Source organism: Adlercreutzia aquisgranensis (assembly GCF_943193145.1).
Lineage (GTDB): Bacteria > Actinomycetota > Coriobacteriia > Coriobacteriales > Eggerthellaceae > Xiamenia > Xiamenia aquisgranensis.
In genome coordinates this window covers 1-57,671 of record NZ_CALPDA010000004.1, presented here as the reverse complement: position 1 = coordinate 57,671, position 57,671 = coordinate 1, and the positions used below count along the sequence as shown (strand labels likewise).

Below are 57,671 nucleotides of genomic sequence, written 5' to 3'. Positions count from 1 at the left end.
ATCTTCGCCCTGCGCCGAAGCGTGCGCGACCTGTGGCCCTTCTTCATGCTCGTCATATTCAGCGGGCTTTTGTGCTTCATCGCGTTTCGTCATGACGATCCGGTTTTCGCCGCAAGCTTCCTGCGAGCCACCAGGGAGTGCTTCATGCTATTCTGCTGGATCGTCATCGCGGAAAGCGCCTACGACGAGGGCATACCGGCGCTTCCCTACTTCGCCGGCTGCACCCTGGGACTGCTCTCGGTACCCGTGGCGATCACTGCCGGAGTCGGACTGCTGCTACCCCGGGACCCCACCCTGCAGCCGAGCTCGCTTGCGGTGTTCGCCGTCACTGCGGTCACGTTCACCTTGGTAATCGCAGCCATAGCCGTGGCGCTTCGTCAGTCCCGCCGAAGCGGCGCATCCGGCGAGCAGGATGCGCCCCGGCCACCTGATGCCCCCCGTGCCGAGCCGGCGAGCATCGAAGCGACCCTGTGCGTACTCGCAACCCGCTTCCACCTCACACAGCGCGAGGAGGAGGTGGCTGCGCTCATGGCCAAAGGCTACACGCTGCCGCACATCGCGGAAACGCTGTGCATCTCGCTGGACACGGTGCGCTCCCATTCGAAGAGCATCTACCGCAAGCTGGGCGTGCACAAGAAGCGCGAGCTGATCGACTTGTTGGAATCCCGCAGCACGGAGAACAGGAAGGCGGGAAGAAGCGCCAAGGACTAGGCGCGCAGGGCGACCGCCGCGTCCAGGATGGCATGGGCGAGGTCATCCTTGGCCATCTCGGGCAGCTCCTCCACCGAAGAGGAGGTCACCAGGTACGCCTTGTCGGTGTCGGCGCCGAAGACAAGCCCCTCCCCCACCTGGTTCGCCACGATCATATCCGCCCCTTTGCGAGCCAGCTTCTCGCGAGCATTGGGCACCACGTCCTCGGTCTCGGCTGCGAAGCCGATTACCGTTTGCCCCGAGGATTTGCGGGCGGCCATGGTGGCGAGGATGTCGGGGTTGGGAACCAGCCGGATGCATTCCAGGTCGTCGTCGGCACGGCCCTTCTTCAGCTTCCGGGGTGCAGCGTGCTCGGGACGGTAATCTGCCACCGCCGCCGCGAACACGGCTATATCGGCTGCGGGGAACAGCTCCTCGCAGGCGCCGAGCATGTCGCACGCGCTGCCCACGCCCCGAAACGAGACACCCTGGGGGCGCTCAAGCGCCACAGGGCCGCTCACCAGCGTCACCGCAGCGCCCCGCTGCTGCGCTGCCCGGGCCAGGGCGTAGCCCATCTTGCCGGAGGAACGGTTCGACACGAAGCGTACCGGGTCGATGGGCTCCACCGTAGGCCCCGCCGTCACCAGCACCCGGACGCCCTCCAAATCGCGCGGGCGCGCGTCGCGGGCGCGCAAGGCCCCGAGCACCGCTTCCGCGATGACGGCAGGTTCGGCCAAGCGGCCGCGGCCCACATCGCCGCAGGCCAGATACCCCTCGTCGGCCGACACGATGCAAGCTCCACGGGCCGCGAGCACATCGAGATTGCCCTGGGTGGCCGGATGCTCGTACATATGGACGTTCATAGCCGGGGCGATCACCAGAGGCGACGTCACCGCCAAGGCCGCGGTCGTCAGCAGGTCGTCGGCGATACCGCAGGCCAGCTTCGCCAGCACGTTGCCGGTACATGGGGCGATGCAGAACACGTCGGCTTCCTGGGCCAGCGAGATATGGTGGATGGGGTCCCACGGATCGTCGAACAGCCCCACGGCTACTTCCTCATGGGTCAGCGCACGGAAGGTCAGAGGGTCGACGAAGTGCGTCGCATGCTCGGTCATGACCACCTTCACGCGCACGTCGGCCTTCTGCAGCAGCCGCACGAGCTCGCATGCCTTGTAGGCAGCGATGCATCCCGTGACGCCCAGCACCACGGTAGGGCGACCGTCCTCGCGCTCCACAAGCTTCGTCATGATGAAACCCCTTTCGAAAGCCGAGGCCTAGGCGCCCGAACCCGCGCCCACGTAGGGAGCGAGCACATGCTGAAGGACGCTCACATGGGCCTTGGTTGCATTCAGGCACGGCACCGCCACCAGCGGCTGCGCGTCGTAGTCGCGTCCGTTCTTCCGCACCTGGTCTTCGTAGTACGGCTGCAGCTCGCAACCGATGTCGTAGAGCGTCTCCAGGCAGTCCACGGCGAAGTTCGGGCACACCATGAACACGCGCCCCCGCCCGTTGGCCGCCCAGCGCGCAAGCACGTCCTTGGTGAACGGGCCCAGCCACTCGCGGCCCTTGTCGAAGCGGCACTGGTAGCCGATGGTCCAGTTCGTGCGGTCCAGCCCCAGCTCGCAGGCCACGGCCAGGCTGGTCGCCCCCGTCTGCAGCTCGTAGGTGTCGCCGCGCTCGATGTCGGCCAAGGGGATGGAGTGGAACGCGAACAGCAAGCGGTCGCCCGGCTGCTCGCCGAACCCGGCGTTGCGGATGGACGCGGCGATGGCCTTCGCGTACACGGCGTCTTCGGAATACTGCTCCACGACGTCGCATTCCACATCCCACGGCAGCTTGCGCAGGGCACGGGCCAGGCCGTCCTTCACGGCTCCGGTAGTGGAATGGGCGCTTTGCGGGTACAGCGGCAGCACCACCAGACGGGTGCAGCCGCACGAGCGCAGCTCTTCCAACTGGTCGGGAATGGACGGAGCGGAGTAGCTCATGGCGGTGCGCACCTCAACCGCCGCCCCTTGCTCGTCGTAGGCCCGCTGAAGGCCCCGGTTGAGCTTGTCGTGGGCGATGGAGAGAGGCGAGCCTTCCCTGGTCCAGATGGCCCGGTACTTGCGGGCGGACTTCTTGCCGCGGACGGGAAGGATGCACAGATGCAGGATGAGCCGCCACGCAAGCGGGTTCATCGGGCAGATGCGGGGATCGGACAGGAAGCGGGAAAGGTACTTGCGCACGCTTCGGGGCGTCGGCTCCTCCGGAGAGCCGGTGTTTACCATGAGCACCCCAACGGTTTCATCGACTGACACCATTGCACCCCTTCTCTGCGGCAACGTTGCTCCGCAGTGTAGCCGACGATGCGCGAATCGAAGCCGCACCTGGTAAGACAGGATTAAATACGCATCGAGACGCGACAATATGAGCACAAGCCCCCGAAGGGCTACGAAACGCCGTCGGTCTCCCCCAGAACAGAGACGCCGGCTTCGGTCCTGCCCGCAGAGCGCCCGGCCAAGCCCCCCAGCACCGCCGCCAGATCCTCGGGCAGCGAGTCCACGAACACCAAGGGCTCCCCGGTGGAAGGATGGCCGAAGCACAGCTTGTAGGAATGGAGAAACTGGCGCTCCAACCCCAAATCGGCGGCAGGGGACTTCGGCGCATGGGTCCGGTAGACCGGCTCCCCCACCAGCGGATGCCCGGCGAACTCCATGTGCACGCGGATCTGGTGGGTCCGGCCCGTAAACAGCTTGCAGTCGATGAGCGTGTAGCCGTCGTCGCCCGATTCGGCGCGGAAGCGCTCCAGCACGTTGAAGGTGGTGAGCGCGTCGCGGGCCTGGGGCGTGTCGCGAACGGCCATGCGGGTGCGCATGTCCCACGACCGGGCGATGGGCGCGTCGATCATGCCGGTGTCCCGGGCGATGATGCCGTGGACCAGGGCCAGGTAGTGCCTGTCGACGGAGCGCAGGCGGATAGCTTCCATGAGCTTGGAGCCGGCCTCGTCGTTCTTCGCTGCCAGCATAAGGCCGCTCGTATCGCGGTCGAGCCGGTGCACGATGCCCAGCCGGTCGCGGTCGCCCTGCACGCTGCAGAGGTTGTTCGCGCCGAAGCGGTGGATGAGCGCATTCACGAGCGTACCGTCGGCGTGGTCCACGGCCGGATGGCACACGAGTCCCGCCTGCTTGGACAGCACGATGACGTCGTCGTCGTCGTAGCGGATGTCCAGCGGGATGGGCTGGCCGGAAAGCGGCGTGTCGGCCGGCTCCTCCTCCACCTCGTAGACCACCACGTCCCCCGACCGCGCCTGGTGCTTCTTCGAGACGGGCTGCCCCTTCACGAGCACCCGGCCCTCATCGCAGGCGCGGGCGGCAGCGCTGCGGCTGGCGTACAGACCGCGCTCGGCGCACAGGGCGTCCATCCGCATGCCCTCGTCGGCGGTGACCACGGTATAGGAGCGCAGCAGGGCCATCAGCGGCCCTCCCCCTTCGAACCTTCCGGCTGAGCCGACCCCTCAGACGATGCCTCGGACGCCTTGAAGCTCAAAAGCAGACCCAGCACGAACAGGATGAAACCGCAGGTCACACCTATATCGGCCACGTTGAATACGGGAAAGTCGATGAAGGTGGTCTCGATGAAGTCCACCACGTAGCCCAACGTGAACCGGTCAAGGGCGTTGCCGATGCCGCCGGCCACCACCAAGGCAAGCCCCACCAGCTCAAGCGCCGTGATCCGCCGAATGTTGGCCAGGAAGAAGCCTGTCAGCACCGCGCATACCACGACGGACATGACGCCCAGGGCGAAGGTGGAGTCGCCGAACAGCCCCCAGGCCATACCGGTGTTGTGCACCAGGCGGAACTGGAAGATCCCCAGGTACGGGCCGCCGACGACGCTTCCCAGCGCAAATCCGTTGAAGTAGGCCTTGGTGGCTACGTCGGCAGCAAGCCACAAGGCCGCAATAAGGGCGAAGGCTCCCGCGGCGCGCAGGATGCCGTCGCGGGAGCGCCCGCGAGGGGCGCCCTGCCCGTCCGTTTCGATTCCCATGGCGCCCTACGCCTTAAAGCCGATTTCGTCGAGCACCGCGGCACAGCGCCCGCACACGTCCGGATGGGCCGCGTCGGTTCCCAGCTCGCGGTAGTTCCAGCAGCGCGGACACTTCTCGCCCGGAGCCGGCAGCACCTCCACGGCCATGCCCTCGGCTCCCTCCGCGGCGTCGAACACTTCCACGCCGGACACGATGAACAGCTCGCCCAGCACCTCGGGACCGAAATCGCGCAGCGCCTGGGCGGTGGGCGCAGGCGCCGTGATGCGCACCGCGGCCTCCTGGCTCTTGTTCACTAGCTTGGCCACGCGGGCCTCCTCCAAAGTCTTAGTCACCGCATCGCGCGCCTCCAGGGCGCAGGCGAAGGACGCGAGCGCCTCCTTGCCGCCGTCGGCGGGCAGCGCAGGCACCATGTCGCGGCGAGAGGGCCACCCGGCCAACTGCACGTTTGAGGGGCGTCCCTCGGCGCGGCGCATGGGCTCGGGATAGTGCTCCCACACCTCGTCGGCCGTGAAGGAGATGATGGGCGAAAGCACCCGCACCAGCACTTCCAGGATGTTGGCCAGCACCGTCTGCACCGCGCGGCGGCGAGGGGAGCTCGGCGCCTCGGCGTACAGGCGGTCCTTGGCCACGTCCATATAGACGGCGGACAGGTCGTTCACGAAATCGAAGGTCAGGCGGTAGACGCCGTTGTAGCGGAACTCGTCGTATGCCTGCTCAACCTCGTCGAGCAGCTTGGCGGTCTTGGCCAGCATGTAGCGGTCGATGGGCTCGAGCGCATCCCACGCATCCACCGCGTCGGCCCTATCGTCGAAGTCGGACAGGCTGCCCAGCAGGAAGCGGAAGCAGTTGCGGTAGCGGCGGTAGTCGCCGGCCACCTGCTTGAGGATGCTGTCGGCGATGGACACGTCCACGCCGTAGTCCACCGTGGCGGCCCACAGGCGCAGCACGTCGGCGCCGTAGGTGTCGATCACCTCGGCCGGATCAAGGCCGTTGCCCAGCGACTTGGACATCTTGCGCCCGAACTCGTCCACGGTGAAACCGCAGGAGACGATATGTTTGAAGGGAGGCACGCCGTAAGCACCGACGCTTGTGAGCAGCGACGACTGGAACCACCCGCGGTGCTGGTCGGAACCCTCCAGGTACACGTCGGCGGGGAACGTCAGCCCCTCGGCGGCGCGGTGCTTGAGCACGCTGGTATGGGACACGCCCGACTCCCACCACACGTCCAGGATGTTCTTGTCGGGCACCAGTTCGGAGCAGCCGCACTTCTCGCACTTCACCGTGCGGGGCAGGTACTCGCCAGGCTGCTTGGTGAACCAGGCGTCGGCGCCGTACTCGTAGAACAGCTCGATGACCGCGTCGAAGCTCTCCTCGGTGGCTACGGTCTCGCCGCACTTCGCGCAGGAGAACACCGGGATGGGCACGCCCCAGCTGCGCTGGCGCGAGATGCACCAGTCGGGACGGTCCCCCACCATGGCCTCGATGCGCTTCTGAGACCACGCGGGATGGAACTGGACCTCGTCCTCCACGGCGTCGAGGGCCTTCTCGCGCAGGGAGTTCTTGTCCATGGAAACGAACCACTGGCTGGTAGCGCGGAAGATGACCGGCTCATGGCAGCGCCAGCAGGTGGGATAGCTGTGGTTGATGACCTTGCTCGCCACCAGCGTCCCCTGCTGAGAGAGCCACTCGATGATGGCCGGGTTGGCGTCGAACACGTCCAGGCCGGCGAAGGGGCCGGCGTCGGCGGTCAGCACGCCGTTGTCGTCCACGGGCATGAGCAGCGGCACGTCGAACTCCAAGGCCACCAGGTAGTCGTCCTGGCCGTGGCCGGGAGCGGTATGCACGGCGCCAGTGCCGGTCTCCAGGGTAACGTGGTCACCGTAGATGATGGTGCCCTTCAGGTCCTGGCGGATGGGGCAGGTGTAGGTTAGGCCGCAGAGCTGCTTGCCCTTCAGCACCACCGGTTCGCCGTCGTCCTGGGAAACCAGGGACCACTCCTGCCAGCCGGCCGCCTCGGCCACGGACTCAACCAGGGCCCGGGCCATGATCATGTTGGCCCCGTCGGCCTGCACCATGACGTAGTCGGCCTCCGGCGCCAGGGACACGGCGGTGTTGGCCGGCAGCGTCCAGGGCGTGGTGGTCCAGATGAGCACGTAGGCGTCGCCCTCGGCGCCGGCTGCTTCGAAGACGCCGGGCACGACGTCCATCTTGAAGCGCACGAAGATGGAGGGCGAGTCGAGGTCGGCGTACTCGATCTCGGCCTCCGCCAGCGCCGTATGGCAGCGCTTGCACCAGTGGATGGGCTTGCGGCCGCGGTAGATCTGGCCGGCCAGGTACAGCTCCTTGAAGATCTCGACGTTGCCCGCCTCGTAGTTGGGAAGGAACGTAAGGTAGGGGTTGCCCCAGTCGCCGTTGACGCCCAGGCGCTTGAAGCCCTCGCGCTGCACGTCCACGTAGGTCTGGGCCCACTCGCGGCACAGGCGGCGCAGCGTGGGCTGGTCGGTCTGGGCCATCTTCTCGGGCCCCAGGTTCTTCTCCACCATGTGCTCGATGGGCTGGCCGTGGCAGTCCCAGCCGGGCACGTAGGGGGTGAAGAAGCCGCGCTGGGCATGGGACTTCACCACGAAGTCCTTCAGGATCTTGTTGAAGGAATGCCCGATGTGGATGGGCCCGTTGGCGTAGGGCGGGCCGTCGTGCAGCACGAAGGGCTTGCCGTCCTTGTTCTTGGCCAGGATGCTCTCGTAGAGGTGCTCGCCCTCCCACTTGCGCAAGCGCTCCGGCTCGCTGGCGGGAAGGTTGCCCCTCATGGGGAAATCGGTCTGGGGCAGGTTCATCGTGTCTTTGTAGGTGTTGGCCATGGTCCTAGCTTCTTCCCGAGGTAATGATGCGTGAAACTTGCTTATTGTATACGAACGAGCCTGCGCGCATCGGCACAGGCTCGGCAATGAAGAGCGTTTACAGAAGTTCTCGGCTTACAGCTGCTCCCGCATCTGCTCCAGACGGCCCGCGATGGCGCGGATGAAGTCGTGGGTGGAAAGCTTCTGCGGGTCGGGCAGCGTGGTGATGAGCGCCAAATCGCCGGTCATCTGGCCGGAGGCGATGGTGGACAGCGTCGCCTCCTCCAGCTGGTCGGCGAAGGCGACCAAATCGCCCAGCCCGTCCAGCTGGCCGCGCTTGCGCAGGGCGCCGGACCAGGCGAAGATGGTGGCCACGGAGTTCGTGGAGGTCTCCTCGCCGCGCAGGTGCTTGTAGTAGTGGCGCTGCACGGTGCCGTGGGCCGCCTCGTACTCGTAGAAGCCCTGAGGCGACACCAGCACGCTGGTCATCATGGCCAGCGACCCGAAGGCGCTCGATACCATGTCGCTCATCACGTCGCCGTCGTAGTTCTTGCAGGCCCAGATGAAGCCGCCCTCGCTCTTCATCACGCGGGCCACGGCGTCGTCGATGAGGGTGTAGAAGTACTCGATGCCCGCATCGGCGAAGGCCTGGGCGTACTCGGCATCGAAGATGTCCTGGAAGATGTCCTTGAACCGGTGGTCGTAGACCTTCGAGATGGTGTCCTTCGTGGCGAACCACAGATCCTGGCGCACGTCCAGGGCGTACTCGAAGCAGCTGCGAGCGAAACTTGCGATGGAGGCGTCCAGGTTGTGCATGCCCTGCACCACGCCGGCGCCGTCGAAACGGTGCACGAGCGCGCGGCTCTCCCGGCCGTCGTCGGAGGTGTACACCAGCTCCACGACGCCCGGCCCGGGGACGGCCATTTCGGTGTTCTTGTACACATCGCCGTAGGCATGGCGGGCGATGGTGATGGGCTTTTCCCAGTTGCGCACGCACGGCTCTATGCCGGCCACCTGGATGGGAGTGCGAAACACCGTGCCGTCCAGCAGCGCGCGGATGGTGCCGTTGGGGCTCTTCCACATCTGCTTCAGGCCGTACTCGTCCACGCGGGCGGCGTTGGGGGTGATGGTGGCGCACTTGACCGCCACGCCCAGCCGCTTAGTGGCCTCGGCGGCCTCTGCGGTCACGGCGTCGTCGGTGCGGTCGCGATTCTCAAGCCCCAGGTCGTAGTACTCGGTCTTCAGATCGACGAAGGGGCAGAGCAGCTCCTCTTTGATGAGCTCCCAGATGATGCGGGTCATCTCGTCGCCGTCCATCTCCACAAGAGGGGTCGTCATCTGCACTTTTTCCATAGAACGTCCTTTCGTCCGCACGCAGGGGCCTTGAGCTTGACCATGATACTAAAGGTACGGGCGCAGCGGCCTCGGCCCTTTCGATGTTACAGAGTTTTTACGAGGGCAGCCCGCCGTCGGCCAGCTCCAAGGAGACCACGTCGGCCAGGAGCACCGTGGCACCGTCCTCAAGCACGAGCGAGCCGGGGTGCTCGCCGATGCGCGCAAGGCGCCCCTCGCAGGTGCAGTAGGCGCCACCGGCCTTGCGACTGTCGGCCTTGAAGTACGCGATCCTGACCGCCGGGCGCGACCCCAGCCGCTCGCGCAGCAGGGCAAGCGCCCGGTCGATGGCATCCCTCTGGTCGTCGCTCAGCACGGCGCGCTCGTCGGTGAAACGGCCCGCCTCGGCCACTGCGGCCTCGTGGCCGGAAAGAGCGGCGAAGGGGGCGAACTGGGCGGCACGGTCGGACAAGGGCATGGGGGGACGGCGGGAGCGGGGGCGGGACAAGTCCGCAATATCGGAGTAGTCGCTCATGCGCTGTGGCCCCCTATCTGGTTGTTGCGCTGGCGCGCGGTACCCGCCTTCTGCAGGTTCGCGGCCCGCAGGATGGCGTTCTTGCCGAACTTGCCGCGAATGTCGAGCATGGCCCCCTGCACCTTGCGCTCCCGGGCAAGCTCGCCGTCCGCCGCCTCCGACGGCTCCTCGTCCTCGAACAGGCGCAGCTGGCGATGGCTTCGCCTGAAGGCGGCCTCCTGCTCGGTGATCAGCTGGTCGGCGCCCACGGTGATGCGGTGCACCCGAAGCCGCCGGTCCACCAGCCTGTCGAACAGCTCCGTCACCGCCTCGGCTATGAGCGTCGAGGACGCCGTGGGCGCCTCCAAGTTCGCCGTCCCGTGGGCATGCTTGGGGATGGTGCGCCCGTAGCGGTCGGTATCCAGTCGCCCGTCGAAGGACTCCCCCTCCCCCACCTGGTCGTAGCCCACGGTCAGCGTCAGCTTGTCGGTGACCATGCCCTCCGCCAACAAATCAAGCGCCAGCTGGTCGGCCATCTCCCAGGCCACCAGCCGGGCGTCGGCGGCGGTGTAGGGGCACTGCAACACCTGGCCGGACACCTTGCAGCTGCTGCGAGGCCGGTAGGCCTTGATGTCGGCCATGCCCACCGGCTCCACCCCCCAGGCGTGGTCGATGAGCAGCTCGGCGTTCTTGCCGAACAGCTTGAACAGCAGATCTTCGTTCAGGCGCTGCCCCGGGCCGCCCAGCGAGCAGCGGGCCACGTCCCCCATGGTGCGCATGCCGTGGGCCTGCAGCTTGCGGGCGTAGCCGGGACCCACGCGCCAGAAGTCCGTCAGCGGCTCGTGGGACCACAAACGCCGCTTGTAGGCGTCCTCGTCCAGCTCGGCGATGCGCACGCCGTTGCCGTCGGGCTGCTCGTGCTTGGCCAAGATGTCCATGGCCACCTTCGCCAGGTAGAGGTTCGTGCCGATGCCGGCCGTGGCAGTGATGCCCGTTTCGGCGTAGACCTCCGACACCACCTGGGAAGCCAGCTCGCGCACGGTCTTGCCCGACGAGGCCAGGTAGCCCGCAGCGTCCACCAACACCTCGTCGATGGAGTACACGTGCACGTCCTCGGGTGCGAAATGACGCAGGTACACTTGGTATATGCGGGTGGAGCAGTCCAGGTAGGTGGCCATGCGCGGCCTGGCTACAAGGAAGTCGAGCTCAAGAGCGGCGTTCGCGCGCACAGCCGGATCGTGGAAGGACGAGCCTTGGAACAGCGCCCCCTCGAAGGGCCGGTAGGCCCCAAGGTCGCGCCCCGTGCAGTCGTTCGGAAAGAGGCCCGCCCGGGCCGGGACCCCCGCCGCAAAAGCAGCGGAACCGCCCCCGCAGGCCTGCACGCTGCGCGCCCCCGCGCGGCGAAGCGCCCCCAACCGCTCGGCGTTCACCTCCCGCACCCGCTGCACCACTTCGAACAGCCGTGCGCGCCCGCCGATGCCGTAGGCCTTGAGCGAGGGCGACACCGCCAGGCAGATGGTCTTCTCGGTACGGGACGCGTCGGCCACCACCAGGTTCGTGGTAAGCGGGTCGAGCCCCCGGGCCTGGCACTCCACGGAGGCGTAGAACGACTTGAGGTCGATGGCTATGTAGCGATAACGGGAACACATGTTCCCATTATCGCCGAGAACGGCGATAAGCGCAACGGCTTCGTCGGTCGGCGCGCCGGAACTCCCCCCCTTGAAAGGCGAACGGCGCCCCCGCAGGGACGCCGCAGCGGTCGGGGCGCGGGCCTAAAGGCTACTCCCGCCCGTCCCAGCAGTAGGTGCACAGGCACTCCGGGTCGATGCCGATGGCCTCGATCATGCCCGAGAGCGATTGGAACCCCAGGCTGTCGAAGCCCAGCTCCTCGCAGATGCTCTGCAGCATGCAGCGGCCACGCTCGGTGCCGGCGTCGGCGTACTCGTCCAGATGCTGCTGGCCCTCGTCCCCCTCGAGCTTCTGCACGGTGCGCCGAGCGATGAGGTCCATGTCGGAGGTGTTGCGCGAGAACGACAGGTACTTGCACCCGTACATGATGGGCGGGCAGGCGCTGCGCATGTGCACCTCGGCCGCGCCGGCGTCGTAGAGCTGGTCGACGGTCTTGCCCAGCTGGGTGCCGCGCACGATGGAGTCGTCCACGAACAGCAGCTTCTTGCCCTCGATGAGCTCGGGCACGGGGATCTGCTTCATCTTGGCCACGCGGTCGCGCACGTCCTGGTTCGACGGCATGAAGCTTCGGGGCCAGGTGGGCGTGTACTTGATGAAGGGCCGCGCGAAGGTCTTGCCGCTTTCCGTGGAGTAGCCGATGGCATGGGGCACGCCGGAGTCGGGCACGCCGGCGACGTAGTCCACGTCGGGCAGGCACCCCTCGCGCGCCAGCTCGTCGCGGGCCATGACCGCGCCGTTGCGGTAGCGCATGACCTCCACGTTGACCCCTTCGTAGTTGGAGTTGGGATAGCCGTAGTACACCCACAGAAACGAGCAGATCCTCATGCGCTCGCCCGGGGCCGCCAGCTGCTCCACCCCTTCGGCCGTGACGCGCACCACCTCGCCCGGACCCAGCTCGTAGTCGTCGGCGTAGCCGAGCTTATGGTAGGCGAAGGACTCGAAGGAGATGCAGCGGCCGTCCTCGTCGCGGCCCACCAGCACCGGCAGGCGCCCCATGGCGTCGCGGGCGGCGATGATCGAGCCGTCGCGCAGCATGATGAGCAGCGTGAGCGAGCCGTCGATGCGCTCCTGGGCGTAGCGGATGCCCTCCACCAGGTCCTGTTTCTGGTTGATGAGCGCCGCCACCAGCTCGGTGGAGTTCACTGCCCCCGAGCTCATGGCCATGAACTGCTTCTCGCCGCTTTCGAAGAACTCCTCCACCAGGGCCTCGGCGTTGTTGATGGCGCCCACGGTGGTGAGGGCGAAGGTGCCCAGATGGCTGCGGATGAGCAGCGGCTGGGGGTCGGTGTCGCTGATGCAGCCGATGCCGCTCGTGCCGTGGAATCCCGGCAGGTCGTCCTCGAAGCGCGTGCGGAAGGGGGTGTTCTCGATGGAGTGGATCTCGCGCTGGAACCCGTCGCGCTCGTCGACGAAGATAAGCCCCGCCCGGCGCGTGCCCAGATGAGAGTGATAGTCGACGCCGAAGAACACGTCCAGCACCACGTCGCGTTTCGATGCTGCCCCGAAGAAACCGCCCATAGAGAACCTCTCTGCCGTCGTTTGGCCTTGAGCTGGTTAGTATAGCCCACGCACCGCGCGGTGCGCGGCTTCTTCAAGCCTTCTGCCGATAACGGCGACGAAAGGGCTGCGGGCGCGCAGTGCGCAGGCGGGCGCTACAGGCTGTGCGCGCGGGTAAAGGCGCGGTACTGGGAGCGCAGGCGCCGCTGGGCCTCCGACCAGGCAAGCCCCTGGCCCAGCATGGTCAGGGCCGGCCCGCACACCTCGTAGGCCGCCACGCGGGGGTTGCACTGCCCCATGGCCCCCTCGGCCGCCAAATGCTCCACCATGCTGCCCGCAAAGCCCAGCGGATGGTCGTAGAACAGCCGCAGGAGCATAGCCCGGGCGTCGTCGTTGCAGGGAGCGGCAAGCACCAGGATGCGCCTCAGGCGCGCAACGCGGGGATCGGCGAAGAAGGGCTCCCAGTACGACAGCAGGAAGTCCTCGAAGGCCTCCAAGCTCTCCGGCGCCTCGGCGGCCACGCGCTGGGTGGCAGCGTCGAAGAAGACGCCGCGGGCGTCCATGGCCTCGGCGAAGTAGAGCCGCTCCCGCTCGATCGCTTCGGAGAACAGGGCCTCCTTGCTGGGGAAGTAGTTGTAGATGGACGCGTCCTTGATGCCCACGGCGCCTGCGATGGCCTTGACCGACGTGCCGGCGTAGCCCAGCTGCGAGAACAGCTCGGCCGACGCCTCGAGCAGACGTTCCTTCGTGTTGCGGTTCGCCCCCGCTGGCCTTCCCATGGCCACCACCCTTTCCGAAGCCGGCGTGCGAAGCCGCCCGCCGGCGCCATAGTTTCAAGCAACCGCTAGTTTAGCATGGCGCGCCCGGGTGCGTCGCCGCGGCGACGAAAAACTAGGAGTCCAGCTCGGTCAGGTACATCCGGCGCAGCTTCTCGCGCTTGCCGGGCCCGAAGTGCAGCGCCTGCGTAAGGTAGTCGTCGAAGGAGCCGTAGCGCTCCGATACCGCCGCCACGCCGGTCACCAGGTAGACGGAATTGGCGTAGAACAGCGCATCCACGTCGCCGTCCAGCATCTCCGCCAGATGGGCGCGCCCCAGCGCGTCGGCCATGCGCTCGGCCCAGTTGCGCACGAAGCAGTTGGTGGCCAGGTAGTCCGCCATGATGACCTGGGGGCTCATCCCCAAGGCGTACTCCACGATGACCGACGCCAGACCCGCGCGGTCCTTGCCCTCGGTGCAGTGCCACAGGGTCGCCCCCCTATCGGCGGCCAGCAGGATCTCGAGCAGCGACGAGTAGGCGTGGATGCCGTCCTCGCCCAGCAGCGCCTGGCGGTACACGTGCGCCACCGCCTCGAAGGGCGTGCCGCTGTACTCGCGGAACAGCCTGAGGTCGCCCATCAGCCCCGCCTCGCGGGTCACGCCCACGGCCTGCTCGCTGACCACGGGCACATGGTAGAAGCGCGCAAAGGGCATGAAGGGCTCGGGGTCGGGAGCCTTCGAGCGCTCGAAGGCAGTGCGGAAGTCCACTACGCGGCGAAGCCCCACCTGGTTTCCGAGCACCTCTAGATCCTTCGAGGCGGCCTTGTGCAGATCGCCCGAGCGGATAAGACGGTTCGCGACGACGACGCGCCCGTCGGCGGCAGGCATGCCCCCCAGATCGCGCGTGTTCGGAAGGCCCCGAAGGCTCAGATGGCCGAAATCGACGAACCCGTCGACCGGCTCGGGCAGCTCGGGGTTGCCCAGGTCGAACGTTCCCTCGCCTTTCCCGTCCCTTCGCGAGGCCGCCTCCGACAACGAACGGAGGGCCTGAAGAAAGCTCTCGTTGCTGGTCTCCATGATGGATGCTCCTTTCGTCGAGCATCCATGTTCCCAGAAAAGCGGCCGCCGTAGGTTGCGCGGCAGCATCGGCAAGCAAACGGTTCGCGTTCGCAGGGGCCTACGGCTCGAGCACGAGCACCCGGTCGAACCGGTCCAAGCCGCGCTCATCGTGGGTGACGACCACGACGGTGCGGTCGGCGAAGGCTTCCAGAAGCGTCCGGGTAACCGCCTCCTGGGTGCGCTCGTCCAAGGCGGCGAAGGGCTCGTCCAGCAGCACCAACGGGCTTTTCCGCAGGTATGCGCGGGCCAGCGCCACCCGGGTGCGCTCTCCTCCCGACAAGCGGATTCCGCCCTCGAGCAGGGGCGTGTCCAAGCCGCGGGGCATGGCGGCCAGAAGCTCCCCCAAACCCACGGCGCGAAGGGCCGCCTCCAGCGCCTCGTCGCCCGCTTCGGCGTCGCCCACAAGCAGGTTCTCCCGCAGCGTCAGGTTGAACAGGTAGGCGTCCTGCTGCACGAAGGCGACAAGCTCGCTTGCCGGCGCCTCGCCGGGGCGAGACGCCGGGCGGCCGAACAGGCGCACCTCGCCCGCCTGCGGGTGCAGCCGCCCCGCCGCCAAGGCGACCAGCGTCGACTTTCCCGCGCCGCTTCTCCCTAGGACGGCCACCTTCTGGCCGACGGGTATGGCCAGGCTGAAGCCGTCCATGACCGCCGTGCCCCGCGCCCGCTTCGACGCATCGCCGTACCCGAAGGTCACATCGCGAAACTCCACCGCCAAGGAGCATGACGGGTCGGGTGTCGACGGACCGGAGGCCCGCAAGCCGCCGCATCGCCCATCCGGCTCCGCCAGCCGGTTCAGCCGAAGGATGGCATCGCGGTGGGACCCGGCCTCCTCGGCAGCGGGCCCCAGAAGGGCTATGGCGTCGAAAAGCGGCATGAGGCCTATGGCGAAGGCGCACATCCAGCTGGCCTCGAAGGCGCCCGCTGGCGCGAAGACAGCGCTTCCCCAAAGCGCCGCAGCCGCAACGGCCAGGGCGAAGAGAGCCGCCTGGGCGATGTCCCTTCCGTAATCGAACCGGTTCCGGGCCCGCTCCAGGGCGCGCTCCTGCCCGGATAGCGCCTGCTGGCGCGCCAGGAAGTCGTCGCGACGGCCAGACAGCAGCCAGTCGGCAGCCGCGGAGGCATCGTCGGCCAGAAGCTCGAGGCGCTCCCGCCGCAGAGCGCGCTGCCGTTCGATGCGCGCCCCGTTCACCGCGGCCGACCACAACGGCGCCGCGACGGCCGTCACCAGGATCTCAACGAGCATGAGCAGGGAGAACGGCACCGACACGATGCCGATGGCGAAGAGTGCGACGAGCGAGGCGCCCCAGGCGACGACCATGGGGAACACGCAGCGCAGGTACAGGTTCTGGATATGGGCCACGTCCTCTCCCAGAAACCCCATGGCCTCACGCGCGGCGGCGTCGAAGCGACCCGTGCCCTGCCGGCACAGCATCCGGTAGGCGCCGAACAAGCGCGTGCGCAGGCTGCTGGTCATCCGAAGCACCCAGTCGTGGCTGGCAAGCCGTTCGCCGTAGCCGAGCAGCGGCTTGCCTACGCCGAACAGCTGCACGCAGGCCAGGGGCACGTGCAGCACGATGATGCTGGCCACAAGCGCGCTGGCGCTGACAAGGTAGCCCGACGTGAACATAAGGCCCATGGCGAACGCCGAACCGGCCACGCCCAGCGCAAGCGCCGCCAGCATCACCTTGCCGTAGCGGCCCAGATAAGGCACCACCCATCGGTCGGCGCGAAGGGTCGACGACCAGCGCGCCCGGCCTTCCCTACGCCTGCCGGCCATCGCCGCACCTCCCCTCCAAGGCGCCGCGAAGCGACAGATGCTCCGCAGCGGCGCCCGCAAGCCCCTCCGGCGCGCAGACGCCCCCCAGGATGCCGGCCAACGACCCGGGGGCTCCCTGGGCTACCACGCGCCCCGCCTCCAGCACGACGACCTGGTCGAAGTGCTCCAACCAGGAAAGGCGGTGAGTGGCCATGACCACGGTCCTCCCCTCCATGGCGCGAAGCAGGGCCGGCGCCATCTCCGCCTCGGTCCACAAATCCACCGACGCCGTAGGCTCGTCCAGAAACAGCACGTCGCGGTCGGGGTCGACGAGGGCTCTGGCGAGGGCTAGACGCTGGGCCTGCCCTCCCGACAGGGCGCGCCCGCCGCGCCCAACGACGGTGTCGAGCCCATCGGGCAAGCCGTCGAGCAGGTCGCCCAAGCCCACCTGCTCCAGGGCGCGCCGTACCTGCCCGTCGGAAGCGCACGGACGGTACAGCGCCACGTTGTCCCTGATCGAAGCGGCAAGCACCGCCGCGTTCTGGGGAACGAACGACACGCGGTCGCGCCAGCGCGCCTGCGCAAGCCGCCCGCAACCGCCCGCCGGGGAGCACAGCCGCCCCGCACAGGGCTCCTCCATGCCCGCCATCAGCGACAGCAAGGTGCTCTTCCCCGCCCCGCTCCTGCCCACCAAAGCCACCTTCGCCCCTTGCGGCACCAGCAGGCTCACATCGGAGAGAATCGGCGCCCCGTCCCGCGAGAACGCCGCCCCCTCGCAGCGCAGCATCGTCTCGGCCGACCCCGCGCTCGCAGCGGACGGCGCGCAGCCGCGCAGCGAGGCCTCCCGGGGCCCGGACTCTGCGTCTTCGGGCAGCCCGCCATCGCCGACGCCGCACGGCTCCTTCGGCAAACCCTGCACCAGCTCGAGCACGCGCGTCAGCGACTCGCGACCGTCAAGCGTGGCATGGAAGTCGGAGGCGAAAGCACGCAGGGGCGCCAGGGCCAAGGGAACCAGCAGCAGCACCGTGAAGGCGCCGAGGAACGAGACGGAACCGTCCACCAGGCGAAACCCCAGCATAACCGCCACGGCCGCGCCGGCCAGAGTGCAGCCCAGGTCAAGCACCGCCCCCGAGAGCGTGGCCACCTTGAGCGTGGCCATGGTGGCCTCGCGGAAGCGCTCGCTGGCCCGACGGACGGATGCGCCCCACTCCCCGTCCCGACCGAAGGCCACCAGGGTGGGCAACCCGTGGACCGAGTCGAGGAAATGTCCCGAAAGGTAGGAGCCCCGCGACAGCTGCTCGACGGCGGAGGCCTTCGCCTGCTTTCCCAACAGCGCCAGGTAGAACACCATGACGGGCACCACCGCGGCCACGATAACACCGGAAACCCAGTCGAGCGCAGTTACGCACAGCAGAAGCGGCACCATCTGGAAGGCCAGGTTCGCCGCGCGCGGCAAGGTCAGTCTCAGGTACGTGCGCACCTGGGAGCAACCCTCGACGGCCAGGGACGCGAAGGCGCCGGCTCCCTGGCGCGCCGAGACGCGGCCGGCACTGTCGAACAGCTTGCCGACCAGGCAGTCGCGAAGCTCGTCCGCCACGGCCCAGGCCCGCGCGTCGGCCACGCGGTCCTGAAGGCAGCCGAGCGCGCGGACGACCACGAGACAGCCGACGAACGTTGCGAGCGGAAGCGCGGCGGCATCCGCCGGCGACCCGGCGCGCAGAGCGTCCAGGGCCGACGCCAGGGCAGCGGACTGCCCGAAACAGGCGGCCGCCATGGCCAGCGCCAGCAGGCAGCACAGGGCCAAAGCCGCCCGCACTCCGGAAAAACCCAGTAGACGCCCGTCGAACATACCGCCCCTACTTCTGGCCCAGGGCCATCTGCATAAGGTAGACGTGCTCCCGAAGCTCGTTGGCCCGCCCGCGCGAGAGGCGCCCCTCGTCCTCGAAGCGAGCGATCTGGCCCAGCTCAAGGCGAAGCCCTTCGGCCTCCACCGACTCGATGCTCTCCCGGATGCCGGCGGCGTCCAACGGGGCCGCAAGATCGATCTCGCCCGTCTTCGCCGCGTCGGCCGCCGCACGGGCCGCCTCCAGCATGCGCAACGCGCCGCGATGCTCGCTCAGCTGCAGCTGCAGCGCATGCCTGCGATCATCGGGCACCGCCAAAGGCGCCGTCGATGAGGACGGCCCTTCCCCGTCGGCCGACAGCTGGTCGATGCAGCCCTGCAGGTACCCCACCGCCACGGTCTCCACGCCGATGCTCAGCCGACGGCGTTCGGCCGCCCGGGACTCGGAGGCGTCCTTGGACGCCACGGCGCTGCGCAGAAGCCCCATCCAGTAGGCGGCGGTGCGGGGAGGCCTGGTCGAGCCCAGGGCATGCTTGTCGCCGCGGCGGCCCGACAATCGCCTGTGGGACACCTCCAGCCGGCGCGCATAGCGTTCGCACGCCTCCTGCGAGGCGTAGCCGTCGGCCGCGGCGGTGTCCAGGAAGGCCAGCTCCCGCTCGATCACCTCCAAGCGAACCTGGCGCACGGCCTCGGCGGACGCCTGCTCGCGCATAAGCGAGGCGATCCGCTCGTTGTAGTCGGCCACCACCGCCGCGGTGGCGGGGCTGGGCCCTTCGTCCTGGCTGGAAAGCTGCGAGGCCACCCGCCGCAGGATCGCGATCTCGGCCTCGGTGGAGGAAGCCTCGTCCTCCTCCTGGCGCGGGGCCAGCAGCGGCACTACGAAGTTGGCCAGAAGCAACGTCAGCACGATGACGCCCGACGCCAAAAAGATGAGGTCGCCTCGGTGGGGAAACGCCACGATGGTGTTGGTCGCCGAGGTCGCGTAGTAGGGTATGGTGAGCGCGATGGACAGCGTCACGGCCCCCTTCGGTCCGGACAGCGTGGTAACGAGCGCGCTCTTCGCCCCCTGGGCAGTCATCGACCAGCGCTTGCCCGTCTCGCGGCTCTCATGGAAGCACTCCATGACGCACAGCCACAGAAAGCGCACCCCCAGCACGATGGCGGTGACCACCAGCACCAGCACCAGCATGGTGCTTCGCGACATGCCCGAAACCTCCCACGTGGGCGACACCAGCAGCGCCAGCTCCATGCCCAGCAGCACGAACACCACGCCGTTGATGACGAAGACGATCACGTCCCACACGCTGGAGGATACGATCTTGCGCTCGCTGGCGAAGGCGTCGGACTCGCTTCGGCTGAAGGTCATGAACAACCCCGCGGCCACCACGGCCAGAATCCCCGAGGTGCCCAGGTGCTCGGCGGCCAAAAACACGATGAAGGGCATGAACACCTCGAAGATCACGTAGACCGTGGTGTCCTCCAGGCCGCTGCGGCGCAGCATGCGCAAGGCGAGCATGGCGACGGCCGCCAGCGCCACTCCCACGGCGATGCCCCCGAAGAACGATACCGCGAAGGAAACGCCCGCATCGATGAGCGAGAAGGCTCCCGTCGTGGCCGCGGCGATGGCGAACTGGAAGGACACGACGCCCGAGGCATCGTTGATGAGCGCCTCGCCCTGCAGCAGGGTACGCTGGTGCTGCGTAAGCGATATGTCCTTGGAAAGCGACGTCACGGCCACGGCGTCGGTGGGTCCGAGCGCCGCGCCCAACGCGAAGGCGGCGGCCAGCGGTATGGAAGGCTCCAAGACGTTGAGGACGAACCCGACGACCAGCACCGTCGCCAGCACCAGCCCGACGGCCAGGGACACCACGCCGCCTTTCTCCCGCCACAGCGCCCGCTTGTTCGCATGGCGCGCCTCGTCGAAGAGCAGCGGGGCGATGAACAGAACCAGGAACAGCTCCGGGTCCACCTCCACCACCAGCGGCTCCTGCCACAGCACGGCCACCACGATTCCGATGGCCACCTGGACCAGGGGCAGCGACACCTTGGATATGGCGCCGGCGAACACCGACGACACGAGCACCGAGCCCAAAAGCAGCAGCACCAGCTCGAAAAGCTCCATCTACCTGCAATCCTCCTCGGTAAAGCCCCACAGGCGGACCTCGGGCTCGAGCGTCACCCCGAACCGTTCGCGCACCACGGTGCGCACATGCTCGATGAGCGCCGCCACGTCGCGCGCGGTGGCCCCGCCGGCGTTGACGACGAAGCCGGCATGGAGCTCGGAGACCTGCGCGCCGCCTATGCGGTGCCCGCGCAGACCCGCATCGTCGATGAGCTTGCCGGCGAAATGCCCCTCGGGGCGCTTGAAGGTGCTCCCTGCGCTCGGCAGCGACAGGGGCTGCTTCTCCTCGCGGCGGCGGGTAAGGTCGTCCATGCGCCCGCGGATGGCGTCGGGGTCGTCGGGGCGCAGGCGCAGCGTCGCCCCCAGCACCAGCAGCCCGCGCTCCCCCATCAGGCTCTCGCGGTATCCCCAGGCCGCCTGCGCGGCATTCACCTCGAAGATGTGGCCCTCGTCGTCGGCGCACAGGACGCTCTCGGCCACGTCGGAGAACTGGCCGCCGTAGGCCCCCGCGTTCATGATGGCCGCGCCGCCGATGCTGCCGGGGATGCCGCAGGCGAACTCGTAGCCGGCAAGTCCCGCCGCCCGGGCCGCCTCGGCCACCGACGCGTTGGAGGCGCCCGCCTCGGCGAACAGGCGGTCCCCCTCCACCCGCACGGCTCCGAGCCCCTCGGTAAGGGCCATCACCACGCCGCGCACGCCCTCGTCGGCGACGAGCAGGTCGCTGCCCTCGCCCAAGGCGCGCACGGGCACGCCGAACGCCTTCGCGAGCGCCCACGCTGCCGCAGCCTCCTTAGCGCAGCCGGGAGCCACGAGCAGCTCGGCCGGACCGCCGATGCGAAACGTAGTCCGCCCCGCCAGCGGCACCTCTCGCGCTACGGTGCCGGCGGACACCGTCGATTCAAGCGCCTGGAGAAACGGCTCCCCCAGCGTCGTCCCATGCCTCATAGGCGTCCTCTCTTCGAAACGGTCGGGCGGGCGAGGCGGGCGCAGCGCGAACGAGGCGCCGTCCGCGCGAAGCCGGCGCGCCTCACGGACGGGCCCCCAAGGCCAGCTCGCGCTGCGTGCGCTCGCCCAAATCTATCAGCTCCTGGCGGTTCTTCGTACCGGTCTTCTGGTAGATGCGCCTCAGGTGCGTCTCCACCGTGCTCTTCGAGATGAACAGCTCCGATGCCATGCGCTCCCCCGAGCGCCCCCGAAGCGCCAGCGGCAGCAGCTCCGACTCGCGCTTCGACAGCTCGAACCGGGAAGCTATCAGCTGGCACGCCTCGTCGAAGCGGTCGATCTCAGCGGCGATGGCGATGAGCGCGCCGAAGTCGCCCTCGGTGAACAGGAACAGGTAGGCGAAAAGAGCGACCAAGCCCGCGCAGCCCACGACGAAGTACGGGAAGGCGCCGGCCACGGCGTACCACTGCAGCACCGTGCCGGCTGCAAGCCCCGCAGCCTGACCCAGGTACAGAAAGCAGAATCCGCGAGAGAAGGAGAGTGCCGCATCGTGTTCGGCTACCTTCGACACGGTCAGGAACATGCCGGCGAGCACGAACTGCAGGCCCAGGAAGCCCGCAAGCACGATGGAGGACCCGGTGACGGCGAAACCGGAAAGCACCGGGGCGAACAGGTACCCGGCCATCATGAGCAGCAGCGCCAGGCGGTACGCCCCCAGCAGGGAGCGGGACGGGGCCTCGAGGGGGTTCGGGCGCCCGGATACCAGGCGGGAATCGTCGGAGAGCAGCTGAAGGACCGCGATGGAGAAAAGCCCCAGCAGAAGGAAGCTCCAGACGAACGCCGGCGCAACGCCTGCGGGCGACGGGCTGTCGAAGGTGTACATGAAGCCGGCGGCCACTCCGAAGAGCGCCGCGCCCCCCAGCATCTTGTCCGAAAGGCGCTTGGTGGAGAGCCGCTGCCGTTTCGTGGCCAGAACGTCGCCGATGCCGATGGCACAGCCCGACCCCCGCGCAAGGGCCTCTTCTGCCGCCTCGGACCCCGCCGCGCGGTCGGCATCGGCCATGCACAGCCGGATGCACGGAATGGTCGCCAAGGCCATGAGCACCGCGCAGACCACGGTCGTCGCCGGCCCGAACAGCGCCCCGGAGAAACAGGCCAGCGAGGCCAGGCCGCAGGCCACGAGGATCGCCCGCACCGTCGAACCGCCCGAGCGCAGCTGCAGCGCCCGCGCCCAAGCAGCCAGCATGAGCGCCCCCGCAGCGCCACCCAGAAGCGCCATGACCGCGCGCAGCACCCCGGCGCCGAAAAACGGCAGCGACCCCAAGGCGCAGACGGCCGCAAGCAAGCAGGCTGCCTGCAGAACCAGAGGCGAGAGCGCCGCGTCGCGCGCCCGTGGCGTCGCCCATGCGACGAAGCACAGGGAGCCGGAGCATCCCAGCAGGAACAGGACCAGGTCGGCGTCGTCGAGGGAGTGCCCCCCTACCACCACGGCGGCCTCCATGCCCCCGGTGGCCATCATGAGCAGGTATCCCATGCAGCAGGCGAAGCCGACCATGAGCGAGCAGGCGCGCAGGTTGCTGCGCGGCGACGGGGAAAGAGCGCCCGAAGCCGTATCCGCGCCCGCCTGCCGCTTGTCCGCCATATGCCTTTGCCCTGCCTCGCCTTGTCGTCGAAAGAGTACGAACCATTATTTTATCGCGAAGCGAATGCTCGCTTGCAGAATGCAGAAAAAACGAAGAGCCCCGGCTTTGCAGCCCGGGGCTCCTCAGGCGCAGGGAGGGAGATGCGCCTGCCAGTATGTACGGTTATGCCTTCTCCCAACGGCCGGAAGACCGTGCGCCGGCAAAGCGCTAGGCGCTCTGGGCCGCCGACGCCGTCTTCTTGCGGACGGTCTTCTTCGCCGGAGCCGGCTCGTCCTCGGCCTCCTCGATCTCCATGACGACCTCTTCCTCGTCGTCGTCCTCGTCGGAGTCCATACGCGTGCTCATGCCCTCGCGAAGGCCCTTGACCGTCTTGCCCAGCGACGCCCCCAGCTTCGGAAGGTTGCGCGGCCCGAAGATGAGCAGCACGACGGCCAGGATGATGAGCAGCTCGGGTACTCCCATGCCAAGAAACTTCATGTGTTCGCCTCCTGTGACGATTGCGGTGCGGCGTTTCCCTTTGTGCGCCGCGCCAGCCTGCCTTCCGCATCGGACTCGCCTTCCGAAACAAGCCCGATGCGAACTTGATGGGCCAATCATGGCAGCGGCGCGGCAAAAGGTCTATCGTGCAAAGCCCTGATTGTGCGATTACGGCCGGAAATCTCTTGTCATGCAAAACCATGACTCGATGAAACACCTGCTCACATGCATTTACTTGAGAAACACGCGAAGGGGGCGAGCGAAAAAAAATAATCCCGCCCGGCAGATGCGGGGCGGGACAGGTTGGCGAATGCGGCCGGGCGCCGAAGCCCGAAGCGTCCGAAGGCGACGGTCGGCCTGCGGCGGCGAAGGCGCCGCCCAGGGGCGTGCGCCCCTAGGCCACCACTTTCTCGTAGGCGGTACGCTCTCGGGTGGGCTCCTTGGGGTCGGCGAGCATCACCACGCCGCACTGGCTGTAGCCCAGCGACGGCAGCAGGGTGCGCATGCGGATGTTGCCGGCATGGGTGTCAACCCGCACGCTGCGGTAGCCGGCGTCCAGCGCAAGCTTCTCCGCATGGCTGAACAGCAGCCTGGCAAGCCCGCGACGGGCGCCTTGGGACGAAACGGCCACGCGATGGACCGTAGCGTAGGAAGGATCTGCGGAAGTGCTGTCGGTCTGCCAGGCCCCGTCGATGACGTCGTAGATGGGCTCGCCATCCAAGGTTATGCAGGCCGTGGCCATAACAACGCCCTCGTCTTCGGGCACGGCGACCCAGCAGTTGCCGCCGGCTATGTCGCGCAGCACCACGTCCTTGGACGGGTATCCCTGCTGCCATTGGTCGATGCCAAGCTCGCCCAAGGCCGCCCGACCGTCGCCCAGCACTTCCATCACGCGCTCCAGGTCGGAAAGCTCGGCCCTCCTCACCTCGACAGCTGCCATAGCACCTTCCCTTCTTCCCTAGCGCCCGCCTGCCGCAAGCATGCGGGCAACGAACTGCCCCGTGTAGCTCGCATCCACCCGGGCGACCTCCTCCGGAGTGCCCTGGGCAACGATGCGCCCGCCCCGCTCTCCGCCGCCCGGACCCAGGTCCACGATCCAGTCGGCGCTTTTCACCACGTCCAAGTTGTGCTCGATCACCAGCACCGTGTTGCCGGCGTCCACCAAACGCTGGAGCACCTCCAGCAGCTGCCGTACGTCCTCGAAGTGCAGGCCCGTAGTGGGCTCGTCGAGGATGTAGAACGTCTTGCCCGTTTGGCGCTTCTGCAGCTCGCTGGCCAGCTTCACCCGCTGGGCCTCGCCGCCCGAAAGCGTGGTGGCCGGCTGCCCCAGCCGGATGTAGCCCAAGCCCACGTCGTGAAGCGTCTGCAGCTTGCGCTTGATGCCGGGGATGTTCTCGAAGAACGACAGCGCGTCGTCCACGGTCATGTCCAGCACGTCGGAGATGTTCTTGCCGCGGTAGGTCACCTGCAGCGTCTCGCGATTATAGCGTTTCCCGCCGCACACTTCGCAGGGAACGTAGATATCGGGCAGGAAGTGCATCTCAATCTTGATCTGACCGTCGCCCTTGCAGGCCTCGCAGCGGCCCCCGCCGACGTTGAAGCTGAAGCGACCCGGCCCGAAGCCGCGAGCCTTCGATTCCTGGGTGCTGGCAAATAGCTGCCGGATGTCGTCCCACAACCCTATATAGGTAGCGGGATTGCTGCGCGGCGTGCGGCCGATAGGGCTCTGGTCGATGTTGATGACCTTGTCGATCTTGTCGACGCCCACGAGCTTGCGGTAGGCGCCGGTGCGGCGATGGGCGTGGTTGACACGATTGGCCAGGGCCGGCGCCAGCGTGTCGGTGACAAGAGAGCTCTTGCCGCTGCCCGAGACGCCAGTGACCACGGTCATGGTTCCGAAGGGCACCGACAACGTGACGTTTTGCAGGTTGTTCTCCGAGGCCCCGATCAGCTGCAGCTCGCCGCGACCGGGGCTGCGGCGGCTCTCGGGCACCGGGATGGTGCGGCGGCCGGACAGGTAGTCGGCCGTGAGCGACCCTTTGGCCTTCACGATCTGGGCAGGTGTTCCCGCCGCCACCACCTGGCCGCCGTGCTCGCCGGCACCCGGCCCCATGTCCACCACGAAGTCGGCCGCCCGGATGGTGTCCTCGTCGTGCTCCACCACCACTACGGTGTTGCCCAGGTCGCGTAAATGCTCCAACGTGGCGATGAGCCGCTCGTTGTCGCGCTGGTGAAGCCCGATGGAAGGCTCGTCCAATATGTAGAGCACCCCCATGAGCCCGGCGCCGATCTGGGTGGCCAGGCGGATACGCTGGGCCTCGCCGCCCGACAGCGTGGCCGTGGCTCGCTCGAGGGTAAGGTAGTCCAAGCCCACGTCAACCAGGAACTTCAACCGGGCGACGATCTCCTTCACGATGGGGCCGGCTATGGCCTCGTCGGCGCCGGTGAAGCTCAAGCCTTGGAAGAAGGCCAGGCTGTCGGCGGCGGAGAGCTGGGTCACCTCGTAGATGGACTTGTCGCTGACCGTGACCGCCAGGATCTCGGGCTTCAGCCTCCTGCCCTGGCACGTGGCGCAGGGGATGGTGGCGAAGTAGCTGGCCAGCTTCTCCCGGGCAGTGTCCGACTGGGCCTCGGCGTACTTGCGCCGCACCGCTTCGAGCACCCCCTCCCACTCGATGAACCAGTAGGTCTCCCGGCCGTCCACCGTCACGTAGTCCACCCGCACCTTCTGGTTTCCCAGACCGTGCATGATGGCGCGCTGCACCTTGGGCGGCATATCCTCCCAAGGCACGTCGTCGCCGCTGCCCATATGACGGGCCACGGCCCGCAGCACCTGAGGATAGTAGTTGCCGCTCTTGAACGGCGCGATGGCCCCTTGGGCCAACGTAAGCGACGGGTCGGGCACCAGAAGGGAGGGATCCACCTCCTCGCGCGAGCCGATGCCCAAGCAGTCGGGGCAGGCGCCGTAGGGGGCGTTGAAGCTGAAGTCGCGGGGCTGCAGCTCGTCGATGGAGTGGCCGTGCTCGGGGCACGCCAGCGCCAGCGAGAACAGGTGCTCCCCCTCCCCCAGGCCGCCCGTGGCCCCGCTGGAGGTTCCCCCCGCCTCGCCGAGCGGGTTGCCCGCCTCGTCGAGCACCTGCACCAGCACGCGCCCCTCGGCCAGGCCCGTGGCCAGCTCCACCGCCTGGGCTACGCGGCTGCGCGCCGATTCCTTCAAGGTGACGCGGTCCACCACCACGTCGATGAAGTGCTTGATCTTCTTGTTCAGGACCATGGGCTCGCCGGTGAGCCTGACGATCTCGCCGTCGATGCGCACCCGGGAGAAGCCCTCCTTCTGCAGGTCGGCGATGAGCTTGGTGAACTCGCCCTTGCGACCGGTCACCACAGGAGCCATGAGGATCGCCTTGGCGTCCGGTGCGAGCGCCAGAATGTCGTCGGTCACCTGGTCGGTGGTCTGCGATTTGATGACGCGTCCGCATTCGGGGCAATGGGGTATGCCCACGCGGGCGAACAACAGGCGCAGGTAGTCGTAGATCTCGGTGGTGGTGCCCACGGTGGAGCGGGGGTTGCGCGACGTGGTCTTCTGATCGATGGACACCGCCGGCGACAGGCCGTCGATGCTGTCCAGGTCGGGCTTGGACATCTGCCCCAGGAACATGCGGGCGTAACTGGAGAGGCTCTCGACGTAGCGGCGCTGCCCCTCGGCGTACATGGTGTCGAAGGCAAGCGAGCTCTTGCCGCTGCCGGACAGGCCCGTGATCACCACCAGCTTGTCCCGGGGAATGGTGAGGTCGATGTTCTTGAGGTTGTGCTCCCGCGCACCTTTGATGACGATGGCGTTCTGTGACATGAAGCTCCGCTCCCTATCTCACAAGCGGCACAGGCTTGCAGCGTCTTGACGCAAGCCTGCGGCTCGATTCCTTTGCAGATGCGAAGTATAGCAACTCCCGACCCGTTTGCCGGTTCGTCAAAAAACGAACATGTGTTTTATCAGAGAATAGACAGATATTTCCGCCACCGCGCACCGCGGGGGCAGCGCCCTCGTCGACCCGCGGTACCCTGGGCTATAATGAACGCTCGCGGGAGCTTCCCAAAACCGCGAAGAGCATCGCAAGCCGCCCCCTCCCGAACGCGGAAACCCCTTTACCGAAAACCGGAGAGACCATGACACCCAATTGGCTGAGGAACGCCCGCACCATCGTCCTAGGACTCGGCTTCGCGTTGAGCTACGTCTGGTCCTTCACCATCGACAGCACGGCGCGGATGGCAGGAAACCCGGCCCTGGCGGACGCCGGCGTTCTGTCCCGGGTCATCAGCCTCGCGGTGGCCGTCTGCTTCGCACTGCTCTACAAGCAGCTGCGCAAACCGGCCGGCTTCTCCGTCGCATCGGTTTTCGTCGTCCTCTGCGGCTTCGCCTACACGCTTTTCGCCTTCGACCCCGCAGGCTGGGGACTGGGGGAGACGGGGGCGTGGCTCGGCGCGGGCCTGAGGTCGGTCACCAAGACGGGGATCGTAATCCTGTGGGCGGTCTACTTCGGAAAGCTGCCCTTGCTCCAAGCGGTGCTCGCCATTTCCTTCTCCTTCGCGGCCACCTCCGTCCTCGACGTCGCCGTCGCGTCGACCCCCGACCAAGCGCACTTCGGCATAGCGTTGCTCCTTCCCCTGGCAAGCATCGTCCTCCTCCACGTCTCCGACGAGCGTCTGGTCGGGCCGCAGGGGCTCTTCTCCTTCGCGCAGCCGGCAAGCACCCCTCTCAAGCAGGGGCTCTCCCGCGCCAGCGCCCCCAGCCCCCAGGCTGCCGCCCGCGCCGCGCTCTTCCCCTGGCAGTCGTTCGCGCTCGTCGCCGCCTACGCCTTCGCGTTCGGTGCCACCCGGGCCGGGTCGACCCTTTGGCTCAACGTCATCTCGTTCGGGATCGCGGGCGTCATCGTTCTTGCGGCGACGGTTGCGGCAAGCTCGCGCATGTCCGTCCACTCCATCATCGGCGTATCGCTTCCCGTCACGCTTCTCGGGCTCGTCCTGGCCGCCTTCGTCGGAGCGCCGTCCTCCGTGCTCGCCCAGGTTTGCGTCAATACCGGCACCGCGCTCGTCATCATACTCGCCCTCATCGTGACCAGCGACCGCTCCTATCGCTTCGGCCTCTCGCCTGTTTTCCTGTTCAGCCTGTTCAGCGCTGCGATGTGCGTCTGCACGCTGCTGGGGATGCTCCTTGTCGACCACCTTTTGGGCGCCCCTGGGGACCCGATGGCCCGCATCGCCTTCTACGGCACGGTGTTCGCGCTGATGGTCCTGGCCACCGCTTTGTGGCTGAGGCATCCCGCCACCGACGACGTGCGGCCCTTGTCCGCAGCCCACAACGGGCGAGGCGAAGACCCGCACGGCGAGGACGAGGAACCCCTCCGCGGAGCTCGGTTGGACCGTGACATCGCCTCCTACCGGACCCTCGTCGCCGCGCGATGCGCCCAGATCTCCGAAGAGGGACGACTTTCCGCCCGGGAGCAGGAAGTGCTGCTGTGCATGGCCCGCGGCATGAGCATCCCGCGCATCGAGGAGGAGCTCGTCATCTCCACCAACACCGTGAAGACCCACGTGAACCATATCTACCGCAAGCTGGGCATCCACTCCCGCGACGAACTGAGGGTGCTGCTGAACGTCGAGTAGCGCAAACGGCTCCGACGCAGCGAAAGTTCAAACCTCCCAGGCGATGCCGAACCCCACTATCACCCCTACTAGGCGATAGGGCAATCCGTCACCCTACCCCATACTGTCCCCTGCCTGGCGCCGGAATCGCACGGCGCAGCGGGCTTCCGAAGAACGTCGGGCATCAGGCCTCGGCGAGAAAACGAGAGACAAGGGGACGAATCTTATGAGAAACGAACTGTCACGGCGTAACTTCCTCAAAGGCATGGGAGCGGGGACCATCGGCGCGGCTGCGCTCATGGGTCTTGCGAGCTGCTCCGGCTCGCCCACCGAAGCCGAAGCGTCCGCAACCAAGGCGGGCCCCTACGCGGCCGGCTCCTACACGAGCATCCAGGAGACGCCCTTCGCCACCGTCGAGGTCGCCTGCACCTTCGACGACGCCTCGATCGCCAGCGTCGGCTACACCGTTACGGCCACCACCGAAGGCGACTACTTCCCGGTGTACGAAGGGGCCCTGCAGCAGTTCTGCGCATCCGCGGCCGACACCGGCAATCCGTCGGAGGTCGACGGCGTGACCGGCGCATCGCTTTGCACCGCCGCCCTGCGCAAGGGCATAAGCGACTGCATCGCCCAAGCCCTGTCGCTACCTGCCGGCGACGAGCCCCTGAACCCCCAGAACGGGGACTACCGCTCGTTCGACGGCACCTGCGACAAGGTGTTCTCGCCGATCAAGCTGGGCAGCATGGAGCTTCCCAACCGCGTGATCAAGAGCGCGGGCAGCAACCCATGGAAGGACAGCAGCGGCAGCAACCTGGCCGTCTGCACCGAGCTCTACGGCGCGATGGCGAACAACGGCGTATCGCTGATACTGCTCCCCGGCGGCGCCCTGGGAAGCGCGTACATGCTTCCCGGCAGCCTGGAAACCGACGACGTGGAAGCCGCGCTGGCCACCATCGCCCCCATGGTCGACGCGGTTCACGCCGGAGGGGCGAAGCTGGGCTTCCAGATATTCTTCGGCGGCGGAAACCCCGTGGTTCCCGATTCGGTCATCAACGACACCACCGTCGAGGAGTTCGACGCCTTCATTGAGGAGGTCGGCGAGTCGGCCAGGCGCGCCAAGACCGCAGGCTTCGATTGCGTCGAGGTCAAGGGCGCCAGCGCCGACGCCCTGAACGGCTTCCTCTCCCGCCGCGTGAACAAGCGCGAGGACGAGTACGGCCCGCAGTCCATCGAGAACCGCACCCGCCTGTTCGTCCGCATGATCCAGAAGATCAAGGAGGTCAACGGCGACGACTTCCCCGTGGGCGCGCTCATCAACGGCGTTGAGGAGAATGACGTTTCCCTGGGTAACAACGAGCTGTTCCTCACCATCGAGGAAAGCAAGGCCATCTCGCGCGCCCTGGTGGACGCTGGCGCCGACTGGATCCAGGTGCGCGTAGGCGTCAACGGCCAGGAGATGAACATCTGGGCGCCCGACGTCCAGCATGCCGTGCGCAACGCCGACGGCCTGACCGGCTACGGCACGCGATTCGACTACAGCAGCCACTTCGAGGGGCTCGTGGACGGCAGCCGCTCCGGGTTCGCGTCGTTTCTCCCCATGGTCAAGGCCATCAAGGAAGCCGTCGACGTCCCCGTCGGCTGCGCCGCCTACACCGATCTGCGCGTCGGACCCGACTTCCTGGACAACGCCATCGCCAACGGTGAGCTCGACCTGGTGTTCATGAACCGCCCGCTCAACTGCGACCCCGAGCTGGTGGCCAAGATGGCGGACCATCGTCGCGAGGACGTGATCCCCTGCGCGAAGTGCATGCACTGCCATGACAACATAGGCTCGAACCGCATGTACCCCTCCTCGTGCCGCATGAACGCCGCCTCGTACGCGTCCCTTACCGACACCATGCCCGAAGGACGCGTCCCCACGCCGGCCGCGTCCAAGCGCTCCATCATGGTGGTGGGCGCCGGCCCTGCCGGACTCGAGGCCGCCCGCGTAGCCGCTGAGCGAGGCCACAGCGTCGACCTCTACGAGGCCGGACAGCGCCTTGGCGGCCTCACCCGCTTCGCACGAGGCGTGAAGGGCGACCACGAGCACTTCGACGACATGCTGGCCTACTACGCCCGCCAGATGGAATCCCTGGGCGTCAACGTCCACCTCGGCACCGCGGTGGACGTCGCGACCGTCAAGGAGGCCAAGCCCGACGCCGTGGTGGTGGCCGTGGGCGGCAGCCGCGTCAGCCAGTTCTCCGGAGACAACGTGCTCGATCCCGAAGGGGCCTTCGGCACGGAGCACATGGGCAACAGGGTCGTCATCCTCGGCGCAGCGGTGCAAGCGGTGGACTTCGCCGCCTACCTGGTCACCCAAGGCAAGAAGGTCACCATGGTAAACCCGGGCCCCGAGAAGCTCATCGACAAGGGGCAGAGCGGCTGGTTCCGCACCTACATCATGGGATACCTCTACGGCAACGGCGTGAAGGTGTGGAACGACGCGACCGTGGCCAGCGTCGCCGCCGACAGCGTCACCATCATCACGAACACGGGCGACGAGAAGGTCCTGCCCTGCGACACGGTTGTCGAGTTCCACGACATGGTTCCCAACATCGACCTGGCCGACGAGCTTTCCGCAGCCGGCTTCGAGGTGTACGCCGTAGGCGACTGCGCCGAGCCCCACAACATCCAGAAGGCCATCTCCACGGCCAACCTCTGCGCCCGCGCCCTATAGCCGCCCTCTCGGCAACGCCAGCGCAAGCCCCTGAAACCCCCGCGGCTTTCAGGGGCTTTTCTGCGTCCCGTGGGATAGGGCGGCCCAAGGGGCGGACGCCCCTAGATAAACGGCGCGAAGGACAACACGATGGCTGCGATGCCCAGAAGCATTTTCGCCCTGCGCTTCATCGGCTGCTCCTTTCCTCGCATCCGCACCAACGTCCGACCGTGCAGCCCGGCGCCGCGCAATCCAGCACGGCTGGGCGGCTACCGGCCCTCATATCGCAGTATGGATGCCCAAGTCCGGGCCGAAAAGCCGAAAGGAGAACTGTCGCCCTGCCGAGGAAAGGCCGCCACGAAGCTGTTGACGACGCTGGCGAACCCCAAGGCGGTTCAGGCCCGCGGGCAGGCTTGGGAGTGCACCGCCTTCAGGCGCTCGGCCTCCACGTGGGTATAGATTTGCGTGGTGGAAAGCGACGCGTGGCCCAGCATCTCCTGGACGCTGCGCAGATCCGCTCCCCCGCCCAGCACGTCGGTGGCGAAGGTGTGGCGCATGGCGTGGGGCGAGAGGCTCTCGTCGAGGCCCGCCTCGCGCACGGTGCGCTTGAACATCTTGCGTATGGCGTCGGTGGTGTAGCGCCCGCCTCGGTTCGACACGAAGAAGTAAGCCACAGGACCCTGGACCAGCAGCTCGTCGCGGGCCTGGTCGCGGTAGCGTTCCATAGCGGCGAGCGCCATGGGGTGAAGCGGAACGATACGCTCCTTCGAACCCTTGCCGAACACCTTGACCGATCCGCGGCGGAAATCGACGTTGGCCAGCAGCAGCCCGGAGGCTTCGGACACGCGCACGCCGCAGGCGTAGAGGAACTCCAGCAGCGCCTGGTCGCGGATGTCGCGCGCGTCCTGCTTCCTCGGGCGCCCCAGCCTATCGCGCGGCCCGTGGACCGACAGCAGCGCCGCCATGTCCGACGGCCCTATGACCGCCGGCAGCGACCGATCCTTCTTGGGCCCCATGAGCGCCCCGGCCGGGTCGTCGGCCACCACGCCCTGCACGATAAGCCACCGGTAGAAGCTGCGCAGGCTGGAGAGGTGCCGGTTGATGGTGGTGCGCTCGTAGCCGGCGGCGCTCAGGTCGGCCAGGTAGCGGCGCAAGGTGCGCACGCCGGCCGCAGTCGGGTCGACGGACTTGCCGTGGCACCACACGGCGAAGGCGGTGAGGTCCGCGTGGTAGGCCCGCACGGTATGCTCGCTCAGCCGCCGCTCCGTGGCGAAGGACTCGCAGAAGCTGTCCACCAGCTCAAGAACCGCCGGATCGGCGGCCACGGGCTGCATCTGATCGGAGGGCGCCCCGTCCATGGCCTTACGCCTCCGCCCCCGGCCCGACGGGCGCCCCGTCGGGCCGGGCCGGCGCCAGCAGGCCGGCCTCATCCAGTTCGGCGATATAGGCCTCAAACGCCTCCGCGCCGCGCCTGGCATAAGCCTCGTAGCGGGCGCCCTTGTTGCGCACGGGGCGCTCCAAGGGCTCGATGATGCCGAAGTTCACGTGCATGGGCTGGTAGTCGGCCGTGGCCGGATCGGTGGCGTAGGCGAGCAGGCTGCCGAAGGCGGTCTGGGGGCCGGGCAGGGGAAGTGCGCGCCCCGACAGCTCGGCGGCCACGGAGATCGCCGCATGCAGCCCCGAGCGGATGGCCTCGCAGTACCCCTCGGTGCCCGCCAGCTGCCCCGCCACGAACACCGGCGCGCCATCGGCGGCAGCGCGCAGGCGAAGCGACGCGTCGAGCAGCCGGGGGGCGTCGATGAAGGTGTTGCGGTGCATGACGCCGTAACGGGCGAACTCGGCATGCTCGAACCCGGGAATGAGCGAGAACACGCGCCGCTGCTCCGGAAAGGTGAGGTTGGTCTGGAAGCCCACCAGGTTGAAGCTCTGGCCCGCGCGGTCCTCGGCCCGCAGCTGCACCACGGCCCACGGACGGCGCCCGGTGACCGGGTCGGTCAGGCCGACCGGCTTCATGGGGCCGAAGCGCGCGGCGTCGCGCCCGGCGCGGGCGATCTCCTCGATGGGCTGGCACGCCTGGAACAGATCCTTGCGCTCGAAGGAGCGCTTCACGGTGCACTGGGCGCCCAGAAGCTCGTCGACGAACCGCTCGTACTCCTCCTTCGTGAAGGGGGCGTTCAGGTAGTCCCCCCGCGCCAGCTCGCCCTCGCCGGCCTCCTCGTAGCGGCTCTGACGGAACACCCGCGTGTAATCGAGGGAGTCGGCCATCACGATGGGGGCGGCCGCGTCGTAGAAGGCCAGGGACTCGGCGCCGGTCGCCTCCGCCAGCGACGCGGCCAGGGCATCGGAGGTAAGCGGCCCGCTCGCCAGCACCAGCGCGTCGGTTTCGCGCGCCTCGGCAGACAGGTCGCGCGCCTCGCGCCGCTGCACCTCGATAAGGGGGCAGTCCTTAACCGCGCGCGTCGCCAGAGCCGAGAACTCTTCCCGCTCCACGGCCAGGGCGCCGCCGGCGGGTACCCGCGTTTGCCGCGCGAAGTCCATAAGGCGGGAGCCCAAGACGTCGAGCTCGGCTTTCATCATCCCGGCCGCGCTCGAGGGTTTCTCGCTCTTGAGGGAGTTCGAGCAAACCAGCTCCGCGAACCCGCCGCCGCGATGCACCTCGGTCGACACCACGGGGCGCATCTCCACCAGCAGCACCGCGGCGCCGCGGGCAGCAAGCTGCAAGGCGCATTCGGTGCCGGCAAGCCCGGCGCCCACCACCGTCACGCGCCGTCCCTCAAGCAATCGCCCCATAGGCACAGCCCCTCCTCGTATTCGCGGTGCAAGCAAGCCCCGCATCCGTCCGTACTGCGCCCAATTCTAAAGCAAGAGCGCCAGCCGCCCAAAGAGCCATCGAAATACCTAGCAAGAACCAGCAAACAGTTATTACCTAGCGCCTGCTAGGCCAAGTCGAACAGCGCACCGTAGAGCTCATTGCCCTGGAGCCACCCGCGCTCAGTGGGCCGAAACGCGTCCGCATCCTCCTCGACCAAGCCAATCCCGACTAAACGAGCAAGCACTTGCTTTGTATCGGGAAGCACCGACGAAGCTTCGTCCACCAGCTCCCTAGGAACGCCGGCGGACATCCTCATGCCCAGCATCAGGTCTTCGGCGTACATCTGGCGCCGGTCCAGATCGTCGGTTACCTGGCCGTCGGTCACGCGCATGCGGCGCTGGTCGTTCTGGGTCATGGTGGCAGCCGAGCGCCCGATGCCCAGGTAAGGCTTGCCGGTCCAATAGGCCTTGTTATGGCGGCATTCGAACCCTTCGAGCGCGTAGCTGGCTACTTCGTAGCGGTGGAACCCGGCCCGTTCCAGCAGCTCCTTTGCGGCCACCATGGCCTCGGCCTGCTCGTCCTCGTCCGGCTCGGGGAAGCGCCCGCGCATCATGTCGCGGTACAGGGACGTGCCCTCCTCCACTGCAAGCGGGTACACGCTCACGTGCTTCGCGCCGGCGTCCACCAGGCGCTGCAGCGTGTCCGCAAGCGAGGCTACGCTCTGCCCCGGGATACCGCACATAACGTCGACGCTCACGTTGTCGAAGCGGGTTCCGGCCGCTGCAATCGCTGCGAGCGCCGCCTGCGCATCGTGGGGCCTTCCCAAAATCCCCAGCACCTCGTCGTCGAGGCTCTGCACCCCCAAGGAGAGGCGGTTGACGCCCAGCGCCCAGATGTCCGCCGCCATGCGCGCGTCGAAGCTCTCGGGGTTCGCCTCCATGGTGCATTCCACGTCCGGCTCCAGGCGCATCGACAGCGACAGCGTGTACAGCAGCATCGACAGGCGGGAAAGCCCCACATGGCTGGGAGTGCCGCCGCCCAGGTAGACCGTCTCCACCGCACCCAGCTCCCCCTCCTTCGAGGCGCGACGGACCTGCAGGCACAGATCCTCCACGTAGCGCTCGATCGCAGGGCTGTCCGAAGGTGCCGCCTCGGTGGCGAAATCGCAGTAGCGGCACCGCCTCACGCAGAACGGAAGGTGCACGTACAGCGCCTTGTACGGGTCGTGCGGCATTGAATCCCCCTTTCGGCAACACCTCGAATATCAACAACTGAGCTGGGATTACATCTTAAAACTAGGTATTACTTGATTTTAGATGCCATTGACAATTATTCTAGTTACTACTAGTTATATGACCCAGCTCGCCTAGCACCCGCTCGAAATCCTCCAAGCTCTCGCACTCGTTGATCTGCCGGCGGGCAGCCGCCGCCCCCGGAAGTCCCGCCACGTACCACATGGCGTGCTTGCGCATGCGGACGATGTTGCGCCCTTCCCGCTGGGACAGCAGACGTGCATGGCGCTGCGCCATGGCCAGCCGCTGGGCGGCCGTCGGCGGCTCGGGCTGCGACGCGCCCGCCAAAGCCGCCTTCGCCTGTGCGAAGACCCAAGGGTTGCCCTCCGCAGCGCGAGCGATCATGACCCCGTCGCAGCCGGTGCGCTCCCTCATGGCAACGGCGTCCTGGCCGCTGCGCACGTCCCCGTTGCCGCACACGGGGACCGACACCGCCGCCTTCACGCGCTCGATGCACCCCCAGTCGGCGAATCCATGGTACATCTGCAGCGAGAAGCGCCCGTGCACCGTCACGCCGTCGACTCCGGCTTGCTCCATGCGCCGGGCGAACTCGGGGGCTGTCTCCTTATCGGGACCCCATCCGCGCCGGAACTTCGCCGTCACCGGATGGCTCACGGCCCCCTTCACGGCGCTCACGATGGCAGTCGCCAGCTCCGGGTCCTTCATAAGGGCGCTTCCGTCGCCTTTGCTCACGATCTTGCGGGCGGGACACCCCATGTTGATGTCCAGATAGGCCAGGCTCTCCCCCATCTGCTCTTCGATCCAGGCCGCCTGGGAGGCCATCACGGCTGGCTCGTGGCCGAACAGCTGCACGGCCACCTTGTCCTCCCCCGGCGCCAAATCCAGCAGATGGCGCGTCTTATCGTTGGCGAAGGAGAGCCCTTTGGCCGACACCATCTCGGTGAAGCACATGTCGGCCCCCTGCTCGCGGCACAGCGTTCGCATGGCGACGTCGGTCACGCCGGCCATGGGGGCCAGCAGCACGTTGTAGCCGAGGAAGGGCATGGAGCTACTCGTCCACCTTCAGGATGGCCATGAACGCCTCCTGGGGCACTTCCACGTTGCCGATGCTCTTCATGCGTTTCTTGCCCGCCTTCTGCTTCTCCAGAAGCTTGCGCTTACGGGTGATGTCGCCGCCGTAGCACTTCGCCAGCACGTCCTTGCGCTTGGCCTTCACGGTCTGGCGCGCCAGCACCCGCCCGCCGATGGCCGCCTGGATGGGCACCTCGAACATCTGGCGCGGGATGATCTCCTTCAGCTTGTCGCACAGCACGCGCCCCCGGTCGTAGGCCTTGTCGCGGTGCACGATGAACGACAGCGCGTCTATGGGTTTGCCCGACAGCAGGATGTCCAGCTTCACCAGCTTCGATTCCTTGTAGCCGTCGAACTCGTAGTCCAAGGAGGCATAGCCTTTGGTGGAGGACTTCAGCTTGTCGAAGTAGTCCATGATCAGCTCGGAGAGCGGAATCTCCCAGATCATCTCCACCGTGGTGGGCGACAGGTAGCTCATGTTCACGAATGACCCGCGCCTGGCCACGGTCAGGTCCATCACCGCCCCCACGTAGTCGGGCGGGATGAGGATCTTCGCCTTCAGGTAGGGCTCCTCCACCCGCTCTATCTCGGAGGCGTCGGGCATCTCCTGGGGGGAGTGCAGGCTCACCATGGCGCCGCCCTGCTTGTACACGTGGTACTCCACGGAAGGCGCCGTGGCCAGAAGGTCGAGCCCGAACTCCCGCTCCAGGCGCTCCTTGATCACCTCCATGTGCAGAAGGCCCAGAAAGCCCACGCGGAAACCGAAGCCCAGCGCATGGGACTTCTCGGGCTCCCAGATAAGCGCCGGGTCGTTCAGCGAAAGCTTCTCCAGTGCCTCCTTCAGCGGCTCGTACTGGTCGCCGTCTATGGGGAAGAGCCCGGTGAACACCATGGGCTTCACCTCGCGGTAACCCGGAAGCGGCTCGTCCACTCCCCCCGCCGCCGCGGTGATGGTGTCGCCCACCTTCACCAGGCTCACGTCCTTCAGGCCGGTGACCAGGTAGCCCACCTCGCCCATAGACAGGCGCGACAGCGGCGTCTCGGCGGGACGGCGGGCGCCCACCTCCTCCACCAGCGCCTCGGTGCCGGTGGCCAGCATGCGGATGCGGTCGCCCTTGCCCATGGAACCGTCCACAATGCGAACGAGGGCCACCACGCCGCGGTAGGCGTCGAAGTAGCTGTCGAAGATGAGCGCGCGCAGAGGGCCGTCGGGGTTGCCTTCGGGCGCGGGGATGTTGTAGACCACCGCCTCCAGCATGTCGCGCACGCCCTCGCCGGTCTTGCCCGAGGCCAGCACCGCGTCGTCGGCGGGAAGGGCAAGGCCGTCCTCGATTTCGGCGCGCACGCGATCGGGGTCGGCCGCCGGCAGGTCGATCTTGTTGATGAGCGGCACGATCTCAAGGTCGGCGTTCATGGCCATCATGGCGTTGGCCACGGTCTGGGCCTCCACGCCCTGGGTGGCGTCCACCACCAGCACCGCGCCCTCGCAGGCGGCAAGGCTTCGGCTCACCTCGTAGGTGAAGTCCACATGCCCCGGCGTGTCGATGAGGTTGAGCTGATACACCTCGCCGTCTTCGGCGGTATACTCCACGCGCACCGCCTGGCTCTTGATGGTAATGCCGCGCTCGCGCTCGATGTCCATGGAGTCCAGCAGCTGCTCCTGCATGTCTCGCTTGGCAACGGTCCCCGTAAGCTCCAGCACGCGATCGGACAAGGTGGACTTGCCATGGTCGATGTGCGCGATGATGGAGAAGTTCCTGATATGGCTCGGATCTATTGTCATGCTGTGTTCGTTCATCCTTAAAGGAGCTGTATCCGTGTTTTTTCCGCCGCTTCGGGCAAACTTTTGCTATTCTACCGCATTGTGTATCCAACGGTACGCCCGCGCGGTGCCCGCACCGCCGAATCTGCAGACGAGGCTGCTTCGATTGCGTACCCGTTGGCCGGCCCGAGACCCCGCGGTCTCGGCGCCCGCGACGGAAAATCCTGCCCGCCGCACCGATCGCCTGCCGCAGCCGGTACGCCTGCCCTGCGCGCCCGTATCGTTGGATACATGCCAGCCATACCGACGATACTACGAAAGGCATACCTCATGGCGAACATCAAATCCCAGAAGAAGCGCATCCTCACCAACGAGAAGGCTCGCCTGCGCAACCGCGCGGTCAAGTCCGAGCTGAAGACCGCCGTGCGCCACGTGAAGGACGCCGTGGCCGCCGGCGACGGCACCGCCGCCTACGCCTACGCGCTTGCCGCCTGCCGCCTCATGGACCGCGCCGCCAGCAAGGGCGTCATCCATAAGAACCAGGCCGCCAACCGCAAGAGCGGCATCATGGCCTTGGCCAACACCGTGGTGACCGACGAGATCCGCGCTGCCTACGTCAAGCCCGAGAAGAAGGTCGCTCCCAGCGGCTCCAACAAGAAGGCCGAGGCCAAGGCCGCCCGCAAGGCTGCCCAGGAGGCCGCCAGCAAGGAGAAGGCCGTGCGCCGCGAGGCCCAGCTGAAGGCCGAGAAGAAGGCTGCCGAGCGCAAGGCCAAGGAAGCTGCCGAGGCTGCTGCCGCCGAAGCTGCTGCTGCCGCCGCCGAGGGCGAGGGCGACGCCGAGAGCGAAGCTGCCGCCGAGTAAGCGCATCCCGAACCAGATTGCCAGGAAGGCCCGGTGGAAACCGGGCCTTCCTCATATTCCGAGCCGTTTTGCGCAGCCGCTAGCGGCCGGCCGGGCCGGTGACCGAAATCACCCATTCCAGAAACGCGTCGTCAGCGTCTTTGCCGCTGTTCATGGCCATCTCGGTCTTGCGCGCCCCCAGAAGTCCCCGCTCGAGCTCGACTGCCTTGAACCGGCGGGCGTCGGCGACTATGGACCGGACCTGCCAATCCTGCTTGCCCAGCGCCTGAGCTGTAGCACCCGGCGTGCCCCGGCGAATCATCGACTGCGCGGCCATGAGGTCGCGCAGCCGGTTCGCGCACAGGCCGATGAGCGAATGGGGCGACACGGACTTCATCTGCCCAAGCATAGCCACGCAAGCGGCGGTGTTGCGTGCCGAGAACGCGTTCACGAAGTCCCAGCGGGTGGGCTCCGATACCTGGGAGACGTTGTCGAGCACCTCGCGCACCCCGATGGGCTGCGACCCTTCGTGCAGCAGTGCGAGCTTCGCCACCTCGGCATCTAGTCGCACGGTATCGTCGCCCACCAGCTCCACCAGCTTATGGGCGGCATCCGCGGTCATGGTAGCCCCGTGGGCCGGCGCCATCTCGCGTACCAGGTTCGGCAGATCGCGCGTCTTGGGCACAACGCATTCTATGACGGCCTTGGCCCCCAACGCCGCAACCGCCTTGTACAACCGCGTGCCCTTCGCCAGCTTCTCGCCGGTCAGCAGCAGCACGGTGCTCTCGTTGGGGCTCTTGAGGTAGGCCACCAGCTCCTCGGAGTCGGCCTTCTTGAGCTTGTCCGCCTCGGTAACGCATACCAGGCGGTACGGACTGAGGAACGGCACCGTCCTACAGGCGTTCACGATGGACGCGCCTTCGGCGGAGCCCCCTTCGAACGTATCGGTGTTGAAAGTCATGTCGCCCATCTGGGCAAGGCGCCGCTTGATGCCCGCGGCGATCCGCTCTCGCTTCAGGGCGTCGTCGCCCACCACCAGGTACCCTGGCAGCGGCGTTCCGGGCTTCGTCTGTGCGCTCGCTTGGCTCATGGCCCCATTGTATCATCGCACCTCCATGCCGTCGGAGTCGAACCGGCAAGCTACATCTCCGTGCACATCGGTGCGAAACACCTCGCTGCCCGCCTCTTCCAGCAGCGCCAGCGCTTCGGCGGAAGGGTGCCCGTAGCGATTGTTATCCCCGCAGCTGATAAGCGACACGGTAGGATCTAGCGACCTCACCGTCCGCTCGTCCAGGGCGTTCTTCGAACCGTGATGCCCCACTTTGAGCACGTCGAGCGGCCCCAGCGCCCCCGCCTGTACGAGGCTTGCCAGCTCGCCGCGCTCCGCATCCCCCGTCAAAAGCCCGCGATAGTCCGTCGCCCCGTCGCCGTCCGCATCCACCAGGACCAGAAGGCAGAGGCTGTCGCCGTTGCCGCCCTCGTCGCAGTAAGCGACGGGCCAGAGCACCTCCAGGCTCATCGACCCCATCTCCATCCTGTCGCCCGCGCTCAAACCCACGAGCCCATCCCGCCCCACCAGCACCTCCGCATCGCTCCTGAGCGTTTCGCACGAGGCGCACGGACAGGACAGGCCGTCCTCGGCCACCATGACCGACGGTACCTGCACCACCCCCTTCAAATCGGCAAGGCAGCCGAAATGATCGTCGTCGCTGTGGGTTATCACCACCGCGTCCAGCGACGTGACGCCGTTTCTGGCAAGAGCCTGCCGCAGAAGGGCCGGCTTGTTGCCCGTATCAACCAAAACCGTCGCCTCCGACCCGCGCAGCAAAATGGCATCCCCCTGCCCCACGTCCAGCATCACCATCTGGGCGCATCGGTCGCCGCCAAAAAGGCCCGGCGCTACCGCGACCCCCAGCAGCATCGTCAGGGCGCAAGCCGCCGCAAACGCCGCAACCCCCGCCAGCTGCCGGCGCACCGGCGTCCGAGTCTGCGGTCGCGCCGCGGGCACGGGCCACAGCCGGTACAGAGCCGCGGCGATCGCCCCGGATGCAGCCAAGGCCGCCAGCGGGCTCCACGAGACGGCCACGCTCGCATAGGGAACGGCGGCGCACGCGCGTACCGCCCGGGCCAGGATCCCCGGGAAAACGCATCCCACCTGCAGCACCTCCCAAGGGATGTCGGGGAGCAATCCCGCCAGAAGCGATACCGCGACACTGCCGATGCAGGAGGGGGCGAACAGGGGCGCAGCAACCACGTTGGACACCGGTGCCACCAAGGAGAGCTGCGAGAACAGCGCCGAGCCGTACAGGGTCGCCGCCACGTTCGACGCGAGCGTCAGCGCCAACGCATCACGGGCGAAGCGGGGAGCCCATCGCATCGCACGGGCGATCCAGCACTGGAAGAGCCTGCCGAACAGGACGATTCCCAGCGTGGAGAGCGTGGAGAGCGCGAACGACACCGAAACGGCTACGAACGGGTCGAGGGCCACGAAGACCATCATGCAGACGCCCAAGGCGCTCAGGGACGAGGGGCGGCGCCGAGCGAAGAACGACCCCATGGCGCAGAAAGCCATGATGGACGCCCTGACGGCAGATGCCGACGCGGCAGACAGCAGAAGAAACGACAGGATAAGCGCTGCCTGCAACGGCACCGCCGCCGCCCTCGGGCAGCGCAGCGCCCCCAGCACGGCCGAAGCGAAGGCGACGACCAGGGAAAGGTGGGCGCCCGAGACCGCGATCAGATGGCTCAGACCCGCAGCCTTGAAGGCGCAGGACAGCTCGTCGTCGATCGAACCGCGCCATCCGCAGGCCAAAGCCGCCACCAAGGCGGCGTCCTGGCCTCCACGCGACCCGATGCGCTCCACCGCCTTCGCCCGCACCGCCGCCACCGCATCGCGCACCCCCTGCCCCGGCGAATGCTCCACCTCCTGCGCCCCCAGCTGCAGCACGCACCCCTTGCCCCAAAGGAACTCGGCGCTCGACCCGCTAACGGCCTGCAGCGAACCTTCGGCGACGAATCGCTGCCCGTGGAGGACGTCCGCATCGCCCCCGAAAAGCACCTGCACCTTCGCCCCTGCGGCAAAGCCCTCCTCGACCTGCGCCAGCACGCGCCTGCCGTACGCGGTCTCGCTGCCGTCTTCGACCGCGCGCAGCACGAAGGGTACAGCCTCGGCGGTCGGGACCTCTCCCTGGGCGTGAAGCATCGCCGACCCCGCTGCACCGTTCAACGCGCCGGCAAGCGTCGCCACAAGCATCGCGGCCGCGTACGCCCCCCGAGGCGCGCGAAGCAGCGGCAACGCCGCCAAGGCCGCCGCCGCGCAACCGAGGGCCAGCAGCATGCAGCCGCCTGCGCCCAGATGCTCCCCCGCGCTAACAGCGCACGCGCACGCAGCCCAGAACGCCAGCCCCGCCGCCAAGGCCAAGGGGATCGAAGGGCGCACGCCCGACGGCGCATCGCCGCGCTCGCGCCCCTTGCGCAGGCGCCTACCCAACGCATATAAGCTCTGCCAGGCCATCGTACTTCTTCTGCCCTATGCCAGAGACGCGCATCAGGTCCTCGCAGCATCCGAAAGGCCCTTCCGACTGCCGGCTTGCCACGATCTTCTGCGCGGTGGCGGGGCCCACGCCGGGAAGCGACTCCAGCTGCGCCGCCGTCGCCGTGTTGATGTTCACCTTCCCGCCGACTTGGGAAGGAGCCGCATCGTCCGCATCGCCGTCGGGCTCCCACAGGCCGCCCTCCTGCAAGCCCTCGTATTCCCGGACCGACGGCACGATCACGCGCTCTCCGTCCGAAAGCGGGCGGGCAAGGTTCACGGCGTCGGGAGCCGCATCGTCGGTGAAGCCCTGGGCGGCCGCCACGGCATCGGCGATGCGCGCACCCGCCGGCAGCTCGTACACCCCCGCCGCCTCCACGCATCCTCCGATATGCACAAGCAGCGTCCCCTCCTCCAGCTCGTCCGCTCGTGCGGTACCCGATACGGCAGCGCCCGTCGCCCCCTCTTCGCCCGCAGTCATCTCCTCATCCGCAGCGAAGGAGGCATCTGACACGACCCGATCGGCCGCAGCCAGCCCTTCGCCGTCGTCTCCCCTTGCAACAACCAGCCCAGAACCGCCGCCCGACGCCAGCCGGACCAACGCAAGCACTACCGCGGCCGCAACCGCGATGGCGACGGCCGCAAGCGCCAGGGCCCGAGGACGGTCGCCTGCCATCCCTCCCGAAACCGCGTCGCGCCGATTTTCGAACCCGAGCATCGCTGCCTCCTCCCCGTTTCCTCCGAACAGACTAGCGTCTCGCCCTTGCAGGAAGATGACAGGCGGCCCTCCGCTACGCCATGCCCCATGTTGCGGATGTGACGGCATGGCGCGACGCGCCCGTTGCCGCTTCCGCGCAGGGTGCCCCCATCGTTCTCGCCCGATCCGCCTCCGATCCGCCCCGTGTTCCCTCCAAAGCGGTGCGCCCCCATTCGCTGTTGCTTGCGGACAGAGCGGCTCGTCAGTCGCCGCCCCTTTCGCTGTGCGCATCCGCTTTGCACGGAAACCTTGCAGGACCGTCCGTCGATCCTTGCGCATCGGCAGAGTCGGGGCATAAGAAAAGCCCGCCTCCGAAGGAGACGGGCTCGGCGAGCGAAACGTCGCGGATGCGTTAGTTCTCGGGGAAGAACACGGCGATCTCGCGGGCGGCGGACTCAGGCGAATCAGAGCCGTGGATAACGTTCTCGTCCATGATCAGGCCGAAATCACCGCGGATGGTGCCAGGGGCGGCATCGGCGGGATTGGTGGCACCCATGAGGCTGCGGCACTTCGCCACCGCGCCCTCACCGGAAATCACCATCTTGACCACGGGACCGGAGGTGATGTAGGCGATAAGGCCCTCGTAGAAGGGCTTGCCCTCGTGCTCGGCGTAGTTGGCCTTGGCCTGCTCGGGAGTGACCATGCCCATCTCCATGCGCTCGATGGTCAGCCCCGCGCGCTCGAAGCGGTTGACGATCTCGCCGATGTGCCCGTTGCGGACCCCGTCGGGCTTGATCATGCTGTAGGTCTTCTGCACTGCCATGGGTTAGCTTCCTTTCCTATCTTGCGAACATCATGCACAAGCGCGTACGCGCTGCGTTCCTGAAACGACGATACCCGATGCCCCTAGTTCTGGCTGGCGAAGTAAAGCTCGATGTTTGAGATCTTCCAACCGATGCCCGACCTCACGAGCGAGACCTTGTAGTCCACATCTCCCCCCTGCGGCGTCTGGGCGGTCACGTAGGCGGTCGACTCGGTCATGGACTTGTTCATGCCGTCCACGACAACCTCGGGGTCCTCCACTACCAGCTCCACCAACGTGGCGGCCTTGGCGGCATCCACCTCGTCGGCGAAGCAGGTGTCGACGGCGGCCTTCGGGTCGTCGAACAGCTGGCCGATGACCGATTCCTGCGAGGGGAAGCCAAAGCCTTGGATATACAGGAATATGCAAGCACCAAAGGCTACAACCAGCAAGAAAACAACTGCCACCAGGGCCTTGAGCCCCACGTTGCGGCGCTTGCGGTCCTGCTTGGCGATGCCGCGGGACCACTTCTCGATTTCCTCGTCGGTAGCGGTGAAGAACATGTCGCCGCTGCCTTGCCCCTGGTAGCCCGGGTCTCCCTCGTAGCCTTCAGGACCGTAGCCCGCAGCGTACCCGTCGGCTGCCTGCAAAGCGTACTGGCCATCCTGATCGTAATCCATCAGCGGCTCGGCCATGACGTCGAGCCCGGACATGTCGTTGCCCAGCATCACCGGGCTCATCTTCTGCGTGCAGTCGGAAGCGCCCTGGGAGACGGCGCCGACGGCCTTCTGGTAGTCGATGCGGGCCGAGTCCGACAAGAAGTAGGTCTGGTCGGCCAAAGCCTGCTCGAAGGCGTGGACCGCTTTCTGCATCTGGCCGACGGCCACGTAGGCCTGGCCGAGGTTGGCGTACAGGCGGTTTCTGGTGTCCGCCGGCGGGTTCAGCTGCAGCGCGCTTTCGTACACGCTGGCCGCGTCGGCCGGACGGTCGAGGGCCATGAAGCACACGCCCAGGTTCAGCAGCGACTTCGTAGGGTCGGGGTTCGCGTCGTCCAGGGCCGCTTCGCGGTAGGCCACGCCCGCCTCGGCCGTCTTGCCCATCTTCATGAGCGCGTTGCCCATAGCCGCGTAGGCCTTGTAGGCGGCGCCGTACTTGCGATCGGAGACGGCTATCTCGAAATGGCGCTCGGCGTTCTCGAAATCATGAAGCGACGCGTAGGCCATGCCCAGGTTGTAGTTCACGGCCCCACAGGCATCGTAGGCCCCGTCGGCGGTGGCCAAGGTGTAGGACTGGATGGCCTCGGTGGGATTGTTGAGCTTGACGAGGCAGTTGCCGATCTGATGGTAGAGCTGTCCCTCCTCGCCGGGGCCGAGCGGATTGCGAGCATCTTGCAGACATTGCGTGTACAACGCCAGCGCAAGCTCGTAGTTGCGAGCCCGGTAGGCGTCCTTCGCTTGGTTGAAAAGCTCGTTGTTCATCTGCTTCCTTACCTCGTTCTAACGCTTCGGGACCTTCCGCCGAAGCGGCGGAGCAGGCATACGTCGAAGCCCGGGGTCCTAAGCCTCGTTGGCGTTCTCGATGTCGATCCCCTCGATGACGTCGCCGACGCGAAGCTGGCCGATGACGTCCTTGCCCTCGACGGTCTGGCCGAAGACCGTGTAGCCGGAGTCGAGAGAATGCTGCGGCCCCAGGCACAGGTAGAACTGGGAGCCGGCCGAGTCGGGCATCTGGGAGCGGGCCATGGCCAGCGCGCCGTCCTCATGGGAGTTGCGGGGGTTGCTGGTGTACTCCTGCTTGATGGTGTATCCGGGACCGCCCGTGCCCAAGCCGCCGAAGGGGCTGCGGGCCTTGGCCACCACCTCGTCGGGGGTCAAATCGCGCGTGTTGGGGCATCCGCCCTGGATGACGAAGCCCGGCACGTAGCGATGGAACTTCAGGTTGTCGTAGAAGCCCTTCTGCGCCAGCTCGACGAAGTTGCCCACGTGGATGGGGGCGTCCTCGCCGGCGAGCTGGACGCGGATGGTCCCTTTGGACGTGCGGATGACGGCGACTTCCTTGCCGTTGGGCTGATATTCGGGAGTGTACAGCGCCATGAATCGGCCTCCTGTTCGTTCGGGCATTCCTCAAAAGTCTATCAGCTTCCCCGCATCTCTCAGGGAAAAACTCGCAAATTTCACGCCATCAGGGGAAAGCCCCGCCGACAGGCGCCCGGTCGCCCCGTAGACGCCGCGACCCCAGATACGACCGGCGACCATGTTGCTAAAGCAACGAACCAGCGCTTGATCCTCTTGACGATCGCCGTTCGCCCCATCGATTAAAACGCCCTCTCACAGACGCGAAAAGGCCTTACCGGCTTCCTCGCGTACAGCCCGACAGCTGCTATACTTTCCTCGTCCCCTCCGTCAAAGGCTAGCAAGGAATTGTTTTGACGCGTAAACCGAACAGAAGATGGACACCTTCTCCCCCTCAACAGACATTGGGGACAATCGCCCTGCTCGTTCTCGGTGGTTTTTCAATCGATGTCTCTGGATGGACCGCCATCTTGCTCGCCGGAGATGCCCTTCCGGGTATCGGGCCGCTCGAGTACAGCGGAACCCTGCTGTACGTGCTCTCCTCGGCCATCACCTCGACGATCTTCATAGCCGCAGGATCGCGGCTCCAAACCCTGCGCGCTTGTCCGTGCATCTTCTATGTGGCGGCCGTCTTCATACTGTCAGGATTAGCCCTCGTCGGGCAAGCCCTTCCCCGCCCCATGCTCCTCATCTGCTTCCTACTCTTCGCTGCCGGCAATACCACTTTGCTATTCTTCTGGCTCGAGTTGATGACTCTGCTCAATTCGCATATCGTAGCGGCCATCATAGTGCTGAGCGCCTTGACCTCCTCCATCGCCGCCGCCATCCCTTGGGCAAGCACGCACGCGACATTCACGTTCTTCGTTACCGTTGCGGCGACACTGATATGCCTCAACCGTCTTGATCGCGCATTGGGAAAGGACTCCAACCCACGAGACAGCCGTCCCCTAGAAGTCGACAAGCACGTGCTCATAGGCACCATCGCGGGTTTGTGCCTTGCCAGCATGATTTCGGGCATCACTCAGAACCTCGCGTTCTCCAGCGCCGACTCCGGAGCGTTCTATCCGGGTTCCTCCGACCTCGTGACTGTCGCTTTACTTGCGGTAATCCTTCTTTCCTTGGGCGACGTGAATCTCTCTACGGGCGTTAAAATCATATCGTCCCTTACCATAGGCTCGCTTCTGCTGCTACTCCTGCCAAACGCCCTCAACTACCCCGCTTATGTTTTCGCAAGCATGTCTTACGGCCTCCTCACCGGATTGGGTTATTACACCGCCGTGCTCATGGCAAAGACGCGAGCATTCTCCACTCCAGCGGTTTTCGGCATAATGGGCGCCATGCTCTTTTCCAGCTCGATCGTCCTCTTCGGACTGGCTGTTGCGGGCATCGACATCGCGGACCGCAGCCTCATAGCGCTGCTTACTCTCGGATACTCGCTGGCAGCGATCTGGTTGCTGAGCGACCGAGGCATCGATCTGCTCGTCACCGCGAAATACTCCTCGGCCCATAGCCACGGTGCCGCACAGGGCGATCTCGGACCAGGCGTGCAAGCCATAGCCGGAAAAGTCGGGCTGACGCCGCGCGAGACCGACGTGCTCGCTTTGGCATCCTCCGGCCGCAGCGTCCCCTTCATGGCGGAGAAGCTCGTGCTCAGCGAAAACACCGTCAAGTCGTACCTTCAGAAAGTCTATGCGAAATGCGGCGTTCACTCTCGCCAAGAGCTCATTTCGCTCGCTGAGCAGGCGGCCGTCGAAGCAATCAACGATAGGAATAGGTAAAACCCCAGCTCACGTCTTACACCCGTTTCGTATGCAATGGCTGAATGCAGGTATTGCATACCTTTCGGGTCTAGTCGGCAAGAACCGGGAAAGTCATTCTCTTCCTACCGAAACAGCCAGCCGCGGAGAGGCTGGCAGCAAAGGAGGAGACCCGTGAAAAGCAAAGCTGCAACCCCCACGACGTCGAACGAAATGACCAGGCGCTCGTTCCTCGGCGCTGCAGCGCTGGCCGGTGCAGCCGCAGCTGCGGCAGGCTTGGCAGGCTGCGCTCCGGTCCAGGCCGCCAAGGAAGCTGACGCCGAGGGGGACGGTAGCCAAGGCAAGGAGCGAGAGGCAATTCCCGAGGACGCCATCGCCGATACAAAGGAATGCGATGTGGTGGTCGTGGGCTTGGGCGTTGCCGGCGTTGCCGCAATGCGCGCGGCGGCCGAGGGCGGCGCAAACGTCATCGCAGTGGAAAAGACAAGCATTCCGAACTGTCGCTCGGGCATGTTTGCCGCATTCAACAGCGACCTGGCACGCAAGTTAGGCGTACAGGAGGTCGACCCTACGGTAGTCGCCAACGAGCTCATGATACAGATGGCCCATCGCGGCAACTACCGCGTCATCAATACGTGGCTTGCGCGATGCGGCGAAGCGTTCGAATGGTATGCGGGGGCAATGGACGACCTCATGCTCGTAGGTCTCGAAGACCCCTTCCCTGAAGATCCGGAGCAGATATACCTGTACGGCGACGGTGCGGAGGACACCTATCGGTTTGGCATCGACCATGAGCGCCTGTTCCCCGGCTGCATTAGCGTAGGCGGCGGAAACGAGACGCATCGCCCGCTGCTAGAAGCGAATATCGATAAGGCCGTGGGCAGCGGCAATGCGCTAACCGTGTTCGACTCCCCCGCCGTGCAGCTCGACGTAGAGGACGGTCGGGTAACCGGCGTCGTATGCCAGAACCTGGCCGACGATACCTACACGCGCTATCGTGCGTCGAAGGGTGTCATCTTGGCTACCGGCGACTACAGCCTCAACGAAGACATGCTCAAGACCTATGCCCCTTGGATCTTCGAGAACAGGGACAAGTACCTGTTCTCCCACGAGGCACGCGACATGAAGGGCAATCCAGCGAGCACCGGTGACGGGCAGATTATGGGCGTAGCCGCCGGCGGTCATCTCGATTGCGGGCCCCATGCGGTCATGGCGCACATCCTTCAGTTCGGAGTGGATCAGTTCCTAGAGGTCAACGAGCACGGCCGACGCTTCTGCAACGAGGACTTGAGCATGACCAACATCGCAAAAATCATGGTCGCGCAACCAGGCACGAAGGTATTTCAGATTGTCGACGCAAGGGCTGCCGACTACTATCCTCAGCTGGACATGACGCTGGAATACATACGCAGCTTCGGTGACGGCGAAACCTATTCAGCCGAAGCGGACACGCTCGAAGAACTTGCCGCACAGCTGAACATCAAGGGCGAAGACGCGAAGACGTTTCTCGACGAGGTAGCCCGTTACAACGAGCTGTGCGAGAAAGGCCATGACGATGATTTCGGCAAAGCCGCCGAGAAAATGCACCCCATCGTCGAGGGGCCGTTCAGGGCAATCACCTACGACATGAGCAAGCATACTTCGGTGGACGACGTGAGCTGCATGCGCCTGCTCGTAACGATGGGCGGCCTCGAGACAGACGAATTCGCCCGCGTGCTAGGCGACGACCTTCGCCCCATTCCCGGCTTGTACGCCGTGGGCAACACTCAGGGAGGCCGTTTCGTGGACGACTATCCGTTCTCGCTATCCGGAGCAAGCCACGGCGCCGCGCTTACCTACGGCTACATCGCTGGCCAGCATATCGCCGCCTAAGACCACCCACCCGAAAGCGGGCCGCTGCATTGCGGAACATAGCGGCCCGCGGGAAACTTCCCACGACCCCCGCCCCTGACAGAATCTCTTATGGCTGCGGAAGCGAGGGCTCCCGCCAACGTCTCGACATCATCGACGGGATGTAGGACGTTTGCAAAGGCTCGAAGACCGCAGGTCACAGGCTTTCGAATTAGCAATGCTGCATATTCCGGCGGCCAGGAAGAAAGCACCGCAGACCAGCAATACCGTTTCGCAAACAGCAATCCCATGGTCGACCCGTACAAGCCAAAGGACAACCTCGCACGGGTCGACCATGCCGCTTCCGGCCGAGAAGGGTCCCGCCTTCCGACCTTAGGCCAGCAAGCTTTTTCCCGTCATCTGCTCGGGCGCAGCAAGGCCCATGGCATCCAGCAGCGTCGGGGCGATGTCGCACAGCGCCCCGGTCTCGCCCGACAGGCGCATCCCCGCGCCGCTCGCGTCCATCAGCAGGAAGGGAACGGGCGCCATGGTATGGGCGGTATGGGGCGTTCCGTCGTCGGCAAGCATCTTGTCGGCATTGCCGTGGTCGGCGGTCACGAAGGCGATGCCGCCGGCGCGCCCTATGGCCCGAACCACCTTGCCCACCCCTTCGTCGACAGCCTCGACGGCGGCTACGGCTGCGGGGATCACACCGGTATGCCCCACCATGTCGGGGTTGGCGAAGTTCACGATGTAAACGTCCGCCTCCCCCTCGTCGATGGCCTTGACCAGGGTGTCTGCCACGTCGGGCTCGCTCATCTCGGGCTGCAGGTCGTAGGTGGCCACCTTGGGGCTGGCGATGAGGCACCGCTCCTCCCCCGCCTTGGGCGCCTCGATGCCGCCGTTCAGGAAGAAGGTCACATGGGCGTACTTCTCTGTCTCGGCGATGTGGTACTGCCGAAGCCCCCGGTCGGCCAGCACGTCGGCAAGCACGTTGTCCGGAAACTCCTTCGGGAAGGCCACCGGCGCCTCGATGGCCGGATCGTACTCGGTCAGGCATACGAAGGATACCTGCGGGCGCACCGAGCGCTCGAAGCCGTCGAAGGCCTCGTCCACGATGGAGCGGGTAATCTCTCGGGCACGGTCGGGGCGGAAGTTGAAGAACACCACCGCGTCGCCGTCGGCGATTCCCCGGCCGTCCAGCGCGAAGGGGACCACGAACTCGTCGGTTACGCCCTCGTCGTAGGAACGACGCGCCGCATCGGAGGCGGACAGGTCGTCCTGGCGCAGGGGCTCGGCCTGAACCAGCGCCTCCCAGGCCTGCCGCACGCGCTCCCAGCGCTTGTCGCGGTCCATGGCGTAGTAGCGGCCCGACACCGTGGCGATGCGCGCGTCGAAGCCATCGTCGCACAGGCCGTCGAGCACCTCCTGCAGCTGGTCGAGGTAGTCAGCGCCGCTCGCAGGCGGCACGTCGCGGCCGTCCAGGAAGGCATGCACGCGCACCGTGGGCACGCCGGCATCCTTGGCCGCCTCTAGAAGCGCGTAGAGATGGGTGTTCATGGAGTGGACGCCGCCGTCGGAGAGCAGACCCATCAGATGCAGCGCCGCACCGTCCTCCCTCGCCGCGGCGAAAGCCCGCTGCAGCACGTCGTTGGCCGCCAGCGACCCGTCGGCGCAAGCCCGGTTGATGCGGCTGAGCTCCTGGTAGACCACGCGCCCGGCGCCGATGTTGAGGTGTCCCACCTCGGAATTGCCCATCTGGCCGGCCGGAAGCCCCACGGCCTCCCCCGACGCCTCCAGCCGGGTATGGCTGCAGGCCGCGAACAGCTTATCGAGGTTGGGCGTGCGAGCCAGGGAGATGGCGTTGCCCTCTCCGGGCTCGGCAAGGCCGAAGCCGTCCATGATGATGAGGCAGGCCGGCGTGCGCACGGCGTCCGAGATGGCATTCTCGGCGGTGGAAACGGACATGGCATGCTCCTAGCTCGGTCGAAACGCTTTCTTGCAGCGCGGCCCTCCGAGCAAAGCGCGAAGGGCCGCACATCCATACGAACAAAACGGCTACAGGCAGGCCTTCACCAGGTTGACGAAGGACAAGGCCTTAAGGCTCGCCCCTCCCACCAGTCCGCCGTCGATGTCGGGCTGGGCCAGCAGCATCTCCACGTTGCCCTCGTTCATGGAGCCGCCGTAGAGGATGCGCATGGCCTGGGCGACGTCCTGGCCGTACATCTCCGCCAGCTGCGCGCGGATGGCGGCGCACACCTCCTCGGCCTGCTCGGGGGTTGCCGTGCGCCCCGTGCCGATGGCCCAGATGGGCTCGTAGGCCACCACGCACTTGGCCGCGTCCAAGCCGTCCACGCCGGCAAACGCCGCCTTCACCTGCGCCGTTACATACTCGAGCGCACCGCCCCCGTCGCGCACGGCCAGCGACTCGCCACAGCAGACGATGGCGTACATGCCACCTTCCAGCAACGCCTTGAGTTTCAGGTTCACGTCCTCGTTGGTCTCGCCCAGAAGCTCCCGGCGCTCGGAGTGGCCGACGATGGCCGCCACGCAGCCGATCTCGGCCAGCATCTCCACCGATATCTCGCCGGTGAAGGCGCCCTTCTTCTGGAAGTACACGTTCTGGGCAGCCACGGCCACAGGCGTCTTGTCGAAGTCGAACACCGTCTTCACGGGCTTCAGGTCCACGTAGGGCGGGCATACCACCACGTCCACCGAATCGCTCCAATCCCGCTCGAAGTTGTTCGAGATGTCCTGGGCCAGCACCACCGCCTCGCCGATGGTGTTGTTCATCTTCCAGTTGCCTGCCATCAAGGGTTTGCGCGCCATGGACGGCCTCCTATCCTCAAAAGGGTTGTTACTTCAGAGCCTCGACACCGGGCAGCGCCTCGCCCTGCACCAGCTCCATGGAGGCACCGCCGCCCGTGGAGATGAAGGTCATCTCGTCGGCCAGCCCGAACTGGTTCACCGCCGCCACCGAATCGCCGCCGCCGATGATGGTGTCGGCTCGCTTGTTGTCCGCCACGGCCTGGGCCACCGCCTTGGTGCCGGCTTCGAAGGCCGGCATCTCGAACACGCCCATGGGGCCGTTCCAAAACACCGTGGCCGCACCGGCGACTGCATCGCCGTAGAGCTTCGCGGTCTCAGGGCCGATGTCGAGCCCCATCATGTCGTCGGGGATGGCGTCGACGGAAACCGTTTCCGTGCGGGCGTCGTTGGAGAACGCATCGGCTGCCACCACGTCCACCGGCAAGAGCAGCTTGCAACCGCAGGCCGCCGCCTTGTCCATCATGGCGCCCGCGCGCTCCACCCAGTCGTCTTCCTTGAGCGACGTGCCCACGGACTTGCCCTGGGCCAGCAGGAAGGTGAAGCACATGCCGCCGCCGATGATCAGCGTGTCGCACTTGTCCATGAGCGCGTCGATGACCTTGATCTTGTCGGACACCTTCGATCCGCCCAGGATGGCGACGAAGGGGCGCTTGGGATCCTCCAGCATGCCGGTGAGCGTGGCCACCTCGCGCTCCATGAGGTAGCCGGCGTAGGCGGGCAGCAGCTGCGCGATGCCGGCGGTGGACGCATGGGCGCGATGGGCCGCGCCGAACGCATCGTTGACGTAGGCGTCCGCCAACGAGGCGAGCTCGGATGCGAAGGCCGGGTCGTTCTTCTTCTCGCGCTTGTCGAAGCGCAGGTTCTCCAGCAGAAGCACCTGCCCGTCCTCGAGCGCATCGGCCTTGGCGCGAGCGTCCTCGCCCACGGTGTCGGACGAGAACGCCACGGGCTGGCCCAACAGCTCGGCCAGGCGCAGGGCCGCAGGACGCAGCGTGAACTCCTCCTGGAAGCCGGTGCCGTCGGGGCGCCCCCGATGGCTTGCCAGGATGACGCGCGCACCTCGCTCGACCAGCGAGCGGATGGTGGGCAGCGCCGCCCGGATGCGGGTGTCATCGGTCACCGAGCCGTCCTTGATGGGGACGTTGAAGTCGACGCGCACCAGGACCCGCTTGCCCGCAGGGTTCAGCTCGTCGATGGTTTTGATGTCGGCCACGGGGCCCTCCTTGCCTATAGAAAGAGGGCGGCCGATCAGCCGCCCTTCCAACGATTGCGATAGCTGCCTTACAGCAGGATCTTCACCAGGTCCTTGACGCGGTTGGAATAGCCCCACTCGTTGTCGTACCAGGAAACCACCTTCACCAGGTTGCCCTCGCCGCCCATGACCATGGTCAGCTGGCTGTCGAAGATGGAGGAATGGGGATCGTCTACGATGTCGATGGACACGATCGGGTCCTCGGTGTACTCCAGGATGCCGGCGAGCGGGCCCTCAGCGGCGGCCTTCATGGCAGCGTTAACCTGCTCGATGGTCACGTCCTGGCCAAGCTCCACCGTAAGGTCGACCATGGAGCCGTCGGGCGTGGGAACGCGGGTGGCGAAACCGTCCAGCTTGCCCTTCAGCTCGGGAAGCACCAGCGACACGGCGCGAGCAGCTCCGGTGGTGGTGGGGATCATGGACATGGCTGCGGCTCGGGCGCGGCGCAGGTCCTTGTGGGGCAAGTCCAAGATCTTCTGGTCGTTGGTGTAGGAGTGGATGGTGTTCATGTAGCCGCGCTTGATGCCGAAGTTGTCCATGAGCACCTTGGCCACGGGAGCCAGGCAGTTCGTGGTGCAGGAGGCGTTGGAGATGATGTTGTGCTTCTCCGGATCGTACTGGTCGTCGTTGACGCCCATGACGATGGTGATGTCCTCGTTCTTGGCGGGAGCGGAGATAATGACCTTCTTGGCGCCGGCGTCCAGATGGGCCTTAGCCTTGTTGGCGTCGGTGAAGAAGCCGGTGGACTCCACCACCACGTCGACGCCCAGCTCGCCCCAGGGCAGGTTCGCTGGGTCGCGCTCGGAAAGCACCTTCACATGGTGGCCGTCGGCCACGAAGCCGTCCTCCACGACCTCCACGGTGTCGAAGGCGCGGCCGTGGACGGAGTCGTACTTCAGCAGATGGGCCATCGTGGGGATGTCGCCCAGATCGTTCACGGCCACGACCTCGATCTCGGGATCGTTGGCCATGGCGCGGTACGCCAAGCGGCCGATGCGACCGAACCCGTTGATGCCTACTTTCGTCGTCATAGGGTATCCCCTTTCGCGAGATATATGTTCCACGTCCCTTGCGGGCACGCCTTACAGGTTAGCGCATCCCACCAGCGGCGCAGTCGCTTCCACCAAATAACCCGATACGGAAGCGTCCTTCTGGGAATTAGGCCTGCGCCAGGCGCGAAAAGCAAAAGACCCCGAGCCCGCCGAAACCGCAGCTAGCGGACGGAGCCCTCGTCGGAGGAGGGCATGGCGGCGGCTTGCGCGCTGCCGGCCTGGGCAGCCTGCGCCGCGCGCTCGGACTCGTACTTCTTGAGGTTGGTGTTGTAGCGCATCTGGATGAGCTCCAGAATGATGGAGAACACCATGGCGAAGTAGACCATGAGCTTCTCCATGTGCATGTCCAGAACCTCGACGCCGGAATTGATGCCGCAGGAGTCCACCGCCAGAAGCACGCCGATGGCCGCGATGAACACCAGCGCCAATATCTTCATCTCGGCGTGGTTGTTGATGAAGTCGGAGATGGGGTCGATGAACACCATCATGACGATGACGGCGACGATCACGGCCAATATCATGATGATGAGATGGTTCGCCAGGCCCACGGCGGTGATGACCGAGTCTATGGAAAACACGATGTCCATGACCATGATGGTGCCGACCGCTTGGGACAGCGAAAGCATGTGCTTCTGCTTGTGCTCCTCGCTGTGCTCTGCCTTTACCTCGGTCAAGGCCAGCATGCCGCGCAGCTCCTCGATGCCCTTGTAGATAAGGTAGATGCCGCCGACGAGCATGACCAGGTCGCGGATGGAGAACCCATGGGAGAAGAATCCCAGGTCAACGGTGAACAACGGGGTCGTCATATGCACGAGCCACGAGGCGAAGCACAGAAACAGGACGCGCATCACCAAAGCGCCCGCCAGGCCCAGCTTGCGCCCGATGTGCTGCTTGTCCTTAGGCAACCGGTTGGTGGTGATGGAGATAAAGACGATGTTGTCCACGCCCAGCACGATCTCCAGAAAGATAAGGGTGACCAGGCTGATCCATGCTTCCGGGGTGGTGAAGATAGACAGGTCCATCTTAAGAGCGCTCCTCGATCATCGCTTCGTCAGGCCGCCTTGGCTGGGCGGACGCACCGGCGCGAACTATGACCGGCCGATGCGGTCTCCGATGCTACCATAGGGGCCGTTAAATCCTTTGTTATAATACCGAATCGTTTCGAAAAACACCTTAGCGGGCGGGCTGGTCAAGGAGAGCCGATGAATCACGATTCCGAATCCCAGGATATGGCGACGCGGGCCATGGAGCATATCCCGCTGCACACCGGGCCGGGCCCCGAGCCGGAGCCTGCACCCAAGCCGCAGCGCACGCCGCGCTCCCATGCCCAGCGCAACGACGAGCCCCCTACCAGCCCGAACCTCGCCCTGCGACCCGAGGACGCCACGCTCTACCCCGACGGGAGCGGCCTTAAACGCCCCGTCAGCATGCCCGGGCAGGCCTGGGTCATCGCCCTCGCCTTCGCCGCCGTGGCCCTCGGCGTGGGCGCCTGGTGGGGCTCCAGCACCATCGGCGGCATAGAGGACTCGGTGAGGCTGTCCCTTGCCACGGTGGAGGAGAACCTCGAGCGGGAGGTCTCCTACGACATCCCCCAGATAACCACCCTGCTCGACCTGGACAACGACTCCATCCTCGCCAAGTTCGAGGAAGAGGGGCTTGCCATCTACAACCTGGGCATCGAGGGGGAGCCTGCAGGCGACGAGGAGGAGGGCGAGCCTACGCTCAACGTCATGAAGCTGCCCTCGGACGTCTCCCCTTCCGATGCGGCCGTGATGCTCTCCCGGGGCATCGCCAACCTCGACGCCGCCCGCGCCGCCAAGCTGCTTAACGGCTCGTGGACCCTGCAGGTGGACCGCGAGGCAGGCGTCAACGACGTCGTGCGCTACGTCGACTTCGGTTCGGGCTCCGTCGAGGCCGCCATCGAAAGCGCCATAGCCATCGAAGGGTTCGACCCCGCCACCGTCGCCGAGGACACCCAGGGCGTCGACGATGCGGGCAACACCTACAAGCAGGGTACGGTGCAGTACAACGACGCCACCTACACCTGGCGCATCTCCGCCATCGCGCTGGAGGAGGTCTACGACATCGCCGGCTTGCCCGAGACCGCGGTGTACGTGGGGATCCGCGTGATGGAGTAGCCGTCAGCCGCAACAGGGCAGTATCGATTGCAACAGAAAAGCCGCTCCCGACGAGGAGCGGCTTTCGTATTTATGGAGCGGACAACGGGGTTCGAACCCGCGACCCCCACCTTGGCAAGGTGGTGCTCTACCAGCTGAGCCATGTCCGCGTTGACAACCCACCCTCGCGCAACTGAAGGATGGAGGCGACGCCCGGATTCGAACCGGGGGTGAAGGCTTTGCAGGCCTCTGCCTTACCACTTGGCCACGTCGCCCTAAGGCATCGATCGCCATAGATAAGGCCGGCCAATGCGCTAGGTATGACCGGCCTTCTGTGACGATGGAGCGGACAACGGGGTTCGAACCCGCGACCCCCACCTTGGCAAGGTGGTGCTCTACCAGCTGAGCCATGTCCGC

The 57,671-nt window shown here is 66.5% G+C and carries 42 protein-coding genes and 3 tRNA genes (1 of these 45 running past the window's edge); 7 read left to right on the top strand and 38 right to left on the bottom strand.

All coding sequences use genetic code 11. The features are described 5' to 3' along the window. Positions 1 to 711, top strand: partial view of a response regulator transcription factor gene (locus NFR41_RS03250; RefSeq protein WP_160212432.1) — the 3' end only. Its footprint begins 762 nt before the window's first position; only the last 711 of its 1,473 coding nucleotides appear in the window; the start codon falls outside the window, past its left edge; it ends in the stop codon at positions 709 to 711. Here NFR41_RS03250 and coaBC read toward each other — a convergent pair. The 19 genes from coaBC to uvrA form a co-directional block, all read right to left on the bottom strand. Then, positions 708 to 1,937: a bifunctional phosphopantothenoylcysteine decarboxylase/phosphopantothenate--cysteine ligase CoaBC gene (coaBC, locus tag NFR41_RS03245; RefSeq protein WP_160212431.1), complete on the bottom strand. Its 1,230-nt coding sequence runs from the start codon at positions 1,935 to 1,937 to the stop codon at positions 708 to 710. The two genes, NFR41_RS03250 and coaBC, sit on opposite strands and share 4 nt — an antisense overlap. A gap of 27 nt (positions 1,938 to 1,964) precedes the next feature. Continuing rightward, positions 1,965 to 2,990 (bottom strand): ferrochelatase, encoded by a 1,026-nt coding sequence (gene hemH, locus NFR41_RS03240; protein WP_160212430.1) that lies wholly within the window; start codon positions 2,988 to 2,990, stop codon positions 1,965 to 1,967. Between the two features lie 128 nt (positions 2,991 to 3,118). Further along, positions 3,119 to 4,141 (bottom strand): RluA family pseudouridine synthase, encoded by a 1,023-nt coding sequence (locus tag NFR41_RS03235; protein WP_251230696.1) that lies wholly within the window; start codon positions 4,139 to 4,141, stop codon positions 3,119 to 3,121. Further along, complete coding sequence (gene lspA, locus NFR41_RS03230) at positions 4,141 to 4,713, bottom strand: signal peptidase II (RefSeq protein ID WP_160212428.1); 573 nt, start codon at positions 4,711 to 4,713, stop codon at positions 4,141 to 4,143. Before lspA ends, NFR41_RS03235 begins: the two co-directional genes overlap by 1 nt. 6 nt (positions 4,714 to 4,719) lie before the next feature. Then, positions 4,720 to 7,572, bottom strand: coding sequence for an isoleucine--tRNA ligase (gene ileS / locus NFR41_RS03225; RefSeq protein ID WP_160305629.1), 2,853 nt, complete (start codon positions 7,570 to 7,572; stop codon positions 4,720 to 4,722). Positions 7,573 to 7,686: 114 nt separating this feature from the next. After that, positions 7,687 to 8,904, bottom strand: a complete 1,218-nt coding sequence (locus NFR41_RS03220) for an NADP-dependent isocitrate dehydrogenase (protein WP_160212427.1) — start codon at positions 8,902 to 8,904, stop codon at positions 7,687 to 7,689. Positions 8,905 to 9,001: 97 nt separating this feature from the next. Continuing rightward, positions 9,002 to 9,418 carry a hypothetical protein gene (locus NFR41_RS03215; protein ID WP_251230695.1) on the bottom strand — a complete coding sequence of 139 codons (417 nt, stop codon included), beginning with the start codon at positions 9,416 to 9,418 and terminating at the stop codon, positions 9,002 to 9,004. Then, positions 9,415 to 11,046 carry a Y-family DNA polymerase gene (locus NFR41_RS03210; protein ID WP_251230694.1) on the bottom strand — a complete coding sequence of 544 codons (1,632 nt, stop codon included), beginning with the start codon at positions 11,044 to 11,046 and terminating at the stop codon, positions 9,415 to 9,417. The genes NFR41_RS03215 and NFR41_RS03210 overlap by 4 nt, the downstream gene beginning before the upstream one ends. Before the next feature lie 130 nt (positions 11,047 to 11,176). Then, complete coding sequence (locus NFR41_RS03205) at positions 11,177 to 12,604, bottom strand: amidophosphoribosyltransferase (RefSeq protein WP_160212425.1); 1,428 nt, start codon at positions 12,602 to 12,604, stop codon at positions 11,177 to 11,179. Positions 12,605 to 12,738: 134 nt separating this feature from the next. Then, positions 12,739 to 13,362, bottom strand: coding sequence for a TetR/AcrR family transcriptional regulator (locus NFR41_RS03200; protein WP_160212424.1), 624 nt, complete (start codon positions 13,360 to 13,362; stop codon positions 12,739 to 12,741). A gap of 112 nt (positions 13,363 to 13,474) precedes the next feature. Further along, positions 13,475 to 14,416 carry a tyrosine-protein phosphatase gene (locus NFR41_RS03195; protein WP_160212423.1) on the bottom strand — a complete coding sequence of 314 codons (942 nt, stop codon included), beginning with the start codon at positions 14,414 to 14,416 and terminating at the stop codon, positions 13,475 to 13,477. Positions 14,417 to 14,516: 100 nt separating this feature from the next. Next, the gene (cydC, locus tag NFR41_RS03190; RefSeq protein WP_251230693.1) at positions 14,517 to 16,235 is read right to left on the bottom strand and encodes a thiol reductant ABC exporter subunit CydC; all 1,719 of its coding nucleotides are present in this window, start codon (positions 16,233 to 16,235) and stop codon (positions 14,517 to 14,519) included. Beyond that, on the bottom strand, positions 16,219 to 18,063 hold the full coding sequence (gene cydD, locus NFR41_RS03185) for a thiol reductant ABC exporter subunit CydD (protein ID WP_160212421.1): 1,845 nt from the start codon (positions 18,061 to 18,063) through the stop codon (positions 16,219 to 16,221). The genes cydC and cydD overlap by 17 nt, the downstream gene beginning before the upstream one ends. 7 nt (positions 18,064 to 18,070) lie before the next feature. Further along, positions 18,071 to 20,179 carry a cation:proton antiporter gene (locus NFR41_RS03180; protein ID WP_160212420.1) on the bottom strand — a complete coding sequence of 703 codons (2,109 nt, stop codon included), beginning with the start codon at positions 20,177 to 20,179 and terminating at the stop codon, positions 18,071 to 18,073. Beyond that, positions 20,180 to 21,124, bottom strand: coding sequence for a UDP-N-acetylmuramate dehydrogenase (gene murB / locus NFR41_RS03175; protein WP_160212419.1), 945 nt, complete (start codon positions 21,122 to 21,124; stop codon positions 20,180 to 20,182). An 82-nt stretch (positions 21,125 to 21,206) separates the two neighbouring features. Further along, positions 21,207 to 22,763 (bottom strand): helix-turn-helix transcriptional regulator, encoded by a 1,557-nt coding sequence (locus NFR41_RS03170; RefSeq protein ID WP_160212418.1) that lies wholly within the window; start codon positions 22,761 to 22,763, stop codon positions 21,207 to 21,209. 208 nt (positions 22,764 to 22,971) lie between these two features. Further along, the gene (locus NFR41_RS03165; protein ID WP_160212417.1) at positions 22,972 to 23,241 is read right to left on the bottom strand and encodes a twin-arginine translocase TatA/TatE family subunit; all 270 of its coding nucleotides are present in this window, start codon (positions 23,239 to 23,241) and stop codon (positions 22,972 to 22,974) included. Between the two features lie 394 nt (positions 23,242 to 23,635). Then, on the bottom strand, positions 23,636 to 24,181 hold the full coding sequence (locus NFR41_RS03160; protein WP_251230692.1) for a GNAT family N-acetyltransferase: 546 nt from the start codon (positions 24,179 to 24,181) through the stop codon (positions 23,636 to 23,638). Positions 24,182 to 24,199: 18 nt separating this feature from the next. Continuing rightward, positions 24,200 to 27,091: an excinuclease ABC subunit UvrA gene (gene uvrA, locus NFR41_RS03155; protein ID WP_251230691.1), complete on the bottom strand. Its 2,892-nt coding sequence runs from the start codon at positions 27,089 to 27,091 to the stop codon at positions 24,200 to 24,202. A gap of 314 nt (positions 27,092 to 27,405) precedes the next feature. Between uvrA and NFR41_RS03150 the strand changes: the two genes are divergently transcribed. Then, positions 27,406 to 28,902 (top strand): helix-turn-helix transcriptional regulator, encoded by a 1,497-nt coding sequence (locus NFR41_RS03150; RefSeq protein WP_251230690.1) that lies wholly within the window; start codon positions 27,406 to 27,408, stop codon positions 28,900 to 28,902. Positions 28,903 to 29,107: 205 nt separating this feature from the next. After that, the gene (locus tag NFR41_RS03145) at positions 29,108 to 31,597 is read left to right on the top strand and encodes an oxidoreductase (RefSeq protein ID WP_251230689.1); all 2,490 of its coding nucleotides are present in this window, start codon (positions 29,108 to 29,110) and stop codon (positions 31,595 to 31,597) included. A gap of 374 nt (positions 31,598 to 31,971) precedes the next feature. On the opposite strand, the gene NFR41_RS03140 is transcribed toward NFR41_RS03145, so the two are convergent. From NFR41_RS03140 to lepA, 5 genes are all read right to left on the bottom strand, one after another. Continuing rightward, entirely contained in the window at positions 31,972 to 32,934 is a 963-nt protein-coding gene (locus NFR41_RS03140) for a tyrosine recombinase XerC (protein ID WP_251230688.1), read from the bottom strand. A 4-nt stretch (positions 32,935 to 32,938) separates the two neighbouring features. Further along, on the bottom strand, positions 32,939 to 34,366 hold the full coding sequence (trmFO, locus tag NFR41_RS03135; protein WP_251230687.1) for a methylenetetrahydrofolate--tRNA-(uracil(54)-C(5))-methyltransferase (FADH(2)-oxidizing) TrmFO: 1,428 nt from the start codon (positions 34,364 to 34,366) through the stop codon (positions 32,939 to 32,941). A gap of 146 nt (positions 34,367 to 34,512) precedes the next feature. Further along, positions 34,513 to 35,622 (bottom strand): radical SAM family heme chaperone HemW, encoded by a 1,110-nt coding sequence (gene hemW, locus NFR41_RS03130; RefSeq protein WP_251230686.1) that lies wholly within the window; start codon positions 35,620 to 35,622, stop codon positions 34,513 to 34,515. Positions 35,623 to 35,722: 100 nt separating this feature from the next. Next, complete coding sequence (gene dusB, locus NFR41_RS03125; protein WP_251230685.1) at positions 35,723 to 36,685, bottom strand: tRNA dihydrouridine synthase DusB; 963 nt, start codon at positions 36,683 to 36,685, stop codon at positions 35,723 to 35,725. A gap of 4 nt (positions 36,686 to 36,689) precedes the next feature. Next, entirely contained in the window at positions 36,690 to 38,495 is a 1,806-nt protein-coding gene (lepA, locus tag NFR41_RS03120; RefSeq protein ID WP_251230684.1) for a translation elongation factor 4, read from the bottom strand. A gap of 309 nt (positions 38,496 to 38,804) precedes the next feature. On the opposite strand from lepA, the gene rpsT reads away from it, so the two are divergent. Beyond that, positions 38,805 to 39,335 (top strand): 30S ribosomal protein S20, encoded by a 531-nt coding sequence (gene rpsT / locus NFR41_RS03115; RefSeq protein ID WP_251230683.1) that lies wholly within the window; start codon positions 38,805 to 38,807, stop codon positions 39,333 to 39,335. Positions 39,336 to 39,414: 79 nt separating this feature from the next. Here rpsT and holA read toward each other — a convergent pair whose 3' ends face one another. From holA to NFR41_RS03085, 6 genes are all read right to left on the bottom strand, one after another. Next, positions 39,415 to 40,404, bottom strand: a complete 990-nt coding sequence (gene holA, locus NFR41_RS03110) for a DNA polymerase III subunit delta (RefSeq protein WP_251230682.1) — start codon at positions 40,402 to 40,404, stop codon at positions 39,415 to 39,417. Positions 40,405 to 40,416: 12 nt separating this feature from the next. After that, entirely contained in the window at positions 40,417 to 42,828 is a 2,412-nt protein-coding gene (locus NFR41_RS03105) for a ComEC/Rec2 family competence protein (RefSeq protein ID WP_251230681.1), read from the bottom strand. After that, positions 42,797 to 43,564, bottom strand: a complete 768-nt coding sequence (locus NFR41_RS03100; RefSeq protein ID WP_251230680.1) for a ComEA family DNA-binding protein — start codon at positions 43,562 to 43,564, stop codon at positions 42,797 to 42,799. Before NFR41_RS03100 ends, NFR41_RS03105 begins: the two co-directional genes overlap by 32 nt. Positions 43,565 to 43,955: 391 nt before the next feature. After that, positions 43,956 to 44,366, bottom strand: coding sequence for a nucleoside-diphosphate kinase (gene ndk / locus NFR41_RS03095; protein WP_160212406.1), 411 nt, complete (start codon positions 44,364 to 44,366; stop codon positions 43,956 to 43,958). 83 nt (positions 44,367 to 44,449) lie between these two features. Further along, positions 44,450 to 45,823, bottom strand: coding sequence for a tetratricopeptide repeat protein (locus NFR41_RS03090; RefSeq protein ID WP_160212405.1), 1,374 nt, complete (start codon positions 45,821 to 45,823; stop codon positions 44,450 to 44,452). Positions 45,824 to 45,901: 78 nt separating this feature from the next. Further along, positions 45,902 to 46,438: a peptidylprolyl isomerase gene (locus NFR41_RS03085; protein ID WP_251230679.1), complete on the bottom strand. Its 537-nt coding sequence runs from the start codon at positions 46,436 to 46,438 to the stop codon at positions 45,902 to 45,904. A gap of 332 nt (positions 46,439 to 46,770) precedes the next feature. On the opposite strand from NFR41_RS03085, the gene NFR41_RS03080 reads away from it, so the two are divergent. Beyond that, positions 46,771 to 48,195 (top strand): helix-turn-helix transcriptional regulator, encoded by a 1,425-nt coding sequence (locus NFR41_RS03080; RefSeq protein ID WP_251230678.1) that lies wholly within the window; start codon positions 46,771 to 46,773, stop codon positions 48,193 to 48,195. 153 nt (positions 48,196 to 48,348) lie between these two features. Continuing rightward, positions 48,349 to 50,046: an FAD-binding protein gene (locus tag NFR41_RS03075; RefSeq protein WP_251230677.1), complete on the top strand. Its 1,698-nt coding sequence runs from the start codon at positions 48,349 to 48,351 to the stop codon at positions 50,044 to 50,046. A gap of 351 nt (positions 50,047 to 50,397) precedes the next feature. Here NFR41_RS03075 and gpmI read toward each other — a convergent pair whose 3' ends face one another. The 5 genes from gpmI to NFR41_RS03050 all read right to left on the bottom strand — a co-directional run bounded on the left by gpmI (position 50,398) and on the right by NFR41_RS03050 (position 56,159). Continuing rightward, the gene (gene gpmI / locus NFR41_RS03070; protein WP_251230676.1) at positions 50,398 to 51,972 is read right to left on the bottom strand and encodes a 2,3-bisphosphoglycerate-independent phosphoglycerate mutase; all 1,575 of its coding nucleotides are present in this window, start codon (positions 51,970 to 51,972) and stop codon (positions 50,398 to 50,400) included. Between the two features lie 90 nt (positions 51,973 to 52,062). Then, the gene (tpiA, locus tag NFR41_RS03065; protein ID WP_251230675.1) at positions 52,063 to 52,833 is read right to left on the bottom strand and encodes a triose-phosphate isomerase; all 771 of its coding nucleotides are present in this window, start codon (positions 52,831 to 52,833) and stop codon (positions 52,063 to 52,065) included. 28 nt (positions 52,834 to 52,861) lie between these two features. Further along, positions 52,862 to 54,046: a phosphoglycerate kinase gene (locus NFR41_RS03060; protein ID WP_251230674.1), complete on the bottom strand. Its 1,185-nt coding sequence runs from the start codon at positions 54,044 to 54,046 to the stop codon at positions 52,862 to 52,864. Between the two features lie 68 nt (positions 54,047 to 54,114). Further along, positions 54,115 to 55,116 (bottom strand): type I glyceraldehyde-3-phosphate dehydrogenase, encoded by a 1,002-nt coding sequence (gene gap / locus NFR41_RS03055; protein WP_160212399.1) that lies wholly within the window; start codon positions 55,114 to 55,116, stop codon positions 54,115 to 54,117. Between the two features lie 182 nt (positions 55,117 to 55,298). Further along, positions 55,299 to 56,159: a TerC family protein gene (locus tag NFR41_RS03050; protein ID WP_251230673.1), complete on the bottom strand. Its 861-nt coding sequence runs from the start codon at positions 56,157 to 56,159 to the stop codon at positions 55,299 to 55,301. A gap of 180 nt (positions 56,160 to 56,339) precedes the next feature. Between NFR41_RS03050 and NFR41_RS03045 the strand changes: the two genes are divergently transcribed. After that, positions 56,340 to 57,275, top strand: coding sequence for a teichoic acid transporter (locus NFR41_RS03045; RefSeq protein WP_251230672.1), 936 nt, complete (start codon positions 56,340 to 56,342; stop codon positions 57,273 to 57,275). A gap of 73 nt (positions 57,276 to 57,348) precedes the next feature. On the opposite strand, the gene NFR41_RS03040 is transcribed toward NFR41_RS03045, so the two are convergent. The 3 genes from NFR41_RS03040 to NFR41_RS03030 all read right to left on the bottom strand — a co-directional run bounded on the left by NFR41_RS03040 (position 57,349) and on the right by NFR41_RS03030 (position 57,671). Continuing rightward, a tRNA-Gly gene (locus NFR41_RS03040) sits at positions 57,349 to 57,424 on the bottom strand. 31 nt (positions 57,425 to 57,455) lie between these two features. Beyond that, a tRNA-Cys gene (locus NFR41_RS03035) sits at positions 57,456 to 57,529 on the bottom strand. A 66-nt stretch (positions 57,530 to 57,595) separates the two neighbouring features. Next, positions 57,596 to 57,671 (bottom strand) — tRNA-Gly (locus NFR41_RS03030).

What these genes read in the sequence shown, in the direction of transcription:
- coaBC (WP_160212431.1), bottom strand. Translation starts at nt 1,937, where the DNA reads ATGACGAAGCTTGTGGAGCGCGAGGACGGTCGCCCTACCGTGGTGCTG.
- hemH (WP_160212430.1), bottom strand. Translation starts at nt 2,990, where the DNA reads ATGGTGTCAGTCGATGAAACCGTTGGGGTGCTCATGGTAAACACCGGC.
- NFR41_RS03235 (WP_251230696.1), bottom strand. Translation starts at nt 4,141, where the DNA reads ATGGCCCTGCTGCGCTCCTATACCGTGGTCACCGCCGACGAGGGCATG.
- lspA (WP_160212428.1), bottom strand. Translation starts at nt 4,713, where the DNA reads ATGGGAATCGAAACGGACGGGCAGGGCGCCCCTCGCGGGCGCTCCCGC.
- ileS (WP_160305629.1), bottom strand. Translation starts at nt 7,572, where the DNA reads ATGGCCAACACCTACAAAGACACGATGAACCTGCCCCAGACCGATTTC.
- NFR41_RS03220 (WP_160212427.1), bottom strand. Translation starts at nt 8,904, where the DNA reads ATGGAAAAAGTGCAGATGACGACCCCTCTTGTGGAGATGGACGGCGAC.
- NFR41_RS03215 (WP_251230695.1), bottom strand. Translation starts at nt 9,418, where the DNA reads ATGAGCGACTACTCCGATATTGCGGACTTGTCCCGCCCCCGCTCCCGC.
- NFR41_RS03210 (WP_251230694.1), bottom strand. Translation starts at nt 11,046, where the DNA reads ATGTGTTCCCGTTATCGCTACATAGCCATCGACCTCAAGTCGTTCTAC.
- NFR41_RS03205 (WP_160212425.1), bottom strand. Translation starts at nt 12,604, where the DNA reads ATGGGCGGTTTCTTCGGGGCAGCATCGAAACGCGACGTGGTGCTGGAC.
- NFR41_RS03200 (WP_160212424.1), bottom strand. Translation starts at nt 13,362, where the DNA reads ATGGGAAGGCCAGCGGGGGCGAACCGCAACACGAAGGAACGTCTGCTC.
- NFR41_RS03195 (WP_160212423.1), bottom strand. Translation starts at nt 14,416, where the DNA reads ATGGAGACCAGCAACGAGAGCTTTCTTCAGGCCCTCCGTTCGTTGTCG.
- cydC (WP_251230693.1), bottom strand. Translation starts at nt 16,235, where the DNA reads ATGGCCGGCAGGCGTAGGGAAGGCCGGGCGCGCTGGTCGTCGACCCTT.
- cydD (WP_160212421.1), bottom strand. Translation starts at nt 18,063, where the DNA reads ATGTTCGACGGGCGTCTACTGGGTTTTTCCGGAGTGCGGGCGGCTTTG.
- NFR41_RS03180 (WP_160212420.1), bottom strand. Translation starts at nt 20,179, where the DNA reads ATGGAGCTTTTCGAGCTGGTGCTGCTGCTTTTGGGCTCGGTGCTCGTG.
- murB (WP_160212419.1), bottom strand. Translation starts at nt 21,124, where the DNA reads ATGAGGCATGGGACGACGCTGGGGGAGCCGTTTCTCCAGGCGCTTGAA.
- NFR41_RS03170 (WP_160212418.1), bottom strand. Translation starts at nt 22,763, where the DNA reads ATGGCGGACAAGCGGCAGGCGGGCGCGGATACGGCTTCGGGCGCTCTT.
- NFR41_RS03165 (WP_160212417.1), bottom strand. Translation starts at nt 23,241, where the DNA reads ATGAAGTTTCTTGGCATGGGAGTACCCGAGCTGCTCATCATCCTGGCC.
- NFR41_RS03160 (WP_251230692.1), bottom strand. Translation starts at nt 24,181, where the DNA reads ATGGCAGCTGTCGAGGTGAGGAGGGCCGAGCTTTCCGACCTGGAGCGC.
- uvrA (WP_251230691.1), bottom strand. Translation starts at nt 27,091, where the DNA reads ATGTCACAGAACGCCATCGTCATCAAAGGTGCGCGGGAGCACAACCTC.
- NFR41_RS03150 (WP_251230690.1), top strand. Translation starts at nt 27,406, where the DNA reads ATGACACCCAATTGGCTGAGGAACGCCCGCACCATCGTCCTAGGACTC.
- NFR41_RS03145 (WP_251230689.1), top strand. Translation starts at nt 29,108, where the DNA reads ATGAGAAACGAACTGTCACGGCGTAACTTCCTCAAAGGCATGGGAGCG.
- NFR41_RS03140 (WP_251230688.1), bottom strand. Translation starts at nt 32,934, where the DNA reads ATGGACGGGGCGCCCTCCGATCAGATGCAGCCCGTGGCCGCCGATCCG.
- trmFO (WP_251230687.1), bottom strand. Translation starts at nt 34,366, where the DNA reads ATGGGGCGATTGCTTGAGGGACGGCGCGTGACGGTGGTGGGCGCCGGG.
- hemW (WP_251230686.1), bottom strand. Translation starts at nt 35,622, where the DNA reads ATGCCGCACGACCCGTACAAGGCGCTGTACGTGCACCTTCCGTTCTGC.
- dusB (WP_251230685.1), bottom strand. Translation starts at nt 36,685, where the DNA reads ATGCCCTTCCTCGGCTACAACGTGCTGCTGGCCCCCATGGCCGGCGTG.
- lepA (WP_251230684.1), bottom strand. Translation starts at nt 38,495, where the DNA reads ATGACAATAGATCCGAGCCATATCAGGAACTTCTCCATCATCGCGCAC.
- rpsT (WP_251230683.1), top strand. Translation starts at nt 38,805, where the DNA reads ATGGCGAACATCAAATCCCAGAAGAAGCGCATCCTCACCAACGAGAAG.
- holA (WP_251230682.1), bottom strand. Translation starts at nt 40,404, where the DNA reads ATGAGCCAAGCGAGCGCACAGACGAAGCCCGGAACGCCGCTGCCAGGG.
- NFR41_RS03105 (WP_251230681.1), bottom strand. Translation starts at nt 42,828, where the DNA reads ATGGCCTGGCAGAGCTTATATGCGTTGGGTAGGCGCCTGCGCAAGGGG.
- NFR41_RS03100 (WP_251230680.1), bottom strand. Translation starts at nt 43,564, where the DNA reads ATGCTCGGGTTCGAAAATCGGCGCGACGCGGTTTCGGGAGGGATGGCA.
- ndk (WP_160212406.1), bottom strand. Translation starts at nt 44,366, where the DNA reads ATGGCAGTGCAGAAGACCTACAGCATGATCAAGCCCGACGGGGTCCGC.
- NFR41_RS03090 (WP_160212405.1), bottom strand. Translation starts at nt 45,823, where the DNA reads ATGAACAACGAGCTTTTCAACCAAGCGAAGGACGCCTACCGGGCTCGC.
- NFR41_RS03085 (WP_251230679.1), bottom strand. Translation starts at nt 46,438, where the DNA reads ATGGCGCTGTACACTCCCGAATATCAGCCCAACGGCAAGGAAGTCGCC.
- gpmI (WP_251230676.1), bottom strand. Translation starts at nt 51,972, where the DNA reads ATGTCCGTTTCCACCGCCGAGAATGCCATCTCGGACGCCGTGCGCACG.
- tpiA (WP_251230675.1), bottom strand. Translation starts at nt 52,833, where the DNA reads ATGGCGCGCAAACCCTTGATGGCAGGCAACTGGAAGATGAACAACACC.
- gap (WP_160212399.1), bottom strand. Translation starts at nt 55,116, where the DNA reads ATGACGACGAAAGTAGGCATCAACGGGTTCGGTCGCATCGGCCGCTTG.
- NFR41_RS03050 (WP_251230673.1), bottom strand. Translation starts at nt 56,159, where the DNA reads ATGGACCTGTCTATCTTCACCACCCCGGAAGCATGGATCAGCCTGGTC.
- NFR41_RS03045 (WP_251230672.1), top strand. Translation starts at nt 56,340, where the DNA reads ATGAATCACGATTCCGAATCCCAGGATATGGCGACGCGGGCCATGGAG.